The 46498-nt window shown below is 52.7% G+C and carries 47 protein-coding genes (1 of these 47 cut by a window edge); 19 read left to right on the top strand and 28 right to left on the bottom strand.

Translation table 11 applies throughout. The annotated features are described in order from the left end of the window. Positions 1 to 5: the 5' end (the start) of an FAD-binding oxidoreductase gene (locus VMT62_09085; GenBank protein ID HVN96569.1), read on the bottom strand. It extends 1453 nt beyond the left edge of the window; only the first 5 of its 1458 coding nucleotides appear in the window; its start codon is at positions 3 to 5; its stop codon lies beyond the left edge, outside the window. A 274-nt stretch (positions 6 to 279) separates the two neighbouring features. Between VMT62_09085 and VMT62_09090 the strand changes: the two genes are divergently transcribed. Next, entirely contained in the window at positions 280 to 741 is a 462-nt protein-coding gene (locus VMT62_09090) for a MarR family transcriptional regulator (GenBank protein ID HVN96570.1), read from the top strand. A 115-nt stretch (positions 742 to 856) separates the two neighbouring features. Here the strand turns inward: VMT62_09090 and VMT62_09095 are convergent, their stop codons facing one another. The 8 genes from VMT62_09095 to nikR form a co-directional block, all read right to left on the bottom strand. Further along, entirely contained in the window at positions 857 to 1267 is a 411-nt protein-coding gene (locus tag VMT62_09095) for a hypothetical protein (GenBank protein HVN96571.1), read from the bottom strand. A 195-nt stretch (positions 1268 to 1462) separates the two neighbouring features. Then, on the bottom strand, positions 1463 to 2797 hold the full coding sequence (locus VMT62_09100) for a hypothetical protein (GenBank protein HVN96572.1): 1335 nt from the start codon (positions 2795 to 2797) through the stop codon (positions 1463 to 1465). Between the two features lie 273 nt (positions 2798 to 3070). Continuing rightward, positions 3071 to 3883 (bottom strand): ABC transporter ATP-binding protein, encoded by an 813-nt coding sequence (locus tag VMT62_09105; GenBank protein ID HVN96573.1) that lies wholly within the window; start codon positions 3881 to 3883, stop codon positions 3071 to 3073. A 10-nt stretch (positions 3884 to 3893) separates the two neighbouring features. Then, positions 3894 to 4823: a cobalt ECF transporter T component CbiQ gene (gene cbiQ / locus VMT62_09110; protein ID HVN96574.1), complete on the bottom strand. Its 930-nt coding sequence runs from the start codon at positions 4821 to 4823 to the stop codon at positions 3894 to 3896. After that, positions 4820 to 5149, bottom strand: coding sequence for a PDGLE domain-containing protein (locus tag VMT62_09115; GenBank protein HVN96575.1), 330 nt, complete (start codon positions 5147 to 5149; stop codon positions 4820 to 4822). The genes cbiQ and VMT62_09115 overlap by 4 nt, the downstream gene beginning before the upstream one ends. After that, positions 5146 to 5835, bottom strand: a complete 690-nt coding sequence (cbiM, locus tag VMT62_09120; protein HVN96576.1) for a cobalt transporter CbiM — start codon at positions 5833 to 5835, stop codon at positions 5146 to 5148. The genes VMT62_09115 and cbiM overlap by 4 nt, the downstream gene beginning before the upstream one ends. Positions 5836 to 5850: 15 nt before the next feature. Next, positions 5851 to 6606 carry a hypothetical protein gene (locus VMT62_09125; GenBank protein HVN96577.1) on the bottom strand — a complete coding sequence of 252 codons (756 nt, stop codon included), beginning with the start codon at positions 6604 to 6606 and terminating at the stop codon, positions 5851 to 5853. Between the two features lie 22 nt (positions 6607 to 6628). Then, entirely contained in the window at positions 6629 to 7045 is a 417-nt protein-coding gene (nikR, locus tag VMT62_09130) for a nickel-responsive transcriptional regulator NikR (protein HVN96578.1), read from the bottom strand. A gap of 635 nt (positions 7046 to 7680) precedes the next feature. Between nikR and VMT62_09135 the strand changes: the two genes are divergently transcribed. The 4 genes from VMT62_09135 to VMT62_09150 are packed head-to-tail and all read left to right on the top strand — an operon-like array spanning position 7681 to position 13399. Further along, on the top strand, positions 7681 to 9006 hold the full coding sequence (locus VMT62_09135) for a TolC family protein (GenBank protein HVN96579.1): 1326 nt from the start codon (positions 7681 to 7683) through the stop codon (positions 9004 to 9006). Continuing rightward, positions 9003 to 10082, top strand: a complete 1080-nt coding sequence (locus VMT62_09140; GenBank protein HVN96580.1) for an efflux RND transporter periplasmic adaptor subunit — start codon at positions 9003 to 9005, stop codon at positions 10080 to 10082. Before VMT62_09135 ends, VMT62_09140 begins: the two co-directional genes overlap by 4 nt. After that, a complete protein-coding gene (locus tag VMT62_09145) occupies positions 10079 to 13141 on the top strand; it encodes a CusA/CzcA family heavy metal efflux RND transporter (GenBank protein ID HVN96581.1) in 3063 nt (1020 codons plus the stop codon). Before VMT62_09140 ends, VMT62_09145 begins: the two co-directional genes overlap by 4 nt. 27 nt (positions 13142 to 13168) lie before the next feature. Then, complete coding sequence (locus VMT62_09150) at positions 13169 to 13399, top strand: hypothetical protein (protein HVN96582.1); 231 nt, start codon at positions 13169 to 13171, stop codon at positions 13397 to 13399. A 40-nt stretch (positions 13400 to 13439) separates the two neighbouring features. Here the strand turns inward: VMT62_09150 and VMT62_09155 are convergent, their stop codons facing one another. Next, positions 13440 to 14999, bottom strand: a complete 1560-nt coding sequence (locus tag VMT62_09155) for a DHA2 family efflux MFS transporter permease subunit (protein ID HVN96583.1) — start codon at positions 14997 to 14999, stop codon at positions 13440 to 13442. A 5-nt stretch (positions 15000 to 15004) separates the two neighbouring features. Then, complete coding sequence (locus VMT62_09160) at positions 15005 to 16069, bottom strand: HlyD family secretion protein (protein ID HVN96584.1); 1065 nt, start codon at positions 16067 to 16069, stop codon at positions 15005 to 15007. 215 nt (positions 16070 to 16284) lie between these two features. On the opposite strand from VMT62_09160, the gene VMT62_09165 reads away from it, so the two are divergent. The 8 genes from VMT62_09165 to VMT62_09200 all read left to right on the top strand — a co-directional run bounded on the left by VMT62_09165 (position 16285) and on the right by VMT62_09200 (position 24469). Next, positions 16285 to 16779: a hypothetical protein gene (locus VMT62_09165; GenBank protein HVN96585.1), complete on the top strand. Its 495-nt coding sequence runs from the start codon at positions 16285 to 16287 to the stop codon at positions 16777 to 16779. Between the two features lie 206 nt (positions 16780 to 16985). Further along, complete coding sequence (locus tag VMT62_09170; GenBank protein ID HVN96586.1) at positions 16986 to 17186, top strand: cold-shock protein; 201 nt, start codon at positions 16986 to 16988, stop codon at positions 17184 to 17186. Between the two features lie 203 nt (positions 17187 to 17389). Then, positions 17390 to 17965, top strand: a complete 576-nt coding sequence (locus VMT62_09175) for a flavodoxin family protein (protein HVN96587.1) — start codon at positions 17390 to 17392, stop codon at positions 17963 to 17965. A gap of 71 nt (positions 17966 to 18036) precedes the next feature. After that, on the top strand, positions 18037 to 20067 hold the full coding sequence (locus VMT62_09180; protein ID HVN96588.1) for a sulfatase-like hydrolase/transferase: 2031 nt from the start codon (positions 18037 to 18039) through the stop codon (positions 20065 to 20067). Between the two features lie 129 nt (positions 20068 to 20196). After that, positions 20197 to 20610, top strand: coding sequence for a TraR/DksA C4-type zinc finger protein (locus VMT62_09185; GenBank protein HVN96589.1), 414 nt, complete (start codon positions 20197 to 20199; stop codon positions 20608 to 20610). 134 nt (positions 20611 to 20744) lie between these two features. Further along, entirely contained in the window at positions 20745 to 22181 is a 1437-nt protein-coding gene (locus VMT62_09190; GenBank protein ID HVN96590.1) for a Do family serine endopeptidase, read from the top strand. A 48-nt stretch (positions 22182 to 22229) separates the two neighbouring features. After that, a complete protein-coding gene (locus tag VMT62_09195) occupies positions 22230 to 23810 on the top strand; it encodes a hypothetical protein (protein ID HVN96591.1) in 1581 nt (526 codons plus the stop codon). Between the two features lie 53 nt (positions 23811 to 23863). Continuing rightward, positions 23864 to 24469, top strand: coding sequence for a DedA family protein (locus VMT62_09200; protein ID HVN96592.1), 606 nt, complete (start codon positions 23864 to 23866; stop codon positions 24467 to 24469). Positions 24470 to 24491: 22 nt separating this feature from the next. Here the strand turns inward: VMT62_09200 and VMT62_09205 are convergent, their stop codons facing one another. The 5 genes from VMT62_09205 to VMT62_09225 all read right to left on the bottom strand — a co-directional run bounded on the left by VMT62_09205 (position 24492) and on the right by VMT62_09225 (position 30195). Next, the gene (locus tag VMT62_09205) at positions 24492 to 25238 is read right to left on the bottom strand and encodes an ABC transporter permease (protein HVN96593.1); all 747 of its coding nucleotides are present in this window, start codon (positions 25236 to 25238) and stop codon (positions 24492 to 24494) included. Continuing rightward, complete coding sequence (locus VMT62_09210; protein ID HVN96594.1) at positions 25235 to 26068, bottom strand: ATP-binding cassette domain-containing protein; 834 nt, start codon at positions 26066 to 26068, stop codon at positions 25235 to 25237. Before VMT62_09210 ends, VMT62_09205 begins: the two co-directional genes overlap by 4 nt. Before the next feature lie 220 nt (positions 26069 to 26288). Then, positions 26289 to 27368 carry a hypothetical protein gene (locus VMT62_09215; protein ID HVN96595.1) on the bottom strand — a complete coding sequence of 360 codons (1080 nt, stop codon included), beginning with the start codon at positions 27366 to 27368 and terminating at the stop codon, positions 26289 to 26291. Positions 27369 to 27636: 268 nt separating this feature from the next. Then, positions 27637 to 28056: a hypothetical protein gene (locus VMT62_09220; GenBank protein ID HVN96596.1), complete on the bottom strand. Its 420-nt coding sequence runs from the start codon at positions 28054 to 28056 to the stop codon at positions 27637 to 27639. Positions 28057 to 28392: 336 nt separating this feature from the next. Continuing rightward, complete coding sequence (locus tag VMT62_09225; protein ID HVN96597.1) at positions 28393 to 30195, bottom strand: PAS domain S-box protein; 1803 nt, start codon at positions 30193 to 30195, stop codon at positions 28393 to 28395. Positions 30196 to 30426: 231 nt separating this feature from the next. On the opposite strand from VMT62_09225, the gene moeB reads away from it, so the two are divergent. Next, entirely contained in the window at positions 30427 to 31494 is a 1068-nt protein-coding gene (gene moeB / locus VMT62_09230) for a molybdopterin-synthase adenylyltransferase MoeB (protein ID HVN96598.1), read from the top strand. A 6-nt stretch (positions 31495 to 31500) separates the two neighbouring features. Here moeB and VMT62_09235 read toward each other — a convergent pair whose 3' ends face one another. The 12 genes from VMT62_09235 to VMT62_09290 all read right to left on the bottom strand — a co-directional run bounded on the left by VMT62_09235 (position 31501) and on the right by VMT62_09290 (position 41928). Next, on the bottom strand, positions 31501 to 31974 hold the full coding sequence (locus VMT62_09235) for a pyridoxamine 5'-phosphate oxidase family protein (protein ID HVN96599.1): 474 nt from the start codon (positions 31972 to 31974) through the stop codon (positions 31501 to 31503). A gap of 53 nt (positions 31975 to 32027) precedes the next feature. Beyond that, complete coding sequence (gene thiE / locus VMT62_09240; protein HVN96600.1) at positions 32028 to 32684, bottom strand: thiamine phosphate synthase; 657 nt, start codon at positions 32682 to 32684, stop codon at positions 32028 to 32030. A gap of 37 nt (positions 32685 to 32721) precedes the next feature. Next, positions 32722 to 33534 carry a hydroxyethylthiazole kinase gene (gene thiM / locus VMT62_09245; protein HVN96601.1) on the bottom strand — a complete coding sequence of 271 codons (813 nt, stop codon included), beginning with the start codon at positions 33532 to 33534 and terminating at the stop codon, positions 32722 to 32724. A 97-nt stretch (positions 33535 to 33631) separates the two neighbouring features. Next, positions 33632 to 34816, bottom strand: coding sequence for a cysteine desulfurase NifS (nifS, locus tag VMT62_09250; protein HVN96602.1), 1185 nt, complete (start codon positions 34814 to 34816; stop codon positions 33632 to 33634). After that, positions 34813 to 35649, bottom strand: a complete 837-nt coding sequence (gene nifU / locus VMT62_09255) for a Fe-S cluster assembly protein NifU (GenBank protein HVN96603.1) — start codon at positions 35647 to 35649, stop codon at positions 34813 to 34815. Before nifU ends, nifS begins: the two co-directional genes overlap by 4 nt. A 136-nt stretch (positions 35650 to 35785) precedes the next feature. Further along, a complete protein-coding gene (locus VMT62_09260) occupies positions 35786 to 36232 on the bottom strand; it encodes an Rrf2 family transcriptional regulator (GenBank protein ID HVN96604.1) in 447 nt (148 codons plus the stop codon). A 326-nt stretch (positions 36233 to 36558) separates the two neighbouring features. Then, positions 36559 to 36789: a DUF3343 domain-containing protein gene (locus VMT62_09265; GenBank protein ID HVN96605.1), complete on the bottom strand. Its 231-nt coding sequence runs from the start codon at positions 36787 to 36789 to the stop codon at positions 36559 to 36561. After that, positions 36786 to 37403, bottom strand: a complete 618-nt coding sequence (gene yedF, locus VMT62_09270; protein HVN96606.1) for a sulfurtransferase-like selenium metabolism protein YedF — start codon at positions 37401 to 37403, stop codon at positions 36786 to 36788. Before yedF ends, VMT62_09265 begins: the two co-directional genes overlap by 4 nt. Before the next feature lie 28 nt (positions 37404 to 37431). Continuing rightward, positions 37432 to 38601, bottom strand: coding sequence for an aminotransferase class V-fold PLP-dependent enzyme (locus VMT62_09275; protein HVN96607.1), 1170 nt, complete (start codon positions 38599 to 38601; stop codon positions 37432 to 37434). 76 nt (positions 38602 to 38677) lie between these two features. After that, complete coding sequence (locus tag VMT62_09280) at positions 38678 to 39838, bottom strand: double-cubane-cluster-containing anaerobic reductase (GenBank protein ID HVN96608.1); 1161 nt, start codon at positions 39836 to 39838, stop codon at positions 38678 to 38680. Between the two features lie 36 nt (positions 39839 to 39874). Further along, positions 39875 to 40651 carry an acyl-CoA dehydratase activase gene (locus VMT62_09285; GenBank protein ID HVN96609.1) on the bottom strand — a complete coding sequence of 259 codons (777 nt, stop codon included), beginning with the start codon at positions 40649 to 40651 and terminating at the stop codon, positions 39875 to 39877. Next, positions 40651 to 41928: a double-cubane-cluster-containing anaerobic reductase gene (locus VMT62_09290; protein HVN96610.1), complete on the bottom strand. Its 1278-nt coding sequence runs from the start codon at positions 41926 to 41928 to the stop codon at positions 40651 to 40653. The genes VMT62_09285 and VMT62_09290 overlap by 1 nt, the downstream gene beginning before the upstream one ends. A gap of 394 nt (positions 41929 to 42322) precedes the next feature. Here VMT62_09290 and VMT62_09295 point away from each other — a divergent pair, with 394 nt between their 5' ends. From VMT62_09295 to VMT62_09315, 5 genes are all read left to right on the top strand, one after another. Continuing rightward, positions 42323 to 43054 (top strand): septal ring lytic transglycosylase RlpA family protein, encoded by a 732-nt coding sequence (locus VMT62_09295; GenBank protein HVN96611.1) that lies wholly within the window; start codon positions 42323 to 42325, stop codon positions 43052 to 43054. 103 nt (positions 43055 to 43157) lie between these two features. Then, positions 43158 to 43823, top strand: a complete 666-nt coding sequence (locus tag VMT62_09300) for a CerR family C-terminal domain-containing protein (protein HVN96612.1) — start codon at positions 43158 to 43160, stop codon at positions 43821 to 43823. Beyond that, positions 43820 to 45265, top strand: a complete 1446-nt coding sequence (locus VMT62_09305) for a TolC family protein (GenBank protein HVN96613.1) — start codon at positions 43820 to 43822, stop codon at positions 45263 to 45265. The genes VMT62_09300 and VMT62_09305 overlap by 4 nt, the downstream gene beginning before the upstream one ends. Further along, positions 45262 to 46248 (top strand): efflux RND transporter periplasmic adaptor subunit, encoded by a 987-nt coding sequence (locus tag VMT62_09310; protein HVN96614.1) that lies wholly within the window; start codon positions 45262 to 45264, stop codon positions 46246 to 46248. The genes VMT62_09305 and VMT62_09310 overlap by 4 nt, the downstream gene beginning before the upstream one ends. Further along, positions 46248 to 46498, top strand: a 251-nt coding sequence (locus VMT62_09315) for an ATP-binding cassette domain-containing protein (protein HVN96615.1), incomplete at its 3' end; no start/stop codon positions are given. The genes VMT62_09310 and VMT62_09315, both read left to right, overlap by 1 nt.

Below are 46498 nucleotides of genomic sequence, written 5' to 3' on the forward strand. Positions count from 1 at the left end.
TCCATAGTACCTCCTATAAAAGTTCACCTTGCAGGTCAGACGAGAATAATGCCCGCCTCGACATCCATTGCCTGTAATCTGTTTGACCCATTCCTTATTTCCTCATGAACGCTGCCGACAAACACACGTATATTTGCATACCACAGGAAGGCACAATAAATCAATATATAAAATATCAATGTATTTACTTTACATGTATTTATTTTCTGGTATACAGGCACGTTACCTGATATAATAGCTACTTACTGCAATGAAAACGGAATTGGTTGAGGTGAGGCTATGGCAAAGATCAACTATCGAAGCGACTTAAGCGGCGATGAGAATGTGCTCATGGCACTCGTTCGGGCTGCCGAGACCTTCAAGAGGGTAGTGTCGGCCATTTTCAGGAAGTATGACCTTTCCTTTCCGCAATACAACGTCTTGAGAGTGCTCGACGCCTCAAAAAACGGCCGAAACAGGATTACCGATGTAAGCAGGATCATGCTGGTGCCGGGCGCCAATATGACGGGCATAGCCAAGAGGCTCGAGAAGAGCGGCTTCATCGTGAGAAAGTCCGATCCCCGGGATGAGCGGGTAACCATCCTTGAGATTACCCAAAAGGGCAAGAAACTCCTTGGCAAGATTGAAAAGGAACGAGATCAGAATATGCATGCCATGCTCAGAGGCTTTACCGAGGAGCGGAAGCGCGGACTTCTCGATAACGTGAAGCGACTTATCAGAAACAGCAGGCAGATATCTTAGGGAAAATCCTACAACGCTAACGGGAATCCTAAGGAGGATCCATGGGAGGATCCTTAAGGGTTTGTGGTTTCTCTCATCTTATTACACTGCCTCGTCCGATCACAGATAGGGCAACTCACGGTGTCTTCTTTTTGACGTACTCAAGGTAACACGCATAGCAGCAGTGGCCGCCCTCACGGTAATTGTGCTCACCACAGACCGAGCGCTCACAGTATTCGCACTGTCCTACGTTCTCGGTCGAAGAACAGCCCACTTCATCGCATATCCGCCGGCCATTCTCATCGAACCGCCGGTTAAGCTCCCTTAACAATTCCTCATTTTGCTCCATCTTGTTGCGTTCCAACGCTGCCATTACGTCCGGTCGCATGACCGAGAAATACTCCCCCAGATAATATTCCAGGGTGGTTTTTCGTACGAGTTCATCCTTCTTGAGAGTCCCTGCCCGGTCCTTGAGTGCTTCTATTTCGTTCATATCGTCTTCGCTCAGTTCTATACCGAGTCTTTTTATGTCATCAAGTATCCCCATGTGCTTTGCGCCTCCGTTTCGTGGCCGTGTGCGTCAAACGCGCCCGAAGAGGGATAGTTTATGTGTTTTTTTGTGTCCTGTCAATTCCGTGGGGTTTGAAAGTCGTTCAGCCGTTTTTTGCCAATGGTCTTTGAAAAAAAGGCGTAAAAAAGGGGGCCAAATGGCCCCCTTTTGGAAAGCAGTTTGTATCTCCTCTTAGAAGAAATACGTAACGCGGAAACGGGCTGTATTCAGCGTTCCGTATGTCTGGTATGACTGTACGCCGTTTACATAGCCTGGAGCCGCAAACTTGTTATAAAGCGATGAGAACTCAGCACCGAATCTCAATGCAGGGTTTACATCATAGAAGAAGGCTAGGTTGTACATGTCTTCCCGTATGACCGTATCCGGGTTAGCTGCAGAGCCGGCAGGAAGCAGCGCGTTGTTCACCGTAGCATTCCGCCATGCATTGCTCACGTTCATCCACTGTGTGGACCAGGTCGGGGCCATAAAGAAGCTGTCTGTAAAGTAGAAGAATGCACCCGCCCAGAAACCACCACCGGCAGGCGGTACAAAACTGCCATCCGGCCTCTGAAAGGCTGCCGGGTTCCACGGGTTCTCGTAACCGCCATTCTGGCCCCAACCGAATCCTGCGGTGAAGCCGAGAGCGCCAGCCTTATTGTTGTTCTTCTCGGGGATAATAGGGATATAGGTGTAAACCACCGCGGACCATGAGTCCTCATTGTCTGAGGAGAACCGCTGGGCGTTACCCGCGTTATCCAGTACGCCTGTCGCGGCGTTGGTCACGTACTTCGCGCGTCCGTAGTAACCGCCCGCGCCGAAGAGGAGCTGCTGGGGACCGATCTTTCCGCATGCGCCGGAGGTATATTCCACAACGCCGAAGAGGTTCGGTATATCCGACCTTGTGTAAGCGTCAACGTAGTTCTGTCCGAGGGCGCCCAGAGAGTTAGTGTAGTTGGCAAACTGTCTGCCCTGATACTCGATACCGAGGATGGTCTTGAAGGTCGGGCCAAACTGGTGTGTCCATCTCATCTGGGGAACACGGTTGGATTTGCCGAATGCAGGCAGGTTCCACCCAATGAGGCCGAGCGGAGGTGTGCCGCCAAGCCAGCCTGTCCAGAACTCACCAAAGAGCAACTGGTCATTGGCCCAGTCCATTCTCACGTAAGCGTGTCTCAATGAGGCACCGCCCTGAACGTATGAACCACCTGTGCTTGAGCCCTGGAAATCGTATTCGATGAAGGCCCTTGTCTTGGCACCGAACGCATCCGGACCCAAAACGAGGAAGTTCAGACGGGTCTCAGACACCTTGGCGTACCAGTTATTGAACTCGGCATCGATGTTCTGTTTCGAGCCTGATTCCCTGACGCCCGCCTTATAGTCTGCGCCGGCCTGCTGGTTCGCATAGCCGTAATCAAATGCGACGTATCCGCCGATGGTCATGTCCCATCTGCTGGTCGCGCTGCCTGCATAACTCAATGCTGGCAACATAAGAAGCAGTGCAAATGCAACAATTACGAGTTTCTTCATTCTTTCCTCCTTGTATATTTTTGAAAAACTACCCACGCCACCTCCTTTTTCATTAAAATCTGTTAATAGAGAAGGTTATAGCAAGCAGAGTGACACTTGTCAAGAAAAAAATTAAAAGATTTTAAATAATATTTCCAAGGGCTTAGCTTGACCGAGGCACATCCCATGGGTGGTCGCTTGATGGAGCCACGTAACCCATTGAAACCAAACAATAAAATCCCCGTGACCAGCTGCTTTCAGGAACACGCGGTGAAGGTTAGGTTTCGTTAGGGCCTAATGTCTGTGATACAGGTAATGAGAGTGCCGGTGGGCGTGGGCCAGCACGCCATGGTAATGCATATGCTCGTGGATGAGATTTACCCGCAACAAAAGATCTTCATCCCCGAGTATCGCATCTGCCGCCCCCACCCTCTCTATGGTGTGCTCCTCCGAGAGCACCCCCACGGTGGGCTGCAATTCATCAACAAGGGTGAGATCATGAGTGCTCACCAGAATAGTCTTCCCCGCCTCATTGAGCTCGAATATCAGTTCCGTAAGGAAACATTGTGTCCTCGGGTCGAGGCCTCCTGTGGGTTCATCAAGAAGCAGCACCTCGGGATTCATGGTCAACACGGAACCCACGGCAACCTTCTTCTTTTCCCCTTCCGAGAGCATGTACGGGGGCCTCTTTGTGAGCGCTTCGATGTGGAGCATCTTGATTACCGCCTGTGCCCGCTCTAACGCCTCAACGTGTGGTATCCCCAACTGCATGGGACCGAAAACGAGTTCATCAAGGACGGTCGGGCTAAAGAGCTGTACGTCCGGATCCTGAAATATATAGCCCACACCGGCGCGGAAAAACTTCAGAAAACCTCTCTGTCTTAAGGACCGCTCAGTCACCTCTCTGCCCTTAAAGAAGATCCTGCCTGAGTCAGGTAAAAGAAGGCCGCTCATCACTCGAAGCAGGGTTGATTTTCCGCTTCCATTGGTCCCGATCAGGGCAAATTTTTCACCTTGCTTGAGACTCAAACTCACGTTAAGGAGGGCTGGAATCGTATCATGATACCGGTAGCTCACCCGTTCCACGTTAAGTATCGGTTCTTCCATAAGTCTTTCCTTATGTTAGGATGAGGCACATACCGGCGACGAGCATGAAAGCTCCCGCCACAATGTCGGCCGATTTCATATTGTGCAACTCGCCAAACACCATGTCGCCGCTAAAACCACGGGCAAGCATGGCCTCATAGATCTTCTCGCAATGCGCACGCGTTTTGCGGAATAAAAAGGCGAGCCTCTGTGCAATCCAGTCTCTGGTTTCGGATGCATCTGCCTCCACCACCTTGCTCTTCCTTGCAAGATGGAAATCTTCGACGGTCTCAGCAAAGACGAAGATGTATTTGTAAGACAGGGTAATGATCATGAGAAAAAGATCAGGCACACGCAGGGCTTTAAGGGCCTTGATAATTTCGGAAAAGGGCGTGGTGTGTATGATAAGAAAAGAGAGAGAAAGGGAATTGATTACCCTCACTGTAATGAGAAGAACCCCTTCAAGGCCTTGCCTCGTGATACCTATGGTTTGCGGTATCCGGTAGATCCAGATCTCGTATTGCCTGGAGAGATGGATAAGGGGCCATGCCACGGATCCGCCGCTAACCAGATTCAAACAGGAGGGAAGTACCACGAGAAAACCAAAGAAAAAGCCGAGAAACAGGACCTTTGAGTAGAAAGCTGCGAGGTTGAGACGGGAGAGGCCGGCAAGGATAAGGATGAAAAGACCGATAGCAGCTTCCGGCATAACGGTCTTCTTGGCGCTGATAATTGCCATAAAGACAAAAAGAAACATGAGTTTCACCCTGGGATCGAGCTGTTGCATCAACCCTTGTCTCTGAGCGCCGTCCCAGTGGATACAGGTGCTTTTGATAAAGGCGGCGAAATGGTCAAGACTCCGGTCGAAGAAGCGCGACCCCCGTGTCCTGCCCTTGGTACAGGGGGAACCGTAGCTGTCATTTGATCTTTTTAGAAGAAACTCAGGGATCTGGCTTCTCATGTCTTCCTTAACATTTTCACGATGAAGCTGAGAACGATCGAGGCCATCGCAATACCCACAAAACCGGAGAGGGCGTACGAAATGATCCGGACACCGTCTTTACTGTCTTCACCCCCCAAGCCATAATCAGCCATGGGCGCCTTCCACATGCCCGACTCCTTCTTCAAACCCTGGGGGGTATAACCGAGCTTCCCCCGGATAGTATCAGAATTCCATTCTCCCCACGCCTGGCCGGCCCTAAATTTCTCAGGAAGGATGATGCCCAGGGGAGAAACAAGGGTGAGCACGATAATCCCGATCCAGAGTCTCTTCTGGGTTCTTGTCATATCGGATCACCCCGCCGCAGGGCGTAGATCTGTGCTGGTTCGTGGCGGAGAAGATACTTGAAAAGCAAGGCGGTGATGATACCCTCTATCACACCGAATAAGGCCAAATGTTCGATAGCCATTGCGGGGACCGCGACCGAAAGGGGATAAGGCGCATACAGGGGCCTGCCATCTACCCCCCGGGCTATGAGGGGTTGAATGCCGAATTCGAATCCCGTCATTATTGCGGCCGCGCAAAGCCCTGTATATCCCGCAACAAATGCGGCCACGTAGGGTCGTACCCCTTCCATCTTTTTCCCGTTGACGGCTCTAAACATCCAATAGGCCATAAAAGGCATGACAACCGCCATGTTGAAGCAGTTGGCGCCGATAGCCGTAACGCCACCATCGCCGAACACTATTGCCTGGATCATGACGACAACGGAGATGGCAATCACGGCAGTCCAGGGACCGAGGAATATGGCTACAATGCCGCCACCCACCGCGTGGCCCGTGGTGCCTCCAGGGATGGGGATATTGAACATCATGATGAGAAACGAGAAGGATGCGGCCATGGCCAGGTACGGGACCTGTCTCGTGGAAAGCTCCCTCTTCACTTTCTTGAGCGCAATCGACCAGAATACAAGGGAAATTCCCCAGAGGGGCCCGTAGCTTTGAGGGCTTAAATATCCGTCGGGTATATGCACCGGGACTCTACCTTCTCACCACAGTTTGTCGCTCACGAGCCTTAGGCCCATTCCCACAAAGGTATTCAGCTGCTCGCTGCCAAAAAGCCCTGAGCCTGTGGTCATGTCGATCTGGATCTTATCGCTCACGATATATCGAAACCCCGCCTGGAAGGCCCCGCCTGTCTTTCCTGCGTAAGGATCGTTGTAGAATACTTCAAATACGCCGTTGAGCCCTCCTATCATACGGATCTGAGTACCGACGCCCCATGTAGCCACTGTTGCAGGGTTGGTGGTCGAAATGCCGATGTTGCCATGGATAAGCACACGCTCCTTGTCAAAGAGCGATTCTGTTGCAGCGAGGTAGAGAAACTCGCTCCACCTGTTGGGCCTTAGATCGCCTCTACCCCAGGGCGGGGATGCACCTGTGGCGAAAGCCATGCCCGGATACCCGTTCGGTTTCGCCTCCCAGAGCAAGTATTTGTACTGAATGAGGGGTCCTGTTATGGAGAAACTCCGGTTGGACTCGACATCAAGGGGAAACCCATCAACGAAACCCATGGTTATTTCAGATTTTTTGACAGGGCTCATGGCAACAAGGTTCAAGTTCGTGAAAACATCCTTGTCGTAGCGGACCGAAGCCTCGAGCTGCATCGTATGTTCATCGAGAATACGGGCGTCATCAGTCACAAAAGGACGGACGGCCAAAGCCCGACGGGCAAAGACACCTGCGAGAATAACCGAGACAAAGACAGCGACAAGGATTCTCGTGAGCGAAATAGATTTCTCCATAGTACGGCCTCCCCAAGAAAATTTATTTCAGACGTTTGCCTGTTGTTGTTGCGGTCAACTTTCCGTGCTTTACGCCCTTTGTTCCAATAAGTCTGTCGGCAATCTCTTTAATGTCTCTCGTCTTTCCCTTTACGATAATCACCTCAAGGCAATTGTGCTTATCAAGATGTACGTGCATGGTCGACACGATGGACCTGTGGTGCTGGTGCTGGAGGTCCGTCAAGGTGTCCGTCAGCTCATGCGTTTCGTGAGAGTAGACGATGGTTATGGTTCCAACGGCTTCAACGGACGATGATTCCCATTCTTCCGCGACAAGACTGTTTCTGATAAGGTCGCGGATCGCTTCACTGCGGTTCGAATAGCCTTTTTTCTTTATAAGGTCGTCGAATTTCGTAAGCAGGGGGTTTTCGATAGATGTACCGAAGCGTGCAACCGACATCGTGTTACTATCTCCTTTTTTCGTGTTACTTATACCAGCCTTTTTTGCCTTTGTCAATGCGCATGTGTATCTTAACCTCTTCGTGCTGGCGCTCGCGGTATCCCAAAACCGCCCAGAGGCCTCACATCAAGAAAGCGCAAGGGAATCGAATCAATTGACGAGCTTATTTTGTGTTTGCTCAACGCGTTTTCCTGTGTTACAGTATAAAACGGTTATGGGCAGGGCAATGAGGGGCTTACGATTTGTCATTTTGTGTTTTCTCGTCATCTTCTTGCTGGACATACTTACCGTGGAATCGCATGAGGCTGCGAAAGGCTCCTTCAGGAACCGCCTGCCCACCTGCGTTGAGAGCACGGTGGCGTTTGCGCTTAATTCCAGCCCTACCGGGCCATTTCATTCGTTTCCCTTTGTTGGCCATTTTGTGGCCAACGCGAACACCGAGGACATTCGCCAGTCTGTGATATTTTTTGACCACGGCAACCGAGCACCCCCGCTTTTCCTCTAAACAATCTTCTTAATAACCACCTGCAGACTCGACTTGGTATTTTAGTTGCGTGCCCGCGCTTGTCACATCAGCGCTTCTCTCTTACGGGTTTAAGGAACTGATTTTCCTCTTACGGATGTAAGGAGGTCACGTGTCAGACTCAAGAACTTATTTTGGCAGGGCAGGCGTCCCCATAGGGCCGCCACGCTGGCGTTCCCTGCCGTTTTCCCTTTCGTCGGCTCTTTTCACGATATTGCTCATGTTATCATCGAGCCTATGGCTCGCCCTGCCGTCACCTGCCGCCGGAGCAGAACAAGTAACTCTCGATCAGGCCCTTGCGCGTTTCTACCGGAGCAACTACGATATTCTCGTCAACCGGTATGAGGTGGACAAGGCCTACGCCGACTACGTCAGTGCGAAACTGATACCGAACCCGAATCTGTCGGTCAATTACACCAACCTTGAAATCTCACAAGGCGGCACCAACCGGGGAGACAATACCCAGTTGACGGTACGGGTTGACCAGGTGATCGAAACAGCAGGGAAAAGAGGTCTGAGAACCAGCGCAGCCTCGGAATCTTTCGAAGCCGCCAAGATGCAACACAGAGACGTGATCCGAAATCTTCTCACAAGTTTCTACACCCTCTACTATACGATCAATCTTGATAAGCTCAACACCGATTTTGCGAAAGATGAGGTGAGCCGATATGACAGGCTCCTCCAGATTGCAGCCAAGCGCTACAGCGCAGGGTTCTTGTCCGAAATAGATTTTACCAAACTGAAACTCGGCAAGATTGAGCTCGAGAACAATCTCACCAATCTGGAAAATGACCTGCATAATGATATGGATTCTTTTAATCTGCTGCTTGCAAGCGATGACCCGTTAACGTTTCATGAGGTTGAAGTGCACGGCACCTTCCCATCCTTGCGCGATGAAGATCTCATAGAGACCGGCATTGAGAACCGGTTCGATCTGTTGACGCTTCGGCAGCAGTTGAAAGCGGCTGAGCACAACCTTTCCCTGGCCAAGGCGATGAGAATCCCCGATGTGAGTTTGGGCGGTGAATATGATTCAATCGGTAACCCTTCCAAATCCGGCATTGGCGGCGGTATCAGTCTCAATATCCCCCTGTTCACAAGGGCACAGGGCGACATCCTGAAACGGACAGCGGAAAAGAAACAGGTTGAGCTTCAGATAGAACAGACAAAAAGAAAGATTTCTTCCGAAATACGTCAGGCGCTTAACAGCTATCGTACCGCGGTAAAGGTTTTTGCATCATACAATACCGGCAAAGAGGAGATGGACAGGCTCGCGGATAAAAGTGCACAGGCATTTGCCCTGGGCGGCATAACCGTTCTCGAACTCCTCGACGCACAGAAGACATACAAGGATTTCATGATCAAATATCACCAGGCTTTTACGCAATCCGCGCTGAATCAAGAGCTTATCAAAGTATACACAGGAGAGATGAAATGAGAAAATACGCGGGTTTCCTTTTGCTCGTTGCTGTTCTATCCCTTGCTGTATGGAGTTGCAGCAAATCCGGACAGGGCAAGGAGTCAAGGCAGAAGCAGGATATCAAGACTCATAAGGTTACCGTTCATGAGATACAGTCCTATATAGACGCCACGGGCAGCGTGCAGGCGGACCTCGAGGGAACCTCGCGGGTAATCAGCAATCTAGCCGGCAATGTCAGTCAGATTATCGTTAAGGTCGGCGATCGGGTCACAAAAGGGGACCCTATCCTTATTATTAAGAGTCCCGACGCAACGGACACGTATTCCTCCTATCTTTCTCAGCTCGCCCAGTTGAAACAATCCGAGCGCATCTATACCCTCAACAAACAGCTCTTCGAAATCGGCGCCGTCACGAAAAATGATCTTTTGAACAGTGAGGCGGCCTACGAACAGATGCGTGCAATAACAGAGGGTCTCAAAAGAAAATTGGCCATTTATGGATGTGCCCCTGAGAACGTTTCTGCGGCGGGGCCTACAAATTGCTCGGACACGATTACCGTCCGAGCGCCAATCGGCGGTTACGTGGCCGACATTCAGGCCCACATGGGAGACAGAGTCGACCAGTCCACTACCCTTTTGACGGTAGCGGACCCGAAGAATGTAGTGATCGTGGCCAATATCTATGACACGGACGTACCGAAGATCAAGAAGGGGAGCAATGTGACCTTCAACGTAGACACTTATCCCGACATTAAGTTCAGAGGGATTGTATCCTACGTAAGCGACGTGTCGGACACGGACTCAAAAACGGTTAAGACCTTCATCAAAATACTCGACAGAAAAGATCTATTCAAACAAAATATGTTCTTACGGTTGAAGATAGAAGACCAAAAAAAACTGCTTCCCCTCATTCCGCAATCGGCCATGCTTTATAAGGAAGGCAAATTCTACGTCTATCAACCAACCAAAGACGGTAAGAACGAGCTTAAAGAAGTCAAGCCCATAAAAGAACTACCAGAAAGAGTGGTGGCCGTAGAAGGATTGCGCCAGGGAGATGAAATTGTTTTGAGCGCAATTGAGTTGGAAAAGCCATGAGAAAGTGGACCGTTTTTATAACAACGCATGGTCTCCTCCTGTTGATACTAACGGGCACGGCCTTTCTTGTGTCCCTTCTCGCCGCAAGGGACCTCAATGTGGAGGCTTTCCCCGATCCTTCTGCACCGAGCATTGAAATCGTAGCTATATACGAGGGCAAATCCGCCGAAGAGGTGGAAAGACGTATCACCATACCGCTCGAGGTTGGCCTGGCAGGCATTCGGGGCATGCAGAGGCTTGCCTCTGTTTCTATCTATGGCCTGTCGGATGTGAAGTGTACGTTTTCATATGACATACCATATCGCGAGGCAAAGCAGGAAGTCATAAACAGGTTCGCCGACATGTCTTTGCCGGATGGCGTGCAGCCAAACATCATAGCGAGCGACATGGGAGAAGTCATGCAGTATGCTGTATACGGCTCCAATAACCTCATGGAGCTTAGGACCTTGCAGGACTGGACCATAGCACGTTATATCAAGACCGCCCAGGGGGTTGAAGATGTGGCAAGTTATGGCGGGTACATTAAGGCGTACGTTGTGAAGGTAATTCCCGAGCGCCTTATCAAGTATGGGATAACCCTCTCCCAGGTCATAGACTCGCTCTCAAAATCAAACGTGAACGTCGGAGGAAGAACAATAGAGTTAGGGGACCAGTATTATATGGTACGCGGGATCGGGCTCATAAAGAGCATCGAGGATATCGAAAATAATGTAGTCAGCTACAAGAATGGAAAAGCGCTGCTCATCAAGAATATCGCACAGGTAAGCCTGGGAAATATTCCGCGGACCGGGATAATCATACACGATTATCACGACGACGTGGTCATGGGTAACGTGATCCTTCGCAGAGGAGAAAAGAGCATACCTTCCATCAAGGCGATCAACGCGAAGATCGCAGAGTTGAATAATAAGATACTTCCTAAGGGAATAAAAATCGTCCCTTATTATGAGCGATGGGGACTTATCACCACTGTCATCAAAAAGGTTGTGGAATCCGCATCCCTCGGTATACTTTTGGTGGCGCTTACTCTATTCATCTTTCTGGGGAACGTTCGTGCGGCCCTGGTCACCGCATTCGTCATTCCCATTTCCCTGGCGATCACGCTTGCCGTGATGGCTTTTACCGGCGATTCGGCAAATCTGTTGTCCATCGGCGCTATCGATTTCGGAATTATCGCCGATATTGCCCTCGTCCTTACCGAGAATTATATCCGTGTCGCACGCAAGCACGGGTCCTCCGGTGCTATACAGGCGCATGCCGTGAAGGAGAGGTCCCTCGTGAAATCGACCAGAGAAGTAGGGGCACCGATAATCCTTCTCGTCTTCATTATTTTTATCGCCTTCATCCCTATATTCACCATGAAAGGAGCGGAGAAACAGATATTCGCCCCTATGGCCAAGACTTACTCTTACGCCCTCTTCTTTACGCTGCTTCTCACTTTTACGTACCTGATAGCATCGATTCACATTTTTATCGAGGGACACGAGGGCACCGGTTTTCGGTTTGTCGAAAGGATGAGCGATTATTATGTTCGAATGGTCATGTTTCTCATGCATAGATCTAAGACCGTGCTTTCCTGCGCGGCCGGGGTTATCCTGTGCGGTTTTCTGATTGGATACGCGATATTGGGCACGCAGTTTCTCCCCAACATGGACGAGGGCAACGTATACATCAGAATCACCCTACCGTACTCCATAGCGCTCAACAAAACACATGACGTGGCCAAAAAGGTACGGGATATTCTCATGGAGTTTCCCGAGACCAAATCGGTGGCTGTCCGGGTCGGACGGCCCGAGGATGGAACGGAAGCTACGGGACCCTTCAACAGCGAATACTATATGAATCTCCATCCGTATAAAAGTTGGAAGAGATCGATAACCAAGGAGGAGCTGGAAAACGAAGTGAGAGAAAAACTCACAAAATTGCTGCCCAATGCCAACATAAACCTTTCCCAGTACATGGAGGACAATCTCGAAGAGGAGAATTCGGGGGTCAAAGGCGGCGAGAATGTAGCGAAGATTTTCGGCGACGACCTTCAGGCTTTGGATGAGGCCGCAAAAGACGTGAAGAGTAGAATTGAAAACGTTGCGGGCATTAAGGACGTGGGGGTCTATAAAGAGCTCGGCCAGCCAAATCTTTTGATAGAGGTCGACAGAGAGGGGGCAGCGGGTGTGGGTCTGAGTGTAACGGAGGTGCTGGACATGGTGTCCGCAGCCCTGGGCGGTAAGGTTGCAAGTCAGATCGTGGAGGGCGACAAAAACTTTGACCTTCTTGTGAGCTTTCCCTTTGACTACAGGAGTGAACCGGAGAAGATAGGAAATATCCCCATAGTGCTCCCCGGCGGAGGGGTGGTCCCCCTTTCCAGGGTGGCTAAAATACGGTTTGAAACCGGCGCGTCAACCATCTTCAGAGAAAACCACAGGCGCTTCATACCGGTAAAGTTCGGTGTAGCTTCCAACGATTTGGGGGGTACGGTGGAGAGGGCGCAGAAAGAGGCCATGAAAGCAAAGATGCCTGAAGGGTATTTCATAGAATGGAGCGGCATATTCGATGCCATGAAAGAGGCGTTCAGGAGATTCTACCTGTCAATACCTCTCGCCATTTTTCTGATTTTTATATTGCTTTACGTATTTCACGGGAATATGAGAAATGTGGTCATCACCGCGGTCGCCCCGCTCTGCGCCGTGTTCGGCGGCATCATCAGCCTCCTTGTTACCGGCCAATCCCTGAGCATATCGGCAATCGTTGGCTTCATTTCGATAATCGGTATATCAACGTTCAAAACGTGTATCCTCATCGGCCATTATATGGAATCATATAAGGAAAAGAAAAACCATCACGAGGCCATCATCGAAACTGTAAGGGAGAAATTCAGGTCCGTCCTTATGGTCGGCCTCACCGCATCGTTGGGGCTTCTCCCCGCCGCCCTGTCTCGCGGCGTAGGCAGCCAAATACAAAAACCACTGGCGATCGTGGTCGTAGGCGGTATGCTGATCGGAACAAGCATGATCTTACTTGTTGTGCCTTTGCTTTTTAGATTCGTGCGAATGAGCGAATAAACATTATTACATTAGGAGGGGGTTAAAATGGCTCAGTTCATCAGGGTTAAACGCTACGTAATCAATCTCGATACGCTCACCTATATCCGCATCGAGGAAGACCACATCGATTTCGGTTTTACATTTCCCACACAGAAGCCTGGTGGTCAGAACTACGTGCGCCTGGAAAAAGGCGTGGACTTGCAGGACCCCGAGTTCAACGAGGTCAAGGATTTCGTCTTGCAACTGCCCGACCCGGACAGGGTCATCGTGGTGTAGTAAGCCGCCGTCACGTTCCTGCGGGTAATCCGCGACATTATCAATCTGTATCGGGCATGACCTCTTCCCGTCTGTCCCTGTGCGTGTCGGTAACAAACAGAACGAGTGGTATGGCAATAAAGAATACGACGGCAATATAGAGATAGACCTGGTTATAGGCAAGCATGCCCGCCTGCCTCTCCACCATACTCTCCATAAGCGCTAACGCCCCTTTGTCCGCTGTAAAAGGATCCAACCCCCTTGAAAGAAGGTGAGAAGAAAGGGCATCAAGAGACCGTGATGCGGTATCTGTAAATGGCGTAACGTGCCCCATGAGCAGGGCCCTATTTAAGGTCTCTCCCCGCGTGAGAGCTGTAGCCGCAAGGGCAATACCAACGCTTCCGGATACATGCCGCACGACCGTGAAGAGCCCCACCGCCGCCGTCATGAGGGGTTTTTGGATAGTGGACATGCCTGCCGTTGCCAGGGAGACGAAAATAAAGGAAAACCCTACCCCCTGGGCAAACTGCGGTACAAAGATGTCCCAGTAGCCCGCATCCAGGGAAAGGCGCGAGAACTCATAGAAGGAAAGGGCATTCACGAAAAGGCCCGTTGCCACGAGAAGCTTTGGCCCGGCCCTGTTATAGAGCCTGCCTGCAACCGGCATGCAAATTGCCATGGCAAGGCTCCTTGGCACGAGCGCGAGCCCGGAGTTGAAGGCAGGATAGTGCAAAATCTGCTGGAGAAAAAGGGGAAGGACGAATACGCCCCCAAAAAGACCCATGCCGAGGATACCATTCAGAGCCGTGGCGGAAGTGAAGTTGGTGTCCCGCAGGATCTTCAGGTTCACCGCCGGTTTGTCCGCGGTCAATTCCCGCCAGATGAACAGCGCAAGACCTACACAGGCGGCCATAGCCAGATATCTGATGAAACCCGAGGCAAGCCAGTCCTTTTCGTTGCCTCTCTCGAGCACTATCTGGAGCGCTCCCAGGCCCACAGCCATAAACAAAAGGCCCGCCCAATCAGGCTTACCTTTTTCCCGCACGAGATAGGGAGGGTCTTCAATAAACTGCATCATCATGATAATGTTGATAATCCCGATAGGTACATTGATGTAGAAAATCCACGGCCACGAATAGTTATCCGTAATCCATCCGCCAAGCGTTGGCCCTAAAGCCGGGCCCATGATCGACCCTATGCCGAAGATGCCCGTGGCGATGCCCTGTTCATCGGGAGGAAATGTTTCCCGGAGAATCGCCTGCGAAACGGGTATGAGGGTGCCGCCGCCTAAGCCCTGGAGGATACGGAAGGCAATGACTGATGGCAGGCTCCAGGCGATCCCGCACAGCATCGAAGCTGAGGTGAAAAGCAGTACAGAGAAGATACAGAACCGTTTTCGACCAAAACGGGAGCTCATAAACGCAATGATCGGCATGATAATGACGCTTGAGAGGATATAGCCCGTGGCGACCCAGGCGATCTCTTCCACGGAGGCGCCGAGCGTTCCGCGCATGCTCGGCAGGGCCACATTCACGATGTTGGCATCGAGCGTGGCCATGGTGGTCCCGATCATGACCGTAATGGTAACGAGCCATTTATTGGGTTTACGGGTGTGATCCATGCATACTATCTGGCGGGCTGGCTAAGTGAAGAAGACAGCTTGGGGCCGGTGGCTCGGCTCACGTCCACCGTGGGAATAACAGAGAGACCCGGCCATAAAGGATGAGCGTTGTCGCTCTTCGATTCCATGACAATCTTAACGGGGACTCGCTGCACCACTTTGACAAAGTTGCCCGTGGCGTTCTCCGGCGGCAGCAAGCTGAAGACGGAACCGGTACCCGGCTGTAGACTATCCACGTGTCCCTTGAACGTGATCCCCGGATACGCGTCAACCTTCACCTCCACAGGCTGCCCTATGGCCATCTTCTTAATCTGCGTCTCTTTGAAATTGGCGATTATCCAGGTTTCTCCTTCCACAATGGAGAGAAGGGGTTGTCCCGGTTGTACGTACTTCCCGGCATCGACGTTTTTCTTGGCGATGGTGCCCGATACAGGGGCCCTGACAAAAGTCCGTTTCAGATCCAATTGGGCTCTATCCAACGAAGCCTCTGCCTCTTTGATTTTGAAACCCTGCGTGGTAAGACGCGCCTGTGCGGTTTCCAGCGCGGCCCCGGTCTCTGCAAGGGCAGCCTCTGAGGCGTCCCGTCTGGCCCGCGCCACCTTAAAACGTCCCTCGGCATTATCATACTGGCTCGCCGATACCACGTCTTCCTTACGGAGGTTTTCGTAGCGCTTCAATTCTTTTGCCGCCAGAGTTTCATCGGCGCGATTTGCCTCCACATTGGCCTCAGCCTGCGTCAAGGATCTCTTCTTCTCGGCGATGAGCGCCCGCAACTCACGCTCTTCTGCCTCAAACCGCGAGACCGTCTCTTTCTTTTCTGTGAGGGTACTCATATAATCTTCCGGGAAGATTTCAAGGAGCAGCATGCCGGCGGTCACCTGCTTGTTGTCATCCACGTAGACGTTCACTACCCTGCCCTTAACCTCGGCGGCTATGGGAACAATGACCCCTGCCGTATAAGCGTCGTCGGTGGTCTCGTGGGATAGGGAGTGGACAAACCGCGCTATCGAATAAACCAACGCTGCCAAGATAGCCAGGATGATCAATACTCTGAAGGACCATTTGCGCATTAACAACACGACTCATTCTACTGCGCACGTCAGCATCTGTCAAGCCATGTTGTTGACCTTCCGGAAGAGATTGCTCGCGTCCATATGGGAGACTACCAAAAGATTGCCAAACAATGGTGAATACACTATACTATGCGTCTCGGGGAAAAAGATATCGGGTTACGCAGCTATTTTCAAAGCAAGCGGCGTCTCCCAGGCGAACTTCCGGGCAAGGTATGGAAAAAAGAAAAGCTTTCATATTCATATGCGCAATGGTCACATGTGCCGCATTCCTGTTTGCGGCAGGCTGCAGATCAAAAGAAGAGCCCGTAAAAATTACCATCTCTGTTGAAGGAGAAGAGTTCTCCGATGCGGAAATGGCTATCGACGGACAATCCGCCGGTCACTTCACGCAAACACTCGTTAAATCCAACGGGGAGCTTTACATTGACGGAAGCCTGGTTACCACATTGCCGCCCGATTCACCTCAACGTACCAAAGAAGACACGTGGTCGGGATCAACAGATTCGATCACGCTCAAGCCGGGAGTTCATGCTATCGTCCTTCAGACAAGTGAAGGTAAGAGCCTTGAGATTACCGGAACCTTTTCGTCCGGCTACCACCTGATTACGTATTTCCCGGACGACGGGACTTTACGGTGTGATGGCGAATCCATTCCCGCAACCCCTGGGACGCCCATCAGCATAAAGGCCAAAACCAGGTCAAAATGAGCACGATTGCGTGCGTTTCCGGTATGCCGCCGCGAGACAACTCGCGAATCTCTAAAATAATCGTTGCGTTTGCTTGAGTCCTGTGCAATACTATTGCTGGAGTTTCGGAAGTATCTGTTCGTTGCAACCACATGAGTTTTTCTTTTGTAGTCTCTTCGTAACACAGTTCCGTATTCTTCCACATTCTAAAAAGGAGGTATGTCCACATGGCAAAAGGATCTGTGAAATGGTTCAACGAATCCAAAGGCTTCGGTTTCATCACGAGCGATGACAACGGCGATGTCTTCGTGCACTATTCCGCCATCCAGGACAGCGGCTTCAAATCCCTGTCCGAAGGCGAGATCGTGACCTTTGACGTGGTAAAGGGCCCGAAAGGCCTTGCAGCCGCAAACGTAAAGAAAGGCTAATTTCGCAAAGCAGGTTCGACTCATCGGACCTGCTTTCTCTTTCCAATCAACCTCGACGCTCTTTATCCACACGCCAATGTATTCGTGCTTGACCTTGCCCGCCATTATTGGTACAAAATTCTTTTGGATAGGAGAGGGCTTTCTCTCCCGTATTCGACGAATCCGATCGCATGCGCAATAATGATTTGTGAGGAGGGTATGCTATGAAAGTCATGGCCTTTAACGGAAGCGCCAGAAAAGACGGCAACACGGCCATATTGATTAATCATGCACTTCATGAACTTGCTCAGGAAGGCATCGATACCGAGCTCATCCAGTTTGCCGGTAAGAAGGTTTCGGGGTGCATTGCCTGTTATAAGTGCGCTGAGCTGAAAGACGGTACGTGCGCCGTTAAGGACGATCCGGTCAACGAATGGATAGACAAGATGCGGGCCGCAGACGCCGTCATTCTCGGGTCGCCGGTCTACTTTTCCGATCTCACGGCAGGCATTAAAGGTTTTATCGAGAGAGCGGGCATGGTATCGAGAACGGGAGGAGATTTTCTCAAGCACAAAATCGGCGCAGCGGTTGTTGCCGTGCGCAGGGCCGGTGCTATTCATGCTTTTGACTCGATGAACCATTTCTTTCTTATCACGCAGATGATTATCGTGGGAGCCAATTACTGGAACACGGGCATCGGGAGAAATGTCGGGGAAGTGGAGAGCGACCGAGAAGGCATCGAGACCATGCAAGTACTCGGCAGGAACATGGCCTGGCTTTTAAAACAACTTCACCCATAGCAAAAGGCGGTACCCAAGTTTTCATTGTGTCATCCGGGTGAAGGCAGGGATACTGCAGCAAAGAGGCGGTAATGGGAAATAAGTATTCGCTGATAGGCAGCGGCGTTCGTCGATGCATCCTCTGCGCGCTTTTGCTTATCGGAAGCTATGTCGCGCCGGTACACGCGAGCGACACAGGCCAGGTCCCTTTGGCGGGCAGCGTCTCAGGCTATAAGACAAAACACATATTTATCGTTGTCATGGATGGGGTTCGGTACTCGGAGACCTTCGGCGACCCAACCCATACATTGATCCCGCACCTCTACAATGATCTCAAGCCGGAAGGTGTTCTCTTCACAAACTTCTATAACAGAGGCGTCACCATTACCCGCCCCGGGCATAGCACGCTCATCTCCGGCACCTGGCAGGCAGCGCCGAACGGAGGTTCGCGCGTCACGCGCCCTACGCTCTTTGAGTATTACCGGGACGAGAAGGGTGCGCCCGCCACCAAGTGCTGGTCCATCTTTGGAAAAGGTCGCTACGCCTTTGAACCTTACAGTTCTCATCCGGCTTACGGAAGTCGATTCGCCCCTCAGCATGTAAACGGAGGTGGAAGAGATAATCCGCTCTCCGAAGATACGCCCGAGGGAAATGTTGCCGTCTTGAACAAGGTAATCGAGGTCATGAAAAAAGATCAGCCTGATGTCGTGCTCATCAATTTCGGGTACACGGACCACGTTGCCCACGTTTCACCGGACATCGGAAATTATTACGCAGCGATCAAAAATTGCGATGAGCAAATGTGGAGGCTTTGGAACGCTATCCAGACCGATCCTCACTACCGTGATTCAACGACGGTCTTCTTCACCAACGATCATGGCCGCCATACATATGATTTCCAGAATCATGGCGATCACTGCGACGGGTGTGAGCATGTGATGCTCCTTGTTATCGGCCCGGATATCAAGAAAGGTGTGGTGATCGATAAAGAAGCCTTGCAGATAGACGTGGCGCCGACTGCCGCCGAGCTTCTCGGGATCGAGACCCCTCTGTCGACAGGCAAGGTGTTGAGTGAGTCCATGATCAAGTATTTAAAGCTCAATAAAAAAGAAGCGAGAACGGAGGCAGCTTTCAAGGCCATAAGGGTGGAAAAACTCGCAGATCGAGACCTGATAAAGGCTGCCGCCGACTTTGTGCTCGCAGCGGTAAAACCCGAGTCCATTTATGCGAATCAGGAGGGGGAACTCACACTTACCGGTATGATTCGAGCCTACAGAGAGACAAAAGATCAACGGTATTTTGAATTCGTACAAAGATGGATTGACAGCCACAATGCGTCCGGCACCGTGGATGAACAGATCACGCTCGCAAGGGTGATCGTTGCATTGCCTGCCGAGGCCCGTCAATTCTACCTCACGCTGGCCCGGGTGGTTGCCGATCGCGCAGCCGAAGGACAAATCGAGCCGTCAGAACGAAACCGCGCATTACAGCTCGCGGTTCTCTTAGGGCATTTCTCGGAGATAACGCATAAACCGCTATACTACGAGGCCGGGCTCAAAATCCTCAAGGCGGCTTTGACCCGTTCGTCTTCAAAGCATTCTACCCCGCGCGAAAACGCCCTCGATTTCATCCTTCTGGGACAGGCCGCCGCAGTCTTCAAGGACGACAGCACCGTCATGAGGACTTATATCCTGGCGCAGGCGAGAACTCTGCTCGATATGAAGGAAGAAGGTGCGCTCTGGGAAGACCCGATCCTGTCGGTCTTAAATCTTTGCGGCGTTGAAGCTCCGAAGCGCCGCGGAGCGCTCAAGGAATTCGTCAGGGCAAAACCAGGGGAAGTAAGGTCCGTTCCATCTTCGGTGCAGACGATGACGGAGCAGGACCTAAGAGCCTTGTTCCCGGAGCGGCCCCGCGCGCCTTTTACCAATCTGCAGAGCCAACTTATCGACCTTGTGGCTGAGCGAGGCAAACAGAATATCGCCTTCAGCCTTGATATGCTCCGTTACGCGGTGAACGAGGCGGGCGCCTATGCCGATGGCTCGTTCGCAGCACAGGGCGGTTTTCTCACCTCCTACAGGAAGCTCGACTGGCATTACGGCGGCAGCGCCTGGCCCGGACGATAGCCCTCAGGCCTCATTCCCACCCGAAACGTCTCTTTTGTTCCTCTCCAAAAACAGATCGTGGCAATCCGTTGCATCGCCCTGTCATGATGACGATATTTTACTCATTAACCGACCGCACGGGAGGTGGGTATGAAAAGGTCAGAGCAATTGGAACAGATTGAGAAACAACTGGTCGAAAGGAAGAACAGGGTCTTTCAAGCGCACAGAAAGGCTGAAGAGGGTCGTAAGGAATTGATGGAGCCCGACTCGGAGTTCGAGGAGACCGCCCAGAAAGAGTCCATGGAAGACGTGCTGGCAGCGCTCGACGAGCGCGAGAAAGAAGAGATCGAGGCCATAGACCTGGCACTGTCCAGGATTGAGCTCGGCGAATACGGCCTGTGCGAAATCTGCGGCAGAAGGATTTCCATCGGCCGTCTTAAGGCAATCCCCTGGACATCACTCTGCAGTCAACATGCAAGGACCTGGTCGAATCCGGCGGCCACCGTCGGCGCAGGACGCTTTAAGGCCACGATCCCTTCTGTAGAGAAACGTGCACCCAGATAGGCAAAAAAGTACCTCGTGAGGTTCCTCTACGGACCCGAATGAGCGTTACCACGTCATGGCACGGGCAAGGGTTGCAAAAGAAGTGTCCTCAGTGTTATTTTTAACTATAAGCTTAAGGGCCTTGAGGAGGAGATATGCAGAGCAATTTAGAGATTTGTTGGATCAAACGAATTCATATAGCCGCTCTCACCGTTACGCTTGTTGTGCTCCTCGTTTTCTACGCAGCCGGCACGTGTGCCGCTGCCACGGCAGAGGACCTCACAACAGCTTTCGTGCGTGTAGCTAAAGAAGCTATTCCTGCGGTGGTACATGTAGAGGTAACCGAACGTAGAGAGGTTGCAAATCCGCTTCTACCTTTTGAAAACGACCCGTTCTACCGGTATTTCTTTGGCGGGCCCAAGATGCCGAAGAAGTTCAAACAGGAGGTAAAGGGACTTGGCACCGGCATGATCATGGATGCGCAGGGCCATATCCTTACCAATTATCATGTGGCGGGCGGGGCCACAAAGATCGAGGTCCAGCTTTCGACGGGTCAAAGATATACAGCGAGGCTTATAGGCGGCGACCCTAAAACGGATCTCGCAGTGATAAGCATCGATACAAAAGAAAGGCTTCCCTTCGTGAAGTTCGGAAATTCGGACAAGATGGAAGTAGGTCAATGGGTAGTGGCGATCGGCGCGCCCCGCGGGCTTGATCAGACCGTAACGCAGGGAATCATAAGCGCTAAGCACCGAACGGGTATCACTGACCCGACCAGTTATCAGGATTTTCTCCAGACCGACGCAGCCATCAACCCGGGTAATAGCGGTGGTCCGCTTCTCAATCTGCAAGGGGAGGTAATCGGGGTGAACTCCGCAATAGCCTCTTCTTCGGGCGGCTTCGAAGGGATCGGTTTTGCGATCCCCAGTAATATCGCCGTGCATATCGGCAGGACGTTGATTGCCCACGGTAAGGTGGAACGGGGATGGCTCGGAGTTTCCGTGGGGGATATAACCTATGAACAGGCACAATCATTCGGCATGAGTGTGCCCAAGGGCGCTCATGTGGAAGATGTTATGAAAGATAGTCCGGCGGCAAGGGCAGGATTAAAGAAAGGCGATGTAATAACCGTATTCGACAACAAGGAGGTTGCCAACTCGAGCGAACTGCGCAATCAAGTGGCAGTTACCCCTATCGGCAGTACGGTCAATCTGACCGTGTTGAGAGACCACAAGCCGTACGTTCTTTCGGTGAAAATAGGCAACCTCGATGACGCCACCAAGACCTTGCTCACATCTGTTGAATCAAAACTCGGGGCAGGTTTCCGACCCACAACCGCAAGCGAGCAGGACAAATACAGCTTGAGTGCTGGTCAGGGGGTCGCCGTTACCCGTGTTGATCCCAAGGGGCCTCTTGGCGAATCGGGCTTCGAGAAAGACGACATCATAGTGGAAGTAAACGGGCAGGCAGTAGCAGGCATGGAGAGTTTTGTGGGGATGATAAATACTCTTGAGCCCAAACGTCAGGCCACCTTTCTCGCCATCGACCATAATACGGGCAACTCAGGCTATGTGGCCGTAACGATCAAGTAACGCGCTGCGCACCCTATGAGGCAACGCGCGACAGGGGGTTTTGAAACCGTGGCCAAGTATGCCGTAGCGGGAACATACTGTCGCATTGCGGTTATTCTAGCGGCGCTGACGGGCATTCTGTACACGGGTGCCCCTCAGGGTGCCAGAGCCGCTGAGGAGGCGCAGGACAGAACCGTAGTCTCGTCCGATAGCAAGCCTTCCAAAGCACCCGCCGAGGCGTCTTTCGACACAAAACTTTCAGTTACCCGTCACAGCCTCGAAATTGACGGCACGACTCTGAAATACGAGGCTACGGCCGGTTATATGCCCCTTAAAGAGTCTTCCGGCAAAACAGAGGCGTACATCTTCTTCACCGCCTACACAAAGAACAATGGGGATGAAGAATCACTTAGGCCGGTCACATTCGTGTTCAACGGCGGCCCGGGCGCGGCATCCCTCTGGCTGCACATCGGGGCGCTGGGTCCGAAGAGGGTCCCTATTGACCACGAGATGAGGGTCGCACTTCCCCCGTACCGCCTGGTGGCGAATCGCGAGACATGGCTCGATTTCACGGACCTCGTCTTTATTGACCCTGTGGGAACAGGATATAGCCGGCCCGCTCACGGCGTGGACCCAAAACAATTCTACACGGTAAAGGGTGATATTGAATCGATCGGCGAATTCATAAGGCTCTACTGCACAAGGTACGACCGCTGGCTCTCCCCCAAATTTCTGGCCGGGGAAAGCTATGGGACGACACGGGCCGCGGGTTTGTCCGGTTTTCTTCAGGATACGCTCGGCATGTATCTCAACGGGATCATTCTGATCTCGTCGGCTCTCGATTTCCAGACGATCACTTTTTCGGCTAAGAACGACCTTCCCTACGCGCTCTATCTGCCCGCTTACACGAACGCGGCCTGGTACCACAGGAGGCTCTCCCCTCCCCTCCAGGAGAATCTTGCAAAAACCAGGAAGGAGGTTGAGGAGTTTGCTCTCACCGAATATCTGACCGCACTGGCAAAAGGCGCGGAGCTTACCGTCCCGGAGCGCGAGAAGATCGTCGACAAGCTTTCGCTCTTCACGGGTCTCTCAAAGACGTATGTGAGGAATGCGGACCTGCGTATCGGGCGCGATGGATTCGTAGCGGAGTTGCTCCGCGACGAGCATCAGAGAATCGGTACCCTCGATGCCCGGATTACGGGACCTTACGAATTCAGGCGCTTCATGGACGATCCGAGCGTCTTTGACGTGGCGGGGCCGCTCGTTGCGGCCTACAATCAGTACGCCCGCAACGAACTCAAGTATGAGAACGACGCGACCTATGAGTTTCTGTCTACCAAGGTCAATGAATCATGGAACTGGGGGTCGGCGGCAGAGGGATATGTGAACGTTGCCGATGTATTGGCGCGAGCCATGAAGAAAAACGACTCCTTGAGGGTCTTTGTGGGGAGCGGTTACTACGACCTGGATACGTCCTATTTCGGCGCCATGTTCACGGTGAACCACCTGGGCTCGGATCCCGCCCTTCAGACACGTGTCACCATGGCATTCTATGACGCGGGGCACCAGATGTACACTCACGGCTCTTCTCTCACAAAGCTCAAAGTTGACGTAGCCAACTTCTTCAAGGCCTGTTTGCCGACCCGGTGAAAAAGACTCTTATCTGCCGCTGACGGAAGTTATCCGACTATATGATTGATGTCATGACCACACTAAAACCCTATTTCGAGCATTACGGATACTGGGCTATTGTTGCCGCCGTTCTCCCTGCGGGGTTCGGTATTCCTACGCCGGGTGAAACAACCCTCATCGTGGCGACAATTCTTGCCGTAAAAGGGGAATTGTCCTTGAGCCTTGTGATCGTCACCGCGCTCTGTTCAACCATCGCAGGAAACACTGTCGGTTATTGTCTCGGTTATTATGGTGGACGACCCATCATCCTCCGATGGGGCCGATACCTCGGGGTTACGGAAGGTCGCCTTTCCGGCACCGAGCTTTTTTTTGTGAAGCATGGCGGCAAGGTGCTCCTCTTTGCCCGCTTTTTTGACGTGTTCCGGCAGTTAAACGGCATCGTGGCCGGTGTGGCCCGCATGGGTCCCGTGCGTTTTCAGGTGTACAACACCTTCGGCGGATTCCTGTGGGTAGGATGCTGGGCCGGAGCCGTCTATGCGTTAGGCCACAGGATGAGAGAGCTTCACCGGGTTTTCGTAAAGGTCGAATCTGTTCTTGTTATCGCCCTTGTCATCGCATCGATAGCGCTTGCGCTCCGCCTGTTCCGTCGACACACCTCGCGGCAACAACCGCCATAGACTTGAAAAAACAGGAGCTCCCTCACACCTGAATTCTTGAGAAGAAGAAACTTCCCAGGGCCATGAGTGCCGAGGCGACAAGAGCGAGCACGATAAAATCGGTGATGAGCCCCAGGTGGGCGCCGTGTATCAGGATCCCTCGCAAGGCGTCCACGCCGTAAGCGAGTGGATTGACTGCCGCTATAAAACCCACCGCCCGGGGCAGGCTTTCCATGGGAAAGAGGGCGCCGGACAGAAAGAACGTGGGCATGATGAGAAAGTTGATGATCAGTTGAAACCCCTGCATGTCCTCGATGAAACAGGCTATGGCCGTTCCGAGGGCGCAAAACATGACCGCAATGAGGCTCATGTAGACGAGCGCAAGGGGCAAAAGGGTCATGCTCGCAGGGCGAAACCCGATAAGGAGCGACAGGAAAAACACAATGATACCCTGAAGCACGGCTACGGTGGCTCCCCCCAAAGTTCTACCGACCATTATCCTGGTCCTCGAAACCGGCGCCACGAGAATCTCTTTGAGAAAACCGAACTGTCTGTCCCAGAGCACTTCAATTCCGGAGAAGGTTGCCGTAAAGAGGATGCTCATCGCAATAATACCCGGCGCCAAGAACTGTACGTAGTTGCCGCCGCCCGCTTTTGTGTAAATGGGCCCGAAGCCAAAGCCGAGGGCAACAAGAAAGAGAAGTGGCTGGCCCAGGGAACCTATGATCCTTGCTTTTGAGCGGGAATACCGCTTTAACTGCCTCAACCAGAGTACGTAGATCGCCCTCACCGGCCGCGCCCCCTGAAGAATCTCCGCCGTGTCCTCAAACGCTCGAGGCTATCCGGCTCCTCTGTCCGGATGTCACGACCCGTGAGCGCAATGAAGGCATCCTCAAGGCTTGAGGTGTTTGTCTTGTCTTTGAGTTCGTCAGGAGTTCCCTGAACCATGATCTTTCCGTGATCGATGATCGCTATGCGACGGGCCACACGTTCCGCCTCTTCCATATAATGAGTGGTAAAGAAGACCGTTACGCCTTCCCGGGCATTGAGCTCCTTGATGTAGTTCCAGATAAGATTCCTGGTCTGGGGGTCAAGGCCCAGGGTCGGCTCATCGAGGAACAGGATACTCGGGTGATGGAGGAGGCCTCGGGCGATCTCCAGCCTTCTTTTCATCCCTCCTGAGAAGTTCTTGACGAAATCGTTCCTCCGGCTCCATAACTCCACGATGGTGAGCAGTTCTTCGATCCTTTCTACCCTCGTCTCTCTGGGCACGTTGTACAGTATGCCGTGGTATTCCATGTTTTCATAGGCAGTGAGTTCCTCGTCGAGGCTCGGGTCCTGAAATACGATGCCGAAAGTCTGCCGCACCTTATGCGGCGAAGTAACCGGATCGTAGCCATTCATCGAGAGTTTGCCCGTCGTGGGACTAAGGAGCGTGGTGAGAATCTTGATTGTCGTGGATTTACCCGCCCCGTTGGGGCCCAGGAATGCGAATATCTCGCCCGCTTTTACGAAGAAGGTGATATGATCGACGGCAACAAATCCGTCGAATCTTTTGGTGAGATCGTTGACGGAGATAATATATTCTTCATCGGGTTTTACTACAGCCTCTTTCAACATATGTCTCTGCAAGTCATGAACTGTCCCGCACTCTCTGCCCTCGTTTGCATGGCGTTCACCGGGAACCTCCCGCGCCGATGCCCTTAAGCCAAGAGTATGAAAGATTGCACGTCAGCTTGTCAAGGAGTAAACACAGAGGCGGCGCATGGGAGGCGGCACCCTGACCGCGAGGCGCATCAAGCCTTGTCGAGATTAAGACCGCAGGCTATCGAAAGTCAACCTAGCGGCGTCCGCCGCCGCCGTGAGAGGGCGCCTGTGCACCCGAACCGCCGCGTGAAGCGCCGCCGGTCTGTGACCCGGACCGCATAGACGGGGACGGTGCTCCACGAGAAACAGGCCTTGCGTTTGCACGCGGGGCAGCCCCTCCCATTGAGCCCCCGCGCAAAGACGGGTTGGCTGTCCGCGGCGCCGGGGATGCCATCCTCTCGGCGGGCGAAGGTGTGTTCAATGAACCCCCCCTGCGAAAGGGCGGGGTGACCGTCCTTGCGTTCGGCACCGCCATGCGTTCGTGGGGCGCATGAAACACCCTGGTTGCGGCGCCGGGGACCCCTGTGGAGATAAAATTCCCCGAACGCGGCGCGCCCACACCGGCAAACGTTCGTCCGTTATATCTGCCCATAGGATCGATTCTGAACACCCTGTGGGCTGTGATATCATTGAAATGGTTTGATAAGAAAACGGCCCTGTGATGAAAGAAAATGGTCCTGTGAAAGTCGTGGAGGATAAAATATCCGGGAAACCAGAAACCACCGCACCAGAATGGAAAGGGTATCCAGGCATACAGGTAATAAAAATCAGGCGGAGGCGCATAGTACGTGATCACGGGCGGTCCCTCATCATAATAGTAGTTGTTGATTGCAGCGGGATCCGGGTAATTTTCCGCGCCGGCTATTTGGGGTTGTCCCGATCCGGTATACGGAGAAATCGCCAGACCCATCTGGGTGTCCACGTCATTGAGTCTTCTTAAGGCTTCATCCCTGTTCACGGACAATCTTCCACCCAGGGCCGCATCGCTCACCGCATTCTGCAATTCACCCATAACATCGGGCGTAACAGGGTAATCGGCAATCCATCCGTTCCGGGGGGCTATGCCGATTTGACCGAGCCGTGTCTCGGCTTCCACTTCATCGTCGGTCGTTCCGAGACCGAGGGCGGACGTGAGCGCCACGGCAAAATCGCCCTCACGCACCGTTTGTGCCCCTACCGGCGGCGGCCCCGATTGGGCATGAAGCACTGGCGGCGTAAATACGAATAAAAGGCCGATAATGATCGCCCCCTTTCTTCGAAAGGATATTTTCATGATATCTACCTCCTTACCGGATAATTTCCCCCTGTCGCACTATTCCAATTAAATGCTCAAAATGGTCGAGCGGCTGCGCCTCAATACCCGATAAACCTAAGGCTCGAATCACAACTTGTAAAGGGAACCGCGCAAATATGGGAGGGCATGCCTCACAGGGCCTGCCTTACGCGTTATCGCTGTATTGTGCTCTTAACAAATGGACCTGCTGTCATGAATGTCTCACGCCTGTCGCGACGCGCAGGCGATCAGTACCTCCACGGACCCGCTATTTCTTGAGGCTTGAAAACCACATGTATCCGTCATAGATGTCTTCGTCCAGAAAAACGAATAGAAACTTTCTTCTGTCGTCGGTAATAGTATCCTCATCATAATAGTAAGACCAGAGCGTTCTCACCTTAAGCCCTAAGGGGAGCTTTTCCTTGCCCTTACCGAAAGGCTCCCCGAGAACTTTCAGCACATCTTCTCCGGTGGACACACCCGGCTGCAAGGATGTCTCGAGGGGCGTGATCTCAGGCAGCCTCCCTGCACGCGCATGTACGTCACAACCCGCGGCCAGAACCATCATGGCCATGAGACAGGTGAGTGTGATCCCCTTTTTCTCCCAGGAATTCTTCCTGCGCCCGTCCGGTAGTGCACGCGAGACCCTGGTCCTGGCTCTTTGGTTTCCCTTATCGCCTTTTTTCATCACATCCGATGCGTATAGCTTGATGGGGATACGCTCTCTTTGTTCCGCGGGATCTTTGAGCTACTTGCAAAAGTGGGGGGTATGAGAATCATGAACCGGACAGACGGACGACATAACACCATCAGCCTGCCCGGCGTCTTGCGACCCCCCGTTTTTCTCCGCTCGACACACCTGTTCGGACCTTTTACGCGCCCTTTACCGATGTTCACGCATCCCCTCCAGCCGCCTCATGTCTCTGTGATAGCAAAATCATCATGGGGTAAGTATACGGGGAAACGATAAGGCCGTGTATACCGGTTTGGTGCGCACTTAGTACTTAGGCAAATTAGGTATTTACTATGATAGAGATAATAAATAGGACTGGAGATTTATCTTTTTATTCGCTATATTGAGCTTTCGTCTGATGTTGTAGCGATGAATATCGATGGTTCTGGGGGAAAGGTTTAATATCTGCGATATTTCTTTGGTCGTCTTGCCTTTCTTCATGAGATCCGCTATCTGGATCTCTTTGGGCGTAAAATTCTCATACCGTGAAGCCATGCTCCTGATAAACGGCGAGAGTATATTGTTGAGGTTTGATTCGATAATGTCCACAATGGCCCTGTCCTGAGGGCGACCCGCTTTGAGCCTGTCAACGTAAGGCAGGACAAGTTCCTTGATATTGTGAAAGATCTTCCCCTCAAGCTCGCTGTTGTCCTTTTCACGATGTTGTAAGAGAACGCGCAGGGCGGCATTTGTCTCCTCAAGGCTTCTCGACTTGTTTTCGATCTCTTCCTGCATCTTTTTCCGTTCCGTAATATCGACGACTGTACCCTCGTAAAACAAATCCTTGCCGTCTGAGCTCCTTACCATCCGCGCGTTCATGCTGACCCACATCGTATTTCCATCACGATTGCGGCAGTGAAGTTCAAAATCATGCACCTGTCCGAATTTTGCAAGCCGGCCTACGAGTTCGGTCCGTTGGGCAGGGTCAGCGTAAATCTCATACGTTACATCCTTTACCCGCCTCTTCATATCTTGAGCGGACTTGTATCCAAACAGTGCAGCGAAGGCAGGGTTAGCACTTAAGATATCGCCCTCAACGGTCGTCTGAAAAATGCCCTCTCTTGCCTTCTCAAAAATATGGCGGTATTTTTCCTCTGAGGCCATGAGCGCCGCCTCTGCCTTTTTACGTTCCGTTATATCGGTGAATGATGCAATATTCTTCCTGGTGCCGGGGATACGTGCGATATTAATAAAGACGTCTCTCGCCTTTCCATACCTGTCAACGATCTTCAACTCATAGCTTCCCGGGGCCTTGTCCGGATCGAGTGCGCGTATTTGCTGATATTCCTGGATCCTTTGCAAGTCGTTCTTGGCTGCAAATTCGATGGCCTTTCTTTTGCCTTCCAGGGCCTCGGGCGGGTACCCGACGAATCTGATCGATTCTCTGTTTGACAGGGATATGGTGGTATCCTCTTCCATGATTATCATAGCAGTTCCGGTATTCTGGAAGATTGTCCGGTAATAGATTTCGGAATGCTTCAGCGCCTCCTCAGTCTTCTTATGTTCGTTGATTTCGAGTTGCAGTCGCTCGTTCGCTCCGGACAGCTCTTTGGTACGGGTCTTCACAAGTTCCTCAAGATTGTCCCGATAGAGCTTCAATTCCTCCTCGATCTTCTTGCGGTCATTGATGTCGCGGGAAAGCACGAGGATGCCCATCAAGGTGCCGTCGTATATCAGGGGTGTGGCATTGATCTCGGTCCATCTGGGACCCGACGCCGTGTTATAGTAAAGTTCGAAGGCCGGTACCGCCTCCCCTCGCACTACTGCATTGAGGCCCTCTTGCACCGCCCGTCTGTCCTGTTTTTGCACCATGTCAAGACAGCTTCTCCCCATGAACCATTCTCTCGGATAACCGGCCCGCTCGAGCAGCACGTGGTTTACAAACATGAAACGACCTTCGGTATCCAGGACAAAGAGGCTGTCGTACATGTTCTCTATAACCAGTCTGTAGAGAATACTGTTCTTTTGCAGGATATCCTCCATCTGCAGGCGGTCTTTGGACTGAGCGCTCGCAATCTTCTGTGCAGGGGTTATTTTTCGGGGGCGAGCCTTACGTTGCGGCGGGGTCTTTTGCTTTTTGCGCGTGCGTTCCATGGGGGCGTCCTGAATCCTTCTAATGCTATCAAAGAGCCCCTGCAGGTGTCAACAGCAAAGAAAGCGGTCGGGCTTAGTCCTTGTGGGGGGTATGCCCAATATGATATGTTCTATCGTAGCATCTTATGAGCTATCCGTGGGGGCCACAAATTGTTGAACGGGAACACGGAAGATCCTCTTGAAATATCGATTCACGGCGTTCGATCGCTTCTTAAGGAGAAGACGGCCGGCGTGCATCTTGTTGACATTCGGGAGCATGAAGAGCTTGCTGTCGGCTTCATTGACACATCTGTATCCATCCCGAACAGCGCGTTACGAGAAACCGTGCAACACGTTTTGCCCGATAAGAATGCGCCTCTCATACTGTATTGCGCCTCCGGGGCACGTTCCCTTCGCGCCGCCACAGCGCTGAAAGGGATGGGCTATCAAGATGTGCGGTCCATGGCCGGAGGATTCAACGCCTGGGTTGAAGCGGGCTTCGATATCAAAACAAAGGGCGTGATGACAACCGATCAGATCAAGCGCTATAGCCGACAACTCTTAATGCCTGAAATCGGCGAACAGGGCCAGTTAAGGTTGCTCCGCTCACGGGTGCTCGTGGTGGGCGCCGGCGGATTGGGGAGCCCCGTCGCTTTCTATCTCGCCGCCGCGGGGGTAGGAACCCTGGGAATCGTCGACTTTGACAGGGTCGATCTTTCCAATCTGCACAGGCAGATACTTTACGACACGAAGGATGTGGGACAACCGAAGACCGCGTCAGCCAGACGGACGATCCACCGGATAAACCCCGATATATCGGTCATCGCCTATCAGGAACGGTTCACAGCGGATCGAGCTTTGGAAATTATCGCCCCCTACGATATCGTTGTGGACGGATCGGATAATTTTGGCACCAAGTTTCTCGCCAACGACGCGGCCTTCTTTGCGGGAAAACCATTCGTCTTCGGAGGCGCTATAAGATTTGAAGGACAGGCGAGCGTCTTTTTCCCAAAGGCAGGCGGACCGTGCCTGCGCTGTATGATGCCTGAGATTCCGGCGCCGGAGACTGCGCCGTCATGAAGCGAAGTGGGCGTGCTCGGGGTCGTTCCCGGGCAGATCGGCCTGGTTCAGGCCGCTGAAGTCATCAAGCTGATCTTGAAAAAAGGCAGATCTCTCACCGGTCGTTTCCTGATCTACGATTTAATGGAGGCTGATTTCAGGACTTTTACGGTGGAAAGAAACCCGGTCTGTCCTCTCTGTGGGGGTAAGCCAACGATCAGAGACCTGACAGGCGACTACCAGGGCGTGTGCAGCGATTAATAGAGTTCAACGGCCAACATCCTCTTTACCCGTCATCTCCTCTACGTCTATCCTGACAACCGCCGTGAGATCGAGCTTCTCATCGGGGATTTTCCCGTAGCCGCCCTCGGGCTGGTATTTCTCCATAAGGCCTTTAAGCGCACGGATCTTTTCCTGCCTGTCTTCCAGGATAAAAGCCCTCCCTTTCATGATGACGCTGCGATATCGGTACGCGGCCTTGCAGGGGCTACCGCTCGTCTTTACATACGAGATAGGAAAGTCCACCTCGAAGCAAACCCGGTTATCTTGCTTGATGTCTTCTATCTTCTCTCCTTCTTGCGCGGAGTGTATGTAGATCTTCCCTTCGTCATAAAGGAAATTGAGGGGCTTTATCACGGGATAGCCGTCGTGTCGGTTCGTGGCGAGTCGTCCCACATAGGCCTCTGACAGTAGCCTGATTAATATGTTCTTGTCTTTGATCTCCTTTCTTGCCACTCGCATCAGTTCCCTCCCTCTGTCTCAATTCAGTTTCCGGAAGATCGTATCTTAGCCGATCAGCCGGCGTCTCGTCCGCAAGAACAGGCGCTTATGATTTTAAGAAACGTCCGGCACGTGCCCGGGATATTATCCGACATGGTAACGGCTGTGACCACAGCCACGCCATGGGCGCCTGCTTCAATAACGCTACGGCAATTGCCAAGGTTGATGCCCCCGATTCCGATGACAGGCAGGTTGACGCTCCGCCTGATCTCTGCCACACCGATAAGCCCCGGAAGGTATCCCAGATCATCCTTGGTTGCCGTGGGAAAAACGCCGTTAACCGCTACGTAGTCCGCGCCGTTTAAGGCCGCTCCTATCGCCTGTTTCGCCGTCTTCACGGACACACCAATGATGAGATCGTCGCCAAGCAGTCTGCGCGCCTCCCGTAATGGCACGTCCTCCTGACCCAGGTGGAGTCCGTCGGCCTGTACCTCTCTCACCACCTCCACCGCATCATTGATAATCAGGAACGCATTATAAGATCGCGTCATGTTAAGGGCTTCCCGGGCTTCTCTTACAAAATCCTCATGAGGCAACTCCTTTTCCCGAAGCTGGATGATTCGGATTCCCCCCTCAAGCGCGAGCTTTACCTGTTCGAGCACCGGGTATCCTTTATGCAGGCGGGAATCGGTCACGAGATATAAGCGATAATCAGAGGGGACGGGTTTCATCAGTCACACCCACCGTTCATCAGTATGATCTGCCACGCTATCTATATCGGAGATTGAGCTTCTTCATCATGGTCTTGTCAGATAGGCTAAAAAGTGCATCGTAGAGGGCAACCTGGAAGCTCCCCGGTCCCTGTGACAGTCGCGCCGCTTCCTCGCCCGCAAGTCCGTAATAGGCGAGTGCACACGCAGTGGCCGTGAGGGTATCCGGTTCTACAGCACAGAAACACGAAATGGCTGTGGTTGCCCCGCACCCCGTGCCGGTTACCCGTCCGAACATGGGATGGCCGTTTCTCACCTCTATCGCATCTTTCCCGTCTGTTACATAGTCGACTGCACCGGTCACGGCGATAACCTTCTTCAAATTCCGCGCGTGTGCGAGTGCCCCGTCCCGCACCGCATCCACTGTTTCGAGGGAATCCACGCCCCGGATCTTGATCTCATCGCTGATAAGAGACATGATCTCCGACGCGTTACCCCTCAAGACCGTTACCGGGACTTCCGCGAGGATGCGCCTCACCGTATCGGTCCTGAACGGTGTGGCCCCGGAACCGACCGGATCCAGCACGATCGGTATGCCTCTTTTGCCGGCGGCGGCCCCTGCAATCAGCATGGACCTGATCCATTCTTCAGTCAGTGTGCCGATATTGAGATTCAACGCGCTCGCGAAAGAGGCCACGGCCTCCATCTCTTCAGGCGCATGCGCCATGATCGGGGATGCTCCGATGGCGAGAGTCACGTTGGCCGTAGAGTTCATCACGACAAAATTCGTGATGTGATGAATCAGGGGCTGCTGTTTCCTGATCTCACGCACTATTTCTACGGTCTTTCTTGATAGCTCCTGTTCGTTCACGTCTTTCTCCTCGGGTTCATTCCCGCCATCTCTGTCGTTGATTTCTGTCCTACGGGTTGCGATACTTACGGGCGGCCATTCGTTCGGCGCGACCGTACTATGATGCAGTGGCGCATACGTTACTTTCCACGTTCCAGTAAGGCGACATAGATCGGAGCCGCTCGATAACGGGCGGCAGCTTTTCAATGACAAAGTCGATCTCCTCCTCGGTATTGTAAACACTGAGGCTGAATCTCACCGACCCGTGGGCCATGGTATAGGGTACACCCATGGCGCGCAGTACGTGGGAAGGCTGAAGTGATCCGGACGTGCAGGCCGAACCGGAGGACGCGCAGATGCCATGGCCGTCCATGAGCAGAAGGATGCTTTCCCCCTCAATGAACTCGAAGCTGATATTTGTGGTATTGGGAAGACGTAGTGCCCCTCCCCCGTTTACCTTACAGTTTGAGATGCGCTTGAGAAGTTCCTTTTCAAGCTTGTCCCGAAGCTGTCTCACTCGGGTATTTTCCTGTTTCATGTTACTTGAAGCCAGTTCGCATGCCTTGCCCAGGGCTACGATGCTCGGGGTGTTTTCCGTGCCGCCCCTGCGACCCTTCTCCTGATGGCCTCCGATAAGAAAAGAGGAAAATTTCGTACCCTTCCGAAGATAGAGCACGCCTATGCCTTTGGGGGCATGAAGCTTATGCCCCGATAACGAGAGCATATCAATGCTATTCTCTTTCATATTGATGGGTACCTTGCCCACGGCCTGTACTGCGTCTGTATGAAAAAGGGCACCCCGTTCCCGGGCGAACTGAGCCGCTTCTTCAACAGGGAAGATAACGCCCGTTTCATTATTTGCCCACATGAGGCTCACCACAGCCGTATCCGCTGAAAGGCTTTTCTTATACTGGTCCATGTCCAGGTTCCCGTCGGCATCGACCTCCAGGGTCGTCACCCGGTAGTTGCTCTCGGCGAGATGCTCGCAAAGGGCCTTCACAGCGGGGTGCTCCACACGGCTCGTAATGATGTGCCGTTTGTCCGGTTTCACAGAGAGGGCCGAACGAATGGCGGTATTGTCGCTTTCTGTGCCACAGCTCGTAAAGATGATCTCGTCCGGGCTAGCCCCGATCAAGGCCGCCACCTGTGCGCGGGCTTGGGCAAGCTTTTTGGCTACCTGCCCCCCGAAACTGTGCATACTCGATGGATTTCCGTAGAATTCGGAAAAATATGGTGTCATCTCGGCGAGCACCTCGGGGGCGACCCGCGTCGTAGCGTTATTATCGAGGTATATGGTTTTCATTGCGAAACCTCCTCCACAACGAGTTCGGGTGAAACAAGCTCGCGGAGCTTGGTCTCGACAAAGCCTTTGAGCGTGAGTTGTGACGCCTGGCAAACTGCACAGGCACCCCGCGTGGCCACAAGAACCCTGTTGCCAACGATATCGACGAGATCGATATCGCCGCCGTCGTGTCGTAATGACGGACGTATTTCTCTGTCTATGATTTCTTCGATCATCCGTATCTTCTTCAAGTTCGTAAGCCTCGGCTTTGCCGATTCTAAAGCTTCCTGCTCGGGTTGCGCATATATCCTGTCGATGAGCTCCTGAATCTTCTCATGACACTTCTTGCAGCCGCCGCCCGCTTTGGTGTAATTCGTAACTTCATCTACCGTTGTCAGGTGGTTCTCTCTTACGGCTCGCTCGATCTCCTTGTCGGTGACGCCGAAGCACTCGCACACAATCTCCCCTTCTTTCTTGGGTGACTCGGAGCCTCTATAGTGTTCGATGGCCTTTTCCAGGGCTTCCTGTCCCAGGACGGAGCAGTGCATCTTCTCGGCAGGCAGGCCGCCAAGATAGTCGGCAATGTCCTGGTTGGTGATCTTCATGGCATCCTCTATGGTCATGCCCTTGATCATTTCCGTCATGGCCGAAGCCGATGCGATGGCGCTTGCACATCCGAAGGTCTTGAATTTGGCATCGACTATCTTTTTGTTTTCGTCCAGCTTAAAAGTGAGTTTTAAGGCGTCTCCACAGGCGATAGATCCTACCTCGGCCACGCCATCGGGGTTCTCAATCTCCCCTACGTTCCGGGGATTGAGAAAATGTTCTTTCACTTTATCGGTGTATTCCCACATAGTCCTCTCCTTGCGATTCCATCTTCGCGCCCGTCCATATCCGATGATCCGGGGGCATCCAATAAAAAGCTGTACTCCTAATTATAACTATCGGCGATCTGAATGGCAAATCGGCTCATACGGCATTCCATGCGCCTCAAATATAATACATGGGGTTCTCTGTCCCTATTTTATGACTCTGCGCATTCACGATGTCTTGAAGGGTATATTGTGACAGGGTCTCGGCGATTCTGTTGTTTAAGACTGTCCAGACGTCCCTGGCCGAGCAAATTGCTGATTTTTCGCAGAAGCCTGGTTTTCCCACGCAATCTACCACATTGATCGGGCCTTCAAGTATCTCGATGATCTCGCTCAACTTTATTTCGTCCGCCGGTTTGTTGAGGAGATACCCGCCCCTCCTTCCCCTGACAGTCTTGACGAGACCTGATTTGTGGAGCCGACCGGCAATCTGCTCGAGATACTTTTCCGATATGCCCTGGCGTCGTGCGATGTCCGAAAGCAAGACCGGAGCCCCCTTGTTGCCATGGGTTGACAGATCGATCAAAGCCCTGAGCCCGTACCTGCCCTTGGTGGATATCTTCATGAGCTTTCACCCCGTAAATCGATCAAGCGAAACTGTCCGAGTTTTATTCGTTAGTCTACAAACTCTATATGAATTATAGACATACAACGACCATCTGTCAAGTTCGCATGATACCGTTTTCATTGGGAAAGTCGTCTTTGTCTGAAGCCTGTCATTCCGGCGTATTGGCGGCAACCCATGTATCCCCCACGCTTATCCAACTCTCCTCAGATGCACGCCGGTGGTTACGGGTTATTCATGACCTGAGCACAGATAAATCGGTCTGGTGGTTTTTTTGAAAGCAGCATTCATTGTGCGTGTGAATACAGACATAACCCCATTGCCTCTTACAGGCATTCTACGGTGTAGGCTTCCGCTCTTCCATTCAACACTTTTTCAAGCAGATCGCCGTGTTCAGGTAAAAATCTTATACAGACACCGCAATCAGAGCTTATCTTTCTCGGCACCGGGATGATCTTATGCGGCACTTGTGCTTCTTTCAAGATACGCTCGGCAGAAATCACATGGCTCACCGACTTGAAAAGCGCTACAAGATACTCTATTTGAGGTTCCGTCATGGCTGAACGATCCGTCCCGCCCCGGAAAGAGTGACCGCGATATCATACATATTTGAGACCTCACCGGCTGCAATTTTTCCGGTAAGGTTGTAATAGTTGACGCATGTGCCGCACACAAGCATTTTGACTCCCTTGTCTTCAAGCTTCTTCAGATCGTCCAGAAAATCCGACCCTTCCGCCGCGAGCTTCGCACCGGAGTTGTAGAATATCATCACGTCCGGACCGGCCTTAAGTTCGGTCGCCGTATGAATAAAGGCTTTCATGAGGGTAACACCGAGTTCGTCGCTTCCCTTGCCCATGGTGTCGGCGGCAATAACAAACACAGTGGGGCCGAAGGCTGGAAGGGAAACATCGGCCGGGCAGGAAAGATAGTCCGGCGCGGCTTCATCTGTGGCTCTGCCGCCCTCCTTCTTCAGGTCTACCCTGAATATGCCTCCCGACTCGCGGGCAACTTCAACGGAACAGCCGGCGCCCGCAGCCAACCGTTTGATATTCTCCACCGCAGTCGCATTGTCCACGAGCACGGTAATTTCATTTGATGTCTCGAGGGCCTTTTTCGCAAGAATCACCGGCTCAGGGCAGGCGAGTCCTTTTGCATTGATTGTCTCTGACATATAATCCTCCTTGTGGCGGTGCATAACTTCATTTTCTATTCTCCCATGAAAGCGTTTCAATGGCTTTTATGGCCGTGTTAATTTCCTCTTCCGTGGTGAACAGGCCGAGACTTAAACGCACTGTCCCTTGAGGAAACGTGCCAATGGTACGGTGCGCCGCCGGAGCGCAGTGCAGCCCCGGCCTCGACATGATATTGAAGCGTTCATCTAGATGGAGCGAGACATCCGATGGGCTCATCGACTCGACTGTAAATGATACGATACCAATCCGTTGCGCCGGATCCGTACCCCCATATATCTTGACTCCCTTGATCGAACGGATCCCGTCCGTAAGAAGGCCTGTCAGAGCGATCTCCCTCGCGCGTATCAAATCCACGCCACGGTCGGCTACGAACCGGACGCCCGCGCCAAGCCCTGCTATACCGATAGTGTTCGGCGTGCCGGATTCAAAACGGTCGGGCATAAATTCGGGCTGTTCTTCAAACTCGGATCCGCTGCCCGTGCCTCCATATTCGAGGGGACTCACCATTTTTTGGAGCCCCCCGCGGATATAGAATCCGCCTGTGCCCTGCGGTCCGTTTAATGATTTGTGTCCGGTAAAGACCAGTATATCGATGTCGTCGCGCATAACATGTATCGGAATGCTGCCCGCGGTCTGGGAGGCATCAACACATAGAATCGTATCGTTTGCGTGCGCTATTTTCGCAATATCAGCCACAGGTGTAATGGCTCCGGTGACGTTAGACGCGTGGGTAACTACGACCATCCTGGTATTCTTCTTCATCGCGGCTTTAATATCGTCAGGATCAATATAGCCGGCGTCAGAGCATCTCGTTACGCTTAGTTCCAACCCCTGCCGCTCAAGGGCGCGCAAGGGCCTCATGACGGAATTATGTTCCATACCGGACGTAACCACATGGTCTTTCAGCAGCAGGCTGCCTAAGAGTATCGTGTTCAAAGCCTCTGTCGCGTTCCTCGCGAAGACCACCCTCAGAGGATCATCTGCGTTAAGTAAAGAGGCTACGCCCTCACGGGCATCAAAGACAATGCGGGCCGCATCCATTGAAAGCCTGTGACCCGAGCGTCCGGGATTTGCTCCCACATTCTCGTTGAAATCGATCATGGCCTTGATCACTGGATGTGGCTTGGGCCATGATGTGGCCGCGTTATCTAAGTAAATCAAGCCGTCTTTACTCATATAGCTTTGTCCTCACCTCGTCTTGCCCTCACTCGATTTTTGAGCGCGCCTCGATATGGCATATCCGATCCATCGCTCAACAGGACTCCAGCAACGCCTCGACGCGTGTGCGTATCTGGCCCACGTCGCTCTGTGAAAAGTCGGTCACAATCTTGAGAAACGGCAGACCGTGGTTCTTCTGCACGTGTTCTCCCACTTTGTAAGATTCGATGTTGTACGAATGACAGGCCTGAAGTACAACGTCGACGACAGCGTCCGGTTTAAATCTTTCGATGATACGGGTGATCTCGGTTAAGCGCCGCATATTCGGCGTCATGCACGAACAGGGTATCTTGAGAGACCGTGCGGCGATCGCCCTCATAGGGTCCCCGGTCTTCTCCTCGATGTCTGTCGCAAAGGGCTTAAACCCTGAACAGGAATCGAGGGCGACAATGGTCCCTCCTCCCTCCTCGATGATGTTGAAGACTTTTTGAGCATCCCCCCCAACAGGACAGCCCGTTACGAGTATCCGCGGAGCCCCGCTCGGCCCGTAGGTATATCCGGCAGCCTTCCGTTCCTCAAGTTTTCTTTTTGCTTCAATCAGTACAGGCTCCATCTCTTTCCCTGTTACTCCATGAGACAGAAAACACAGATCGTACAAGTCCCGCCAGCCCACGACAGGAGGGTTAAGGGCGGCATAGTCGATGACCGTTCGCATCATCGCGTTCTTGTGGTTGGTATCTTTGATGGCGGCTTCGATCTCATCATCAGTCGCGTACGCATTGAAAGTGCGTTCAAGAAATTTCTGCAACTTCCGTATCATGATGGTCCAGTTATTCAGGGCCTCCTCCTCGTCCGGCAACTGGGGCAAGTCCATGATATGGGTGGGCTTGCGTTCTCCGATGAGTTCGAACATTTTCTTCTTACCGTCGCAGGTGGTCTCCCCTATCACCGCGTCGGATATTCCGTAAAACGGGCAGGTATCAGTGATCACGAAACCAAAACTCGATTTTATGAGAGGACACAGGTTGACAGGAAGCACAGCTTCCGCAGCCTCAATGGTCGCGTTGGAAAAGGCGCAGAGCGATGCCGGCACGATACCCATAGCGCGGATCAGTTCTGTCGGGGCGTAACCGCAATAGATCCCGGCGATCTTTTTGCCTTCTTCGCGTTTCGCCTGCAGGTGGGCAAGCACCCTTTTTGTAGGTGGCTCACCCGTGAATTCGTCCTGGATAAGCGGTGCGGGCGTTTCGTTCATATCGACACCTCCATGTCTCTTTTGTTACGACTCGTATTACGTGTTTCCACCCGAGGCCCGTTCATCCGGCCGCGATGCACCGTACAGCGCCGCTCCAAGGGCGCCCACGATTTGAGGATCTTGAGGTACAAATATCTCTCTACCCGTCTCCCGGGCGAGAAGCGTCCTCACGCAGGCATTGAGTGCCACTCCTCCGGCAAAGAATACCTCGCCCGTGGGGGCCACGCGATTCAAAATCGAGACCGAGCGACTTACAATTGCTTTATGGATGCCCAGCGCCACCTCTTCACGCCGGGATCCCTGATTGGTCAAGGAAATTACCTCTGATTCGGCAAAGACGGTACACGTGCTGTTAATCTTCTCGGCCTTTTCGGTGGACAGTGCAGATTCGGCAAATTCACCGAGGGCATAGCCGAGCGCGTGAGCCATGATCTCAAGAAAGCGGCCCGTTCCGGCGGCACACTTATCGTTCATTTCGAATTTACTCATGTCCCCGGTTTCGTGAAGCGCGATGGCCTTCGTGTCCTGGCCTCCGATATCGAGGATAGCACGGCAGTCAGCCGATAACCGACGCGCCCCCAGGGCGAAGGCCTTGATTTCGCTTATGACCGGGCAGTCAAATCTGGTTTTGATCAAATGCCTGCCATACCCGGTGGCCACGAGTCTGCCCGGATCAATATCCTGCATGAGAGCCGCTGCGGTTTCGAGGGGACTGTGCGATGAGTGTGCCTTGCGGGTAAGGACGATCTCGCCATCCTCCAATACAGCGAGCTTGACTGTGCGTGATCCTATGTCAATCCCCGATGTTCTCATCACTCATTTATCCGTTCCACAAACGCCTCTATACGCGTTTTCAGCTGACCCACGTCCTCCTGGCTGTAATCAGTCTCCAGTCGCAGGGTTGGGACGCCCGCTTTTTCCAGTTCGGCTTCAGCGGGCATACTTTCTACGATATACGGATGGCAGAACTGAAGACTGTAATGAATCACTCCCTGTGCGTTGAGTCTTCCCGTCATTTCTTTCACATATTCGACCCGTGAAGGGTTGGGCGTGAAGACAGCGCAGTCAATATTGAAATACCGGTCCACGACGTTTTCAAGGAGTTCTTCTACCGTGCTGCCCCTGTCTTCCGTGAGCCAACGCGAGCCGCGTTCTCCAACGCAGGATTCTTCCCCCACGATGACCGCACCGCCTGTCTCCACGAGCATAGGCACTTTCCAGTTGGGGACCGCCATAGGACATCCCGATATGATCACCCTGGGCGTGCCTGTATCGGCCACCCCTATCCCGTTTTGCACGCGCTCTTCCAGTTCGTCGCAGAGCTTGTTCACAGACTCGGTAAAACGCACAGGATCATCGTAGAAGAAAATCTGATTTATGAGCAGCGCGTCAAGCCCTGAAATGGGAGCAGGATCAGCTTTGCGTATCTCTGCAAGACGTTTTACCGCCTTGCGTTTTGCATTGGTAATCTCAATTCCTTTTTTTAATGATTCGACGGTAATCTTTTTGCCGCTTGCAGCCTCGAGTTTTTGAGCAAATTTCCTGTATTCCTCTTTGAGCAGGGCCTTTCCCGCCTCACTCTTCATCTGCGGCAGATCTATGATATACAGATCGCTGACAAGCGGGCCGAGCACTTCGTACGCCTTTTTCTTGCCGTCGCACGTGTTCTCCCCGACGACTACGTCGCATGCCTCCACGTAGGGACACACCTTTCCGAGCTTAAACCCGAAAGCAGATTTGATAAGGGAGCAGATATTTCTCGGAAGTACATTCTCGGCGCCTTCAAAATTAAACTCCGCGCCGGCGCATAATCCCACGGAGACCCCATCTACGGCAAGGATAAACTCTTCAGGAACAAATACGCAGTATGACCCGATGATCTTTCTTCCCTGCGCCTTCGCGTCAAGAAGCTCCTTTATGCGCAGGCCGTGCACCTCGCTCATGACGAAATCGAAATACTTCATCCCTTCGGGACGCTTCTTCTGGGACAGAAACACGTCCTGATAGGCGCTGCCAAGGACGGAAAGCAGGGCGTCGTGGGCCTTAAGATCAAGACCCAGGCTTGACCACATCTGTGTGTAATCTGACATGAAAAACCTCCTGTGCAATAAAAAATCCGGCCGCGGATTTCCGCGCCGGATTCCTAAGGAGGAGGCGGTTAGGTTAAGGCGGAGAAACGGCGGACACGGTTATAACGGGAAGCCACCCGGGCTCCCTAAACGCCTTTCACCGCAATGGGATGTATATATAGCTATTCGTTTTCATACCTCTTCTAATCTTAATTGCAGGTCGGATCAAAGTCAAGCGTTTTGTACCCGCCGAATGGGAGCCGGGGCGTTCAAAAGACGCACGGCGCTTCTCTAGCAACACATCGATCTGTTTTCTCGGTCGAATATGTGTGCTACTATGTTAGAAACAATGCGGCGAACTATTCTTGCGAGGTTGTGTGGCCGATTGGCCTTCCTATCGAGGAGGACAATGCGAATGGGGAATGCACTCGGCTTTGTAGAGCCCTATCTTGCCATAATGAAACCTGCGGCCATGGCGTGCCTTATGGCACCATGTTTGATATTGGGAGGCTGCGCCGTATTCAAGGCGCCCTATACCATCGTCGCGGGAACGGTAAAGGGTACCTACTATGCAGTAAAAGGTACCTATGAGTTTACCGCCGGCACCACAAGGATCGCCTACAAGGTTGGAGAGTTTACCTTCAAGGTCGTGAAGGCCCCACTCGACTGGGCGCTCGTCAATGAAGACATCGATACAATCGGCGGTCTACCCCCCAAAGAGGCTATCAGCAAGGGGCGCGTGAAAACGGCCCCCTACACGGTGAAGGGCAAAACGTATCATCCCATGTCCGTGGAACAGGCAAAATCGTATGAACAGACCGGCACCGCCTCCTGGTACGGATACGAGACCCTCCACCACAACAAAGGACGCATGACCGCCAATGGCGAAGTCTTTGATCCCAACGGACTCACGGCTGCGCACAAATATCTGCCCCTGCCCACGCACGTTAAGGTCACGAACCTCGAAAACAATCGATCGATCATCGTAAGAGTGAACGACAGGGGACCGTTCCCGAGCGATCGTAACCCTTCATCAGGCGACAGAATCATCGATCTCTCCGCCGGCGCGGCAAAAAAACTCGGCTATTATCAGAGGGGCATCGCCCGGGTCAGGGTAGAAACCATAGAGCTGCGCGAAGAAGGCTGACCAATACGTGTCCCGTCAGACACGTGAGGTATTTCTTCTTGACAAATTCAAACAACTGTTTTATACTTTTGTTTGAAACTATTGTTTTAAACCAAGGAGCAACATGATCGAGCCGACGCATCCTGTGTCTGAAACAAAGAAGCGCATTCTTGAAGCGGCCTGCAAGGTGTTTGCTCAGTCAGGATTTCAAAACGCCACGGTCCGGGAAATATGCACGCTGGCCGGTGTGAACGTTGCCGCCATTAACTACCATTTCGGCGACAAGAAGAGCCTCTACCTCGACACGCTTAAACATTTCCAGGGTGCCGTTGGCGTGAAATATCCTCTCACCTCCGATGCGACAAAATCTCGTACACCCGAAGAACGTCTCGAGTTCTTCGTCTCTCAATTCATAAGACGGGTACAGGACTGCCACGAAGAAACATCCCCACGGTTTAGACAACTCGTAGTAAGGGAGCTTATGGAGCCAACCGAGGGGCTCGATGTGATTATCGAGGAAACCATACGACCCCTGGCAGCCCTTCTCTCGTCCATTGTACGTGAGCTTCTCGGAAAGAATGTCACGGAACCTCTGGTGCGTCTGTGCTGCGCGAGCATTATGGGCCAATCCCTCTTCTTTTTCTACGCCGAGCCCATCATAACGAGGTTATTCCCCGGGGTAAAAGCGGCCCACGATGCCAAACGCAAATTGATAGCCGACCATATCACCCGTTTTTCTTTGAGTGCAATTGAGTCCCTGGCGGCGCACAAGAAAGGAGTCCGGTCATGAACTTTTTTTATTTTAAGAAGACAAAGCTCGCTCGGGCCTTTGCAGCAGCCGCTACTTTGGCCTCTGTCCTTATAGTTCTTCCCGTCCCGTCGGTAGCCGCGAACAGACAGGTAGAAGCGCAGGAAACAAAAGGAGTCGAGCAGTCACAAGCAAAACCTTCCTCCCCCGTATCTCAAGGCGAGCGATACGATCTTCCATCAATCATTCGTTACGCACTCAAACATAATCCGGACCTCAAGATAGCCGGCAGGAATATCGAGACGGAAACATACGGGATCGACTCGGCTAAAGCCGACAGGGCGCCCAAGATAAATTTCGGGGCGGGCATCACCCGGTATCGCTATGATACCCCCATAGCCCCTGTCATTATTGAGCTGCCTCTTACCCCCAGCACTGAATTCCCTCCTTTCAGGAGGACCATACAGGACACCGCCGTGTCTTTCCAGTTTCCCCTGTTCAAGGGCGGACGACTCGTAAGGGGCGTCACCATTGCCGAAGTAAGAAAGGCCATCGCTCAAGACAGCTACCGAATGACGAGACAGGACCTCGTCTATAACCTTACCGGTCTCTACTATAAAATCGAGCAGCTCGAGGCCCTCATTCGCGCCAATAATGCTTCCGTAGAGCAGCTTGAATCTCACAAGAAAAATGTCGAACTCTACGTTAAAACCGGCACAGCGCCCAGGCTCGATCTTCTCAAAACCGAGGTTGAACTGTCTCACGCACTGGAAAACAGACTACTCGTGCAGAACAATCTTGCGAGCGCGTACGAGCTTCTAAAGACGCTCATGGGCATGGATGACATGGGCAGAGATATCGTCGTGGTGGAAGACAAGAACGCCGCTCCATTTTCGGCCGTGCTCGACGACAGTCTGAGGAAAGCCTTTGCACAGAGATCAGATTACCGGGCCGTTGCGAACAAGAAACTCATCGCTGAAATGCAGGTGAAGATCGCACAGGGCAAGCGCCTTCCTGAGATCGCGGCTATGGGCCAGTACGGCGGCAAGGCTGGAAGCGACACGGGGTTCAGGGAGGACTGGTATTATGGCCTGCGCTTCACCATACCCTTACTCGACGGCGGGCTCATACGCTCCGAAATTAACAAGCAGAAGGTGGAACTGGAAAAAGTGAAAGAGGAAGAGCGTTCCCTGCGGCTTGCCATCACCCGGGATGTGCGTGACGCCCATCTCAATATCGCCAACGCGGAGGAAAGGATAGACGTGACGGGCAAGGCCATCGAGAGCGCAGAGGAGAACCTGAGGGTCGAACGACTCAAGTATGAGACGGGCGCCGGCACGACCACGGACGTGATCGATGCCGAGACGGCCTCCCTCAGGGCGGAAACGGACTACTGCCAGGCGGTCTTTGACAAGGCCGTTGCTGTCGCCTATTTGAAGAAAGCTATGGGTGAGGACGAGTATAACGAGGAGGTACACGAATGAAGAGAAGGAGATTAATCGTAGCCGCGATCGTCATTGTTATCGCCATAGCCCTTTTGGTCATAAACGGCATGAGAAACCACCGCGATGACGCATCTATGGCTCTCTCGGGAAATGTTGAAATAACAGAAACGAACGTGGGCTTCAAGATATCCGGCAGGATCACAAAACTGCTCGTGGACGAAGGTGCCACGGTGAAGGCGGGCGATGCCATCGCGGAGCTCGACAACGCTGAGCTCGCCTCCCTCATGGCGCAAAACAAGGCATCAATGGAGGAGACGGTTACCAGGCTTTCGGAGCTTAAAGCGGGCGTAAGAAACCAGGAATTGGAACAGGCGAAAGCGAGCGTAGGGGCACAGGAGGCCGAGCTCAAGAAAGTGAGACAGGACTATGAGCGGGCAGATACTCTTTACAAGAACGGGGCCATCTCTCAGGCCCAGTACGATGACGCAAAAAGTGCGTTCGACACCCGCATGGCCTTGCGAAAAAGTGCCGTGGAGGCTTTGAGCCTCGCTCAAGAGGGTACGCGGAAAGAAGAAATCAAGATAGCGGAACATCGCGTGGCCCAGGCAAAGGCGACCCTTTCCGCATCGGAGGTACGATTCAGGGATGCCGTGATTTACGCCCCCATAGATGGCGTGGTCTTAAGAAAGAATGTCGAGGTCGGCGAAACCGTGGCGCAGGGGACCCCGGTTTTTACCATAGGGGACCTGAAAAGCCCCTGGATCAAGGTGTACGTGAAGGAAGACAGGCTCGCCCTCGTCAAACTGGGACAGAAGGCGATCGTGACGGTCGACAGCTACAAAGGCAAAACTTATGAAGGCGTAGTCTCGTATATATCCTCAGAAGCGGAGTTCACTCCCAAAACCGTCCAGACTCCGGAGGAAAGGGTAAAACTGGTCTTCGGCGTCAAGGTACAGGTGAAGAACGAGGCGGGCGATCTCAAGCCGAGTATGCCCGCAGACGTGAAGATTCTTCTGAAATAATGGCCGCAGGGGTTACTCTGGTGAACCACACTATCTCTATCAAGACGTCGGGCCTAACAAAGGCCTTCGGAACGAATGTAGCCGTGTCAGGTCTCAACCTCGAAATCCGTAAGGGAGAGCTCTTCGGTCTCGTGGGACCGGATGGGGCAGGCAAGACAACGATAATGAGGCTGCTCACCGCCATACTGACGCCCACCTCCGGAGATGCCTGGGTATCGGGACACTCTATTTTGAAGGAACAAGAGAGCAT

Source organism: Syntrophorhabdaceae bacterium (assembly GCA_035541755.1).
GTDB lineage: Bacteria > Desulfobacterota > Syntrophorhabdia > Syntrophorhabdales > Syntrophorhabdaceae > PNOF01.

Coding starts and splice junctions, on each gene's coding strand:
- nifU (HVN96603.1), bottom strand. CDS start 35,649: ATGTGGGAATACACCGATAAAGTGAAAGAACATTTTCTCAATCCCCGG.
- VMT62_09290 (HVN96610.1), bottom strand. CDS start 41,928: ATGTCAGATTACACACAGATGTGGTCAAGCCTGGGTCTTGATCTTAAG.
- VMT62_09305 (HVN96613.1), top strand. CDS start 43,820: ATGAACTTTTTTTATTTTAAGAAGACAAAGCTCGCTCGGGCCTTTGCA.
- VMT62_09165 (HVN96585.1), top strand. CDS start 16,285: ATGGAAAAAAGAAAAGCTTTCATATTCATATGCGCAATGGTCACATGT.
- VMT62_09185 (HVN96589.1), top strand. CDS start 20,197: ATGAAAAGGTCAGAGCAATTGGAACAGATTGAGAAACAACTGGTCGAA.
- VMT62_09210 (HVN96594.1), bottom strand. CDS start 26,068: ATGTTGAAAGAGGCTGTAGTAAAACCCGATGAAGAATATATTATCTCC.
- VMT62_09310 (HVN96614.1), top strand. CDS start 45,262: ATGAAGAGAAGGAGATTAATCGTAGCCGCGATCGTCATTGTTATCGCC.
- VMT62_09090 (HVN96570.1), top strand. CDS start 280: ATGGCAAAGATCAACTATCGAAGCGACTTAAGCGGCGATGAGAATGTG.
- VMT62_09300 (HVN96612.1), top strand. CDS start 43,158: ATGATCGAGCCGACGCATCCTGTGTCTGAAACAAAGAAGCGCATTCTT.
- VMT62_09115 (HVN96575.1), bottom strand. CDS start 5,149: ATGACAAGAACCCAGAAGAGACTCTGGATCGGGATTATCGTGCTCACC.
- VMT62_09235 (HVN96599.1), bottom strand. CDS start 31,974: ATGCGAGTGGCAAGAAAGGAGATCAAAGACAAGAACATATTAATCAGG.
- VMT62_09100 (HVN96572.1), bottom strand. CDS start 2,797: ATGAAGAAACTCGTAATTGTTGCATTTGCACTGCTTCTTATGTTGCCA.
- VMT62_09155 (HVN96583.1), bottom strand. CDS start 14,999: ATGGATCACACCCGTAAACCCAATAAATGGCTCGTTACCATTACGGTC.
- VMT62_09145 (HVN96581.1), top strand. CDS start 10,079: ATGAGAAAGTGGACCGTTTTTATAACAACGCATGGTCTCCTCCTGTTG.
- VMT62_09200 (HVN96592.1), top strand. CDS start 23,864: ATGACCACACTAAAACCCTATTTCGAGCATTACGGATACTGGGCTATT.
- VMT62_09140 (HVN96580.1), top strand. CDS start 9,003: ATGAGAAAATACGCGGGTTTCCTTTTGCTCGTTGCTGTTCTATCCCTT.
- VMT62_09275 (HVN96607.1), bottom strand. CDS start 38,601: ATGAGTAAAGACGGCTTGATTTACTTAGATAACGCGGCCACATCATGG.
- VMT62_09180 (HVN96588.1), top strand. CDS start 18,037: ATGGGAAATAAGTATTCGCTGATAGGCAGCGGCGTTCGTCGATGCATC.
- VMT62_09170 (HVN96586.1), top strand. CDS start 16,986: ATGGCAAAAGGATCTGTGAAATGGTTCAACGAATCCAAAGGCTTCGGT.
- VMT62_09220 (HVN96596.1), bottom strand. CDS start 28,056: ATGAAAAAAGGCGATAAGGGAAACCAAAGAGCCAGGACCAGGGTCTCG.
- yedF (HVN96606.1), bottom strand. CDS start 37,403: ATGTCAGAGACAATCAATGCAAAAGGACTCGCCTGCCCTGAGCCGGTG.
- VMT62_09160 (HVN96584.1), bottom strand. CDS start 16,069: ATGCGCAAATGGTCCTTCAGAGTATTGATCATCCTGGCTATCTTGGCA.
- VMT62_09295 (HVN96611.1), top strand. CDS start 42,323: ATGGGGAATGCACTCGGCTTTGTAGAGCCCTATCTTGCCATAATGAAA.
- nikR (HVN96578.1), bottom strand. CDS start 7,045: ATGTCGGTTGCACGCTTCGGTACATCTATCGAAAACCCCCTGCTTACG.
- VMT62_09095 (HVN96571.1), bottom strand. CDS start 1,267: ATGGGGATACTTGATGACATAAAAAGACTCGGTATAGAACTGAGCGAA.
- VMT62_09285 (HVN96609.1), bottom strand. CDS start 40,651: ATGAGAACATCGGGGATTGACATAGGATCACGCACAGTCAAGCTCGCT.
- VMT62_09225 (HVN96597.1), bottom strand. CDS start 30,195: ATGGAACGCACGCGCAAAAAGCAAAAGACCCCGCCGCAACGTAAGGCT.
- VMT62_09150 (HVN96582.1), top strand. CDS start 13,169: ATGGCTCAGTTCATCAGGGTTAAACGCTACGTAATCAATCTCGATACG.
- VMT62_09105 (HVN96573.1), bottom strand. CDS start 3,883: ATGGAAGAACCGATACTTAACGTGGAACGGGTGAGCTACCGGTATCAT.
- VMT62_09175 (HVN96587.1), top strand. CDS start 17,390: ATGAAAGTCATGGCCTTTAACGGAAGCGCCAGAAAAGACGGCAACACG.
- VMT62_09125 (HVN96577.1), bottom strand. CDS start 6,606: ATGGAGAAATCTATTTCGCTCACGAGAATCCTTGTCGCTGTCTTTGTC.
- VMT62_09215 (HVN96595.1), bottom strand. CDS start 27,368: ATGAAAATATCCTTTCGAAGAAAGGGGGCGATCATTATCGGCCTTTTA.
- nifS (HVN96602.1), bottom strand. CDS start 34,816: ATGAAAACCATATACCTCGATAATAACGCTACGACGCGGGTCGCCCCC.
- cbiQ (HVN96574.1), bottom strand. CDS start 4,823: ATGAGAAGCCAGATCCCTGAGTTTCTTCTAAAAAGATCAAATGACAGC.
- VMT62_09265 (HVN96605.1), bottom strand. CDS start 36,789: ATGACGGAACCTCAAATAGAGTATCTTGTAGCGCTTTTCAAGTCGGTG.
- VMT62_09280 (HVN96608.1), bottom strand. CDS start 39,838: ATGAACGAAACGCCCGCACCGCTTATCCAGGACGAATTCACGGGTGAG.
- thiE (HVN96600.1), bottom strand. CDS start 32,684: ATGAAACCCGTCCCCTCTGATTATCGCTTATATCTCGTGACCGATTCC.
- VMT62_09190 (HVN96590.1), top strand. CDS start 20,745: ATGCAGAGCAATTTAGAGATTTGTTGGATCAAACGAATTCATATAGCC.
- VMT62_09260 (HVN96604.1), bottom strand. CDS start 36,232: ATGAAGATATCCACCAAGGGCAGGTACGGGCTCAGGGCTTTGATCGAT.